Annotated in this window: 53 protein-coding genes (1 of these 53 only partly in view); 37 read left to right on the top strand and 16 right to left on the bottom strand. The window is 71.2% G+C overall.

Annotated features, from left to right (window positions below; translation table 11 throughout):
• The 3 genes from OG2516_RS06805 to OG2516_RS06815 form a co-directional block, all read right to left on the bottom strand.
• A protein-coding gene (locus OG2516_RS06805; RefSeq protein WP_007254898.1) for a flagellar motor protein MotB crosses the window boundary here: on the bottom strand, positions 1-861 show its 5' portion. The gene continues 177 nt to the left of window position 1, outside the view; 861 of the gene's 1038 nt are visible here — the first part of the coding sequence; its start codon is at positions 859-861; its stop codon lies off the left edge, out of view.
• A 23-nt stretch (positions 862-884) separates the two neighbouring features.
• The gene (locus OG2516_RS06810; protein WP_040615641.1) at positions 885-1331 is read right to left on the bottom strand and encodes a Ros/MucR family transcriptional regulator; all 447 of its coding nucleotides are present in this window, start codon (positions 1329-1331) and stop codon (positions 885-887) included.
• Between the two features lie 244 nt (positions 1332-1575).
• Positions 1576-2556, bottom strand: coding sequence for a hypothetical protein (locus tag OG2516_RS06815; protein WP_007254900.1), 981 nt, complete (start codon positions 2554-2556; stop codon positions 1576-1578).
• Positions 2557-2656: 100 nt separating this feature from the next.
• Between OG2516_RS06815 and motA the strand changes: the two genes are divergently transcribed.
• The 6 genes from motA (at position 2657) to msrA (ending at position 5625) form a co-directional block, all read left to right on the top strand.
• Positions 2657-3523, top strand: coding sequence for a flagellar motor stator protein MotA (motA, locus tag OG2516_RS06820; protein ID WP_007254901.1), 867 nt, complete (start codon positions 2657-2659; stop codon positions 3521-3523).
• Positions 3516-3722 (top strand): hypothetical protein, encoded by a 207-nt coding sequence (locus tag OG2516_RS06825; RefSeq protein WP_007254902.1) that lies wholly within the window; start codon positions 3516-3518, stop codon positions 3720-3722. The genes motA and OG2516_RS06825 overlap by 8 nt, the downstream gene beginning before the upstream one ends.
• A complete protein-coding gene (locus OG2516_RS06830; protein ID WP_007254903.1) occupies positions 3719-4153 on the top strand; it encodes a hypothetical protein in 435 nt (144 codons plus the stop codon). Before OG2516_RS06825 ends, OG2516_RS06830 begins: the two co-directional genes overlap by 4 nt.
• A gap of 211 nt (positions 4154-4364) precedes the next feature.
• Entirely contained in the window at positions 4365-4565 is a 201-nt protein-coding gene (locus OG2516_RS06835) for a hypothetical protein (protein ID WP_007254904.1), read from the top strand.
• Positions 4566-4663: 98 nt separating this feature from the next.
• Positions 4664-5110: a peptide-methionine (R)-S-oxide reductase MsrB gene (msrB, locus tag OG2516_RS06840; protein ID WP_007254905.1), complete on the top strand. Its 447-nt coding sequence runs from the start codon at positions 4664-4666 to the stop codon at positions 5108-5110.
• Complete coding sequence (gene msrA, locus OG2516_RS06845; protein ID WP_007254906.1) at positions 5107-5625, top strand: peptide-methionine (S)-S-oxide reductase MsrA; 519 nt, start codon at positions 5107-5109, stop codon at positions 5623-5625. Before msrB ends, msrA begins: the two co-directional genes overlap by 4 nt.
• A gap of 36 nt (positions 5626-5661) precedes the next feature.
• Here the strand turns inward: msrA and OG2516_RS06850 are convergent, their stop codons facing one another.
• Entirely contained in the window at positions 5662-6264 is a 603-nt protein-coding gene (locus tag OG2516_RS06850) for a LysE/ArgO family amino acid transporter (RefSeq protein ID WP_007254907.1), read from the bottom strand.
• Positions 6265-6554: 290 nt separating this feature from the next.
• Between OG2516_RS06850 and OG2516_RS06855 the strand changes: the two genes are divergently transcribed.
• From OG2516_RS06855 to OG2516_RS06865, 3 genes are all read left to right on the top strand, one after another.
• Entirely contained in the window at positions 6555-7997 is a 1443-nt protein-coding gene (locus tag OG2516_RS06855; protein WP_007254908.1) for a sensor histidine kinase, read from the top strand.
• Between the two features lie 217 nt (positions 7998-8214).
• Positions 8215-8706: a methyltransferase family protein gene (locus OG2516_RS18920; protein WP_007254909.1), complete on the top strand. Its 492-nt coding sequence runs from the start codon at positions 8215-8217 to the stop codon at positions 8704-8706.
• A 3-nt stretch (positions 8707-8709) separates the two neighbouring features.
• The gene (locus OG2516_RS06865; RefSeq protein WP_007254910.1) at positions 8710-9300 is read left to right on the top strand and encodes an N-acyl amino acid synthase FeeM domain-containing protein; all 591 of its coding nucleotides are present in this window, start codon (positions 8710-8712) and stop codon (positions 9298-9300) included.
• Between the two features lie 3 nt (positions 9301-9303).
• Here the strand turns inward: OG2516_RS06865 and OG2516_RS06870 are convergent, their stop codons facing one another.
• Positions 9304-10191 (bottom strand): LysR family transcriptional regulator, encoded by an 888-nt coding sequence (locus OG2516_RS06870; protein ID WP_007254911.1) that lies wholly within the window; start codon positions 10189-10191, stop codon positions 9304-9306.
• A gap of 100 nt (positions 10192-10291) precedes the next feature.
• Between OG2516_RS06870 and OG2516_RS06875 the strand changes: the two genes are divergently transcribed.
• Genes OG2516_RS06875 through OG2516_RS06890 form a run of 4 tightly spaced genes read left to right on the top strand, consistent with a single transcriptional unit; the run spans position 10292 to position 17300 of the window.
• The gene (locus OG2516_RS06875; RefSeq protein ID WP_007254912.1) at positions 10292-11506 is read left to right on the top strand and encodes a pyridoxal phosphate-dependent aminotransferase; all 1215 of its coding nucleotides are present in this window, start codon (positions 10292-10294) and stop codon (positions 11504-11506) included.
• Positions 11503-13026 carry an L-piperidine-6-carboxylate dehydrogenase gene (gene amaB, locus OG2516_RS06880; RefSeq protein ID WP_007254913.1) on the top strand — a complete coding sequence of 508 codons (1524 nt, stop codon included), beginning with the start codon at positions 11503-11505 and terminating at the stop codon, positions 13024-13026. The genes OG2516_RS06875 and amaB overlap by 4 nt, the downstream gene beginning before the upstream one ends.
• 57 nt (positions 13027-13083) lie before the next feature.
• On the top strand, positions 13084-14478 hold the full coding sequence (hglS, locus tag OG2516_RS06885) for a 2-oxoadipate dioxygenase/decarboxylase HglS (RefSeq protein ID WP_007254914.1): 1395 nt from the start codon (positions 13084-13086) through the stop codon (positions 14476-14478).
• The gene (locus OG2516_RS06890) at positions 14478-17300 is read left to right on the top strand and encodes an FAD-binding and (Fe-S)-binding domain-containing protein (RefSeq protein ID WP_007254915.1); all 2823 of its coding nucleotides are present in this window, start codon (positions 14478-14480) and stop codon (positions 17298-17300) included. The genes hglS and OG2516_RS06890 overlap by 1 nt, the downstream gene beginning before the upstream one ends.
• Here the strand turns inward: OG2516_RS06890 and OG2516_RS20870 are convergent.
• Positions 17297-17578, bottom strand: a complete 282-nt coding sequence (locus tag OG2516_RS20870) for a LysR family transcriptional regulator (protein WP_007254916.1) — start codon at positions 17576-17578, stop codon at positions 17297-17299. The two genes, OG2516_RS06890 and OG2516_RS20870, sit on opposite strands and share 4 nt — an antisense overlap.
• 117 nt (positions 17579-17695) lie before the next feature.
• On the opposite strand from OG2516_RS20870, the gene OG2516_RS06900 reads away from it, so the two are divergent.
• The 11 genes from OG2516_RS06900 to OG2516_RS06950 all read left to right on the top strand — a co-directional run bounded on the left by OG2516_RS06900 (position 17696) and on the right by OG2516_RS06950 (position 32567).
• Positions 17696-18871 (top strand): ABC transporter ATP-binding protein, encoded by a 1176-nt coding sequence (locus OG2516_RS06900; RefSeq protein WP_040615009.1) that lies wholly within the window; start codon positions 17696-17698, stop codon positions 18869-18871.
• Between the two features lie 2 nt (positions 18872-18873).
• Positions 18874-20106, top strand: a complete 1233-nt coding sequence (locus tag OG2516_RS06905; protein ID WP_007254918.1) for an ABC transporter substrate-binding protein — start codon at positions 18874-18876, stop codon at positions 20104-20106.
• 16 nt (positions 20107-20122) lie between these two features.
• On the top strand, positions 20123-21073 hold the full coding sequence (locus OG2516_RS06910; RefSeq protein WP_040615010.1) for a carbohydrate ABC transporter permease: 951 nt from the start codon (positions 20123-20125) through the stop codon (positions 21071-21073).
• The gene (locus OG2516_RS06915; RefSeq protein WP_007254920.1) at positions 21070-21882 is read left to right on the top strand and encodes a carbohydrate ABC transporter permease; all 813 of its coding nucleotides are present in this window, start codon (positions 21070-21072) and stop codon (positions 21880-21882) included. The genes OG2516_RS06910 and OG2516_RS06915 overlap by 4 nt, the downstream gene beginning before the upstream one ends.
• Positions 21879-23567, top strand: a complete 1689-nt coding sequence (locus OG2516_RS06920; protein ID WP_007254921.1) for an amylo-alpha-1,6-glucosidase — start codon at positions 21879-21881, stop codon at positions 23565-23567. The genes OG2516_RS06915 and OG2516_RS06920 overlap by 4 nt, the downstream gene beginning before the upstream one ends.
• On the top strand, positions 23564-24619 hold the full coding sequence (locus OG2516_RS06925; RefSeq protein ID WP_007254922.1) for a LacI family DNA-binding transcriptional regulator: 1056 nt from the start codon (positions 23564-23566) through the stop codon (positions 24617-24619). The genes OG2516_RS06920 and OG2516_RS06925 overlap by 4 nt, the downstream gene beginning before the upstream one ends.
• Positions 24616-27480, top strand: a complete 2865-nt coding sequence (locus OG2516_RS06930) for an aminotransferase class III-fold pyridoxal phosphate-dependent enzyme (protein ID WP_007254923.1) — start codon at positions 24616-24618, stop codon at positions 27478-27480. The genes OG2516_RS06925 and OG2516_RS06930 overlap by 4 nt, the downstream gene beginning before the upstream one ends.
• Before the next feature lies 1 nt (position 27481).
• A complete protein-coding gene (locus tag OG2516_RS06935; RefSeq protein WP_007254924.1) occupies positions 27482-29461 on the top strand; it encodes a beta-galactosidase in 1980 nt (659 codons plus the stop codon).
• A 29-nt stretch (positions 29462-29490) separates the two neighbouring features.
• A complete protein-coding gene (locus tag OG2516_RS06940; RefSeq protein ID WP_007254925.1) occupies positions 29491-30252 on the top strand; it encodes a transporter substrate-binding domain-containing protein in 762 nt (253 codons plus the stop codon).
• Between the two features lie 61 nt (positions 30253-30313).
• Positions 30314-31927 (top strand): amino acid ABC transporter permease, encoded by a 1614-nt coding sequence (locus OG2516_RS06945; protein ID WP_007254926.1) that lies wholly within the window; start codon positions 30314-30316, stop codon positions 31925-31927.
• Positions 31893-32567: an SDR family NAD(P)-dependent oxidoreductase gene (locus OG2516_RS06950; RefSeq protein WP_007254927.1), complete on the top strand. Its 675-nt coding sequence runs from the start codon at positions 31893-31895 to the stop codon at positions 32565-32567. The genes OG2516_RS06945 and OG2516_RS06950 overlap by 35 nt, the downstream gene beginning before the upstream one ends.
• A 436-nt stretch (positions 32568-33003) precedes the next feature.
• Here the strand turns inward: OG2516_RS06950 and OG2516_RS06955 are convergent, their stop codons facing one another.
• Positions 33004-34032 carry a trans-3-hydroxy-L-proline dehydratase gene (locus OG2516_RS06955; RefSeq protein WP_007254928.1) on the bottom strand — a complete coding sequence of 343 codons (1029 nt, stop codon included), beginning with the start codon at positions 34030-34032 and terminating at the stop codon, positions 33004-33006.
• Positions 34033-34055: 23 nt separating this feature from the next.
• Positions 34056-35057 carry a 4-hydroxyproline epimerase gene (locus tag OG2516_RS06960; protein ID WP_007254929.1) on the bottom strand — a complete coding sequence of 334 codons (1002 nt, stop codon included), beginning with the start codon at positions 35055-35057 and terminating at the stop codon, positions 34056-34058.
• Positions 35058-35217: 160 nt separating this feature from the next.
• Here OG2516_RS06960 and OG2516_RS06965 point away from each other — a divergent pair, with 160 nt between their 5' ends.
• Positions 35218-36249: an Ldh family oxidoreductase gene (locus tag OG2516_RS06965; protein WP_007254930.1), complete on the top strand. Its 1032-nt coding sequence runs from the start codon at positions 35218-35220 to the stop codon at positions 36247-36249.
• Positions 36250-36252: 3 nt separating this feature from the next.
• Here the strand turns inward: OG2516_RS06965 and OG2516_RS06970 are convergent, their stop codons facing one another.
• Complete coding sequence (locus OG2516_RS06970; protein WP_007254931.1) at positions 36253-37074, bottom strand: alpha/beta fold hydrolase; 822 nt, start codon at positions 37072-37074, stop codon at positions 36253-36255.
• Positions 37075-37291: 217 nt separating this feature from the next.
• On the opposite strand from OG2516_RS06970, the gene OG2516_RS19895 reads away from it, so the two are divergent.
• Positions 37292-37924 (top strand): hypothetical protein, encoded by a 633-nt coding sequence (locus OG2516_RS19895; protein WP_156799284.1) that lies wholly within the window; start codon positions 37292-37294, stop codon positions 37922-37924.
• Positions 37925-37966: 42 nt separating this feature from the next.
• On the opposite strand, the gene OG2516_RS06975 is transcribed toward OG2516_RS19895, so the two are convergent.
• The 7 genes from OG2516_RS06975 to OG2516_RS07005 all read right to left on the bottom strand — a co-directional run bounded on the left by OG2516_RS06975 (position 37967) and on the right by OG2516_RS07005 (position 43867).
• Positions 37967-38908 (bottom strand): dihydrodipicolinate synthase family protein, encoded by a 942-nt coding sequence (locus OG2516_RS06975; protein ID WP_007254932.1) that lies wholly within the window; start codon positions 38906-38908, stop codon positions 37967-37969.
• Positions 38909-39022: 114 nt separating this feature from the next.
• Entirely contained in the window at positions 39023-39724 is a 702-nt protein-coding gene (locus OG2516_RS06980) for a GntR family transcriptional regulator (protein WP_007254933.1), read from the bottom strand.
• Between the two features lie 74 nt (positions 39725-39798).
• Positions 39799-40527, bottom strand: coding sequence for an SDR family oxidoreductase (locus OG2516_RS06985; protein WP_007254934.1), 729 nt, complete (start codon positions 40525-40527; stop codon positions 39799-39801).
• 17 nt (positions 40528-40544) lie between these two features.
• A complete protein-coding gene (locus tag OG2516_RS06990) occupies positions 40545-41096 on the bottom strand; it encodes an AAA family ATPase (protein WP_007254935.1) in 552 nt (183 codons plus the stop codon).
• Positions 41093-41959 (bottom strand): ROK family protein, encoded by an 867-nt coding sequence (locus OG2516_RS06995; protein WP_007254936.1) that lies wholly within the window; start codon positions 41957-41959, stop codon positions 41093-41095. The genes OG2516_RS06990 and OG2516_RS06995 overlap by 4 nt, the downstream gene beginning before the upstream one ends.
• The gene (locus OG2516_RS07000) at positions 41943-42848 is read right to left on the bottom strand and encodes a tagatose-bisphosphate aldolase (RefSeq protein WP_007254937.1); all 906 of its coding nucleotides are present in this window, start codon (positions 42846-42848) and stop codon (positions 41943-41945) included. Before OG2516_RS07000 ends, OG2516_RS06995 begins: the two co-directional genes overlap by 17 nt.
• 110 nt (positions 42849-42958) lie before the next feature.
• The gene (locus OG2516_RS07005; RefSeq protein ID WP_007254938.1) at positions 42959-43867 is read right to left on the bottom strand and encodes a sugar-binding transcriptional regulator; all 909 of its coding nucleotides are present in this window, start codon (positions 43865-43867) and stop codon (positions 42959-42961) included.
• Positions 43868-44123: 256 nt separating this feature from the next.
• Here OG2516_RS07005 and OG2516_RS07010 point away from each other — a divergent pair, with 256 nt between their 5' ends.
• From OG2516_RS07010 to OG2516_RS07060, 11 genes are all read left to right on the top strand, one after another.
• Positions 44124-45095: an ABC transporter substrate-binding protein gene (locus OG2516_RS07010; RefSeq protein ID WP_007254939.1), complete on the top strand. Its 972-nt coding sequence runs from the start codon at positions 44124-44126 to the stop codon at positions 45093-45095.
• A 2-nt stretch (positions 45096-45097) separates the two neighbouring features.
• Positions 45098-46105 carry an ABC transporter permease gene (locus OG2516_RS07015; protein ID WP_245544274.1) on the top strand — a complete coding sequence of 336 codons (1008 nt, stop codon included), beginning with the start codon at positions 45098-45100 and terminating at the stop codon, positions 46103-46105.
• Positions 46102-46842 (top strand): ATP-binding cassette domain-containing protein, encoded by a 741-nt coding sequence (locus OG2516_RS07020; protein ID WP_007254941.1) that lies wholly within the window; start codon positions 46102-46104, stop codon positions 46840-46842. The genes OG2516_RS07015 and OG2516_RS07020 overlap by 4 nt, the downstream gene beginning before the upstream one ends.
• Positions 46843-46860: 18 nt before the next feature.
• Positions 46861-47589, top strand: a complete 729-nt coding sequence (locus tag OG2516_RS07025) for an SDR family oxidoreductase (protein WP_007254942.1) — start codon at positions 46861-46863, stop codon at positions 47587-47589.
• Positions 47590-47593: 4 nt separating this feature from the next.
• A complete protein-coding gene (locus OG2516_RS07030) occupies positions 47594-49276 on the top strand; it encodes a GMC family oxidoreductase (RefSeq protein ID WP_007254943.1) in 1683 nt (560 codons plus the stop codon).
• 149 nt (positions 49277-49425) lie between these two features.
• Positions 49426-50505 carry a LacI family DNA-binding transcriptional regulator gene (locus tag OG2516_RS07035; RefSeq protein ID WP_007254944.1) on the top strand — a complete coding sequence of 360 codons (1080 nt, stop codon included), beginning with the start codon at positions 49426-49428 and terminating at the stop codon, positions 50503-50505.
• The gene (locus OG2516_RS07040; protein ID WP_007254945.1) at positions 50502-51764 is read left to right on the top strand and encodes a sugar ABC transporter substrate-binding protein; all 1263 of its coding nucleotides are present in this window, start codon (positions 50502-50504) and stop codon (positions 51762-51764) included. The genes OG2516_RS07035 and OG2516_RS07040 overlap by 4 nt, the downstream gene beginning before the upstream one ends.
• Positions 51765-51824: 60 nt before the next feature.
• Positions 51825-52895, top strand: coding sequence for a carbohydrate ABC transporter permease (locus OG2516_RS07045; RefSeq protein ID WP_007254946.1), 1071 nt, complete (start codon positions 51825-51827; stop codon positions 52893-52895).
• Positions 52895-53776, top strand: a complete 882-nt coding sequence (locus OG2516_RS07050; protein ID WP_007254947.1) for a carbohydrate ABC transporter permease — start codon at positions 52895-52897, stop codon at positions 53774-53776. Before OG2516_RS07045 ends, OG2516_RS07050 begins: the two co-directional genes overlap by 1 nt.
• A gap of 8 nt (positions 53777-53784) precedes the next feature.
• Positions 53785-54780, top strand: coding sequence for a glycoside hydrolase family protein (locus OG2516_RS07055; RefSeq protein WP_007254948.1), 996 nt, complete (start codon positions 53785-53787; stop codon positions 54778-54780).
• Between the two features lie 5 nt (positions 54781-54785).
• Positions 54786-55871: an ABC transporter ATP-binding protein gene (locus OG2516_RS07060; protein WP_007254949.1), complete on the top strand. Its 1086-nt coding sequence runs from the start codon at positions 54786-54788 to the stop codon at positions 55869-55871.
• The last annotated feature ends 185 nt before the right edge of the window (positions 55872-56056 follow it).

Genomic DNA, 56056 nt, shown 5'->3' on the forward strand with positions numbered 1-56056 from the left:
GGCGGAGAGTTCCCAGTTGCTGTAGCCGTCGCGGGCGCCCGAGAAGGGGACGGAGTCGGTGTGGCCGGTGATCGCCACCGGGTAAGGCAGGCCCCGGATCGTCTCGCCGACGACGCCGATCAGCTCGCGGGTCGACTCCTCGATCTCGGCGCTGCCCGAGCGGAACATCGCGACGCCCTCGTGATCGACGATCTGGAAGCGCAGGCCCAGGTCGGTCGCGTCGACGAGCAGGTTCTCGGCGAAGGTCGCCAGCTCCGGGTCCTCCGCGATCCGCTCCTCGACCTCGCCGCGCAGCACCTCGAGCGCCGCCGCGCGCTGCTCGGCCAGCTCGGCGGCCGCCAGCGCGGCCTCGCTCGCGGCGGTGCCGGCCTCACCCTCGGACGCCTCGGGCGCGCTGCCGGCACCGTCGAGCGGCGTCGTCTCGCCATCCACCACCTCGCCGGCGGCGGCGTGCAGGCGGGCGAAGGGATCGTCGCCGAGATCCTCGACCGGCACGTACTCCACGATCACCGAGGGCGCCTCGGGCGTGCGGTTGGCGCTGATCTCGAGCGGGTTCTCCTGGCCGAAGCTCGGCAGCTCGGGCACCACCCCGCCGCCACGGGTGCCCTGCCCCTCCACGGCCTCGCCGTCGAGCAGGCCGCTGCCGGCGCCGTCGGCCGTCACGAGGCTGGGGGTGAAGTAGTCGGCGATGCCGCGCAGCTTCTCCTCGTCGGAGGCCGCGATGATCCACATCAGCAGGAAGAACGCCATCATCGCCGTCATGAAGTCGGCATAGGCCACCTTCCAGCCACCGCCGTGGTGGCCGTCATGGGCGTCCTCGGTCATGCGCCGGATGATGATCGGTTGCTTCTCGCTCGACACCGGTTCCTGCCCCTATCGTCCGCTCAGGCGAGCTTTTCGGCGTCGGCCGGCTTCTGGACGGCGCTGCGGTCGTACTTGCCGAAGCCCGCGCCCTTAGCGTAGCTCGCCTTCTGGCGGCTGTAGTTCGGCGCGACGAGCGGCATCTCCTCGGGGAGGCCGAAGCGGCGGCGGTATTGCTGCTCGGTGAGGCCGTGCTCGGCGCCCAGGTGACGCTTGAGCATCTTGAAGCCGCGCCCGCAGCACAGGCAGTAGACCTTGTCGGGCGTCACCGCCTGCTCGATCGGCAGCGCCGGCTCGGCGGCGGCCTCGGGCGCCGGGGCGGCGGCGCGCGCGACGGCGGTCTCGCCGCCGACTTCACGGCGCAGCTTGCTGTAGAGTTCGACGATGGCGTCGGGTTCGACATCGGGCCGTGCGGCGAAGGCCGACACGATACTGAGGATCACGTCGTCCTCGTGGTCATCCTTGGTCATGTTGATCACTCTGCTTTCGTGCATTCTGCTCATGGCGTGAAGACGATAACCATGCGTCTTCCGCCAAGCTGATACGGCACCGCTCGCGGTACCGCGCTCATTCGACTTTCTGTCGATGGTCTTGCGGCCCGGCAGCGCCGGCCGCGTCTTGTCTGCTGATGCCCTGCCTCGATCGCTTGGGCTTTTCTTCTTGTTGTTACATCTAATACTTGGGCCGACAAGGTTAACAGAGGTTGAACACTCGTCATCGGACGATTTCCGCCACCATCGGCGGCGCCTCCCCGCCTGCCAGCCCCGCCTGCAGGGCCGCGCCGACGGCGATGGAGCACAGGAAGGTCGTGACCAGCAGCGCCAGGTTGCGTGCCGGCAGCGGCAGGCGGCGGCGCGCCGGCGGCGGCAGGGGGAGCGGGGCGCGGGCGGCTAGCGGGGTGATGTAGAGCCCCTCCGAGGTGAGCGCGCAGCGGCCGGTCCAGTCGTCGTCGCCGATCATCTCGAGCAGGCAGCCGGGCAGCGCCTCGTCGGGGATCCAGAGGCAGAAGGCCTGCGGCGCCGCGCCGAGGTCGCCGTGGGCGTCGCGGGGGATGAAGAGGCATCCGAAATCCTGCCGCACCGACAGGCTGCCGGGCTCGACCACGTGCGGCGCCTGCTCGGCGAGCGGCCCGTGGCCGACGCTCAGTCCACCCTCGCCACGCTCGATGGCGACGTCGACCAGCAGCGCCTCGTCGTCCTCGCGGCGCACGGGCCGAAAGCCCTCGATCGGCCGCGGGGCGGGCTCGGGCGCGGCGTCCGTGGGGGCCGGCGCGGGGCCGACATCCAGGATCCAGCCCCCTGCCCCGGCTCCGGGCACGCCCTCGCGGGTCACCGCCTCGGGATCGAGTCCCTCCTCGCGCGCGAAGCCGAAGTTGATCGCGTAGTCGCGCGCGCGTTCGACGAGGCCGGGATGCTCGCGCACCAGCCGGTGCAGCTCCTGCTCCTCGGAGAACAGCAGCTTGCGCAGCGGCGCGGCCTTGGTCTCGTGGGTCGCCGCGAAGCCGCCGAGGGGCAGGCCGAGCCGATCGGCGGCCCGGCCCAGCACCTCGCCGGCCTCGCTGGCGTGGTAGATGAACGGCGCGCACAGGTGCCGGGAGACGCACAGCGCGACGTTCATCTCCTCCGGCCATCCCGCCACGAGCCCGCGCATCTCGGTCTCGTCGATCAGGTGGAGGAACGCTCCGAGGCGATTCATGCACAACCCTCCTCTGGCCACGAAACTATACTTGCCTTTCCTTGTCTCGATGTCAATAATCCCTTCGGAAGTCTGTCGGCAACAAGCAGAAAGCGGGCCCATGAACCTCTTCCTCGGTATCGCTCTCGTGTTCGGACTCGTCTTCGGCGGGTTCATCCTGTCGGGCGGCAAGCTCGACATCGTGCTCTACGCCCTGCCCTACGAGGGGATGATGATCGGCGGCGCGGCCCTCGGCGCGTTCGTCATCGCGAATTCCTTCGGCGTCCTGAAGGGCTCGGCGATCGGCATGATGAAGGTCATCACCGGCCCGCGCTGGAAGGCGGCCGACTACAGCGACCTGCTCAACCTGCTCTACGAGCTCAGCCGGCTCTACAAGTCCAAGGGCATCCTCGCGCTCGACGAGCACGTGGAGAACCCCAAGGATAGCGAGATCTTCAAGCGCTATCCGAAGATCCTCAAGGACCACTTCGCGACGGAGCTCATCACCGACAGTTTCCGCATGTTGTCGATGAACTTCGACGACCAGTACCAGACCGAAGACGTCATCAACCGCAAGATCAAGAAGCACCACCATGAATCGCTCGCCCCGGCGAGCGCGGTCTCGGTCATGGCCGACGGGCTGCCCGCCATCGGGATCGTCGCGGCCGTGCTCGGCGTCATCAAGACGATGTCGGCGCTCGACCAGCCGCCCGACGTGCTGGGCAAGATGATCGGCGGCGCGCTCGTCGGGACCTTCCTCGGCGTGTTCCTCGCCTACTGCCTCGTCGCGCCGATCTCGGGCCGGCTCAAGCAGATCGAGGAGGAGGACGGGACCTTCTACCTCATCATCCGCGACGTGTTCGTCGCGATGGTCGCCAAGCACCCGCCGAACATCTGCATCGAGATCGGCCGCGGCAACATCCCGACCTCCAAGCAGCCCGACTTCTACAAGGTCGAGGCCGCCCAGAAGGAGCTGCCGGTTGCGTGAGATCGCTCTCCTGCTGCTCCTGCTGCCCGCTGCGGCGCAGGCCGCCGGCGGAGACGACGCGGCGGCGTCCGAGGGGCCCGTGATCCTGCTCGCGCCGCCCCCGGCCCAGCCGTTCCCGGCCGACATCCTCGCCGAGATGCGCGCCCGCCTCGTGGCGCTCTCCGCCGAGCCCGGCACGGCGCCCGCCGAGGCGGAGTGAGCCGCGCCCGGCGCATCCACGCGCTCGCCCTGCTCGAGCGGGTCGGACGGCACGAGATGGCCGAGGAGGCCCGCCAGCTCACCGAGCTGCGCAGCCGCGCGGCCCATCACCGGGCCGAGGCCGACGCGCTGGACCGCAAGCTGGTGGAGGAGACGGCCGACATCCGCCTCGAGGCCGCGCCCTACCTGACCCGCTTCATCCAGTCGATCCGCAGCGCGGCGGCCGAGCATCTCGAGCAGGCCCGCGCCGCCGACGACGAGGCGCGGGCGCTGGAGGACCGGGTGCTCGAGGCGTTCCGCAGCCTGAAGTCGGTCCAGGTCGCGCTCGAGGGCGAGCGCGACGCCGAGGCGCGCGCCCGCCTCGCCGCCGAGACGGCCCGGCTCGACGAGCTCTCCGCCATCCGCCACGCCCGGGCCATGCGGCCCCGCTGACGCCGCAACCGCGCCCGATTCCCGCCCGAAAGCGGCCCGGATTCTGTCCGGCGGTTTCCGCGCACGCCGCCTATCGCGCCTGAATCGCCGCCATCGTTTCCCGAGGCGGCGCGAATTGGGGCGCAAGTTTGACGCAAAGCGGGCAGCGGCGTGATGCTGATGTGACCGAAGGGTGATGCTCGCACCGCTTCGGACATCGGAGGACCAGACCATGATGCTTTCCGCGCTGCCCGCGAAGCCATCGCCCCGGTTCCCCGCCCAGCGCGTGCGCCCCGCGCCGCTTTCGGCGGAGACCGACCACCACGACGCCCCCCGCGCCGCCATCGCGCCGCGCCGGCCCCGCGCCATCGTGCGCGTCGCCGTCCAGCCGGCCACCGCGGCCCGCTACTACGCGGCCACCCGCGACAGCTGAAACGGGCGCTGGCGAAGCCGTGTACGGATAAAGTTGGGAAATCCCGCTCTGAAGGGCCACATATGGCCCAGCCAACCAGAACGGAGGTCATCCCTCACATGCCATACGAGAAGACAGAGGACGCCCTCGCCCGCCTCGACCCGGAGCAGTTCCGCGTCACCCAGCAGAACGGCACCGAACGGCCCGGCACCGGCAAGTACCTCGACAACAAGGAGCCCGGCATCTACGTCGACGTCGTCTCGGGCGAGCCGCTGTTCGCGTCGTCCGACAAGTACGAGTCGGGCTGCGGCTGGCCGAGCTTCACCAAGCCCATCGAGCCCGCCCACGTCGCCGAGCTGCGCGACACAAGCCACGGCATGGTGCGCACCGAGGTCCGCTCGACCCACGGCGACAGCCACCTCGGCCACGTCTTTCCCGACGGCCCGCCCGACCGGGGCGGCCTGCGCTACTGCATCAATTCCGCCAGCTTGCGCTTCGTCCACCGCGACGACATGGAGGTGGAAGGCTACGGGGCCTATCTCGATCAAGTGGAGGACATCCGATGAATGCCGAAAATCTGAGCCGCGCCGTGCTCGCCGGCGGCTGCTTCTGGGGCATGCAGGACCTGATCCGCAAGTTGCCCGGCGTGGAGAAGACCCGCGTCGGCTACAGCGGCGGCGACGTGCCCAACGCCACCTACCGCAACCACGGCACCCACGCCGAGGCGATCGAGATCCTCTACGACCCCGACCGGATCAGCTATCGCCGGCTGCTGGAGTTCTTCTTCCAGATCCACGATCCGACCACGAAGAACCGGCAGGGCAACGACCGGGGCATGAGCTACCGCTCCGCGATCTACTATGTCGACGAGGACCAGGAGCGCATCGCGCGCGACACCATCGCCGATGTCGAGGCGTCGGGCCTGTGGCCGGGCAAGGTGGTCACCGAGGTCGAGCCGGTGGGCGATTTCTGGGAGGCCGAGCTCGAGCACCAGGACTACCTCGAGCGCATTCCCAACGGCTACACCTGCCACTTCCCCCGCCCCGACTGGGTGCTGCCCCGTCGCGACGCGGCGGAGTGAGCCGATCCGGCGGGCGGCCCGGCGCCGCCCGCCGTCTCACCCGCTGAGCAGCTTGTAGGCGATCGCCCACATCACCAGCGCGATCAGCGCCTCCAGCGTGCGCCACGCCGCCGGCCGCTCGAACAGCGGCCGCAGCCACGCCGCGCCGTAGCCGAGGGCGAAGAAGAACAGGAACGAGCCCGAGATCGCGCCCGTGGCGAAGGCGCCGAGGTCGTCGGCGTACTGCGTCGAGATGGTGCCGAGCAGGACCACCGTGTCGAGGTAGACGTGCGGGTTGAGCAACGTCAGCGCCAGGCAAGCGGCGAGCGTGCGGCCGAGCCCGGCGCGCGCCCGCCCGGTGTCGGCGCTGAGCGCCGCGTTCGAGCGCAGCGCCGACAGCATGCTCCTCGCCCCGTACCAGATCAGGAACGCCCCGCCCCCGTAGCGCATCACCGGCTCGAGCCACGGCAGCCAGTCGGCGATGGTCTGGAAGCTGGTGACGCCGAGCGTGATCAGCAGCGCGTCCGACACCGCGCAGGCCAGGCAGACGGCGAACACGTGCTCTCCGCGCAGCCCCTGGCGCAGCACGAAGGCGTTCTGCGCGCCGATGGCGACGATCAGGCTGAGGCTCATGGCGAGGCCGGTGAAGAAGATCGTCATCGAAGGTGCGGGCTCCCTGGCGCGCGCGCACAGGATCAGACTCGGGCGGGGAGGTGAAGCCGCAGGCACCGGAAAGCGCGACTTTTCATCATAGTTTCGACAAAGTCACAGGGCATCAATTCGGGCAAGACCATCCCACGAGTCGTCCTGCGCCCGCAGTGCGCGACCGGAAATCGAGCGGAGAGGCGTCGCTTTGCAGCAGGTGAATGCTGGCATATCTGCCCGCCGGACGGCGTGGCCCGCGAAGCCGCCCGGCCGCCGCTTGTTCCACGGCGGGCGTGGGTAGCGCGATGGTCGACGAGAACATCCAGGACCGCCCGGTCGACGAGAACCACCGCCTGCTGAAGAACTTGCGGGACTACGCGCGCGCGGTTCAGACGCTGACCTGGCAGCGGCAGGGCATCTTCGCCGCCGTCGCGGTGCTGACGGGGAGTTTCTTCTCGCCGTGGAAGGCCGCGCTGTTCTTCGCCGTCTGCATGTTCTGCGAGTTCGTCGATCTGCGGCTGTCGCGGCGGGTGGCGAAGATCGCCGACGGCGACTACGCGACGACGCGGCGCCTGTACCCGTTCTACATCGCCAACACGGTGGCCAGCGGCCTGGCGATCGGCATCTACGCCGTGTGGGTCGGGATCACCGGGGACGGCGCGGGCATGTTCACCGCCCTGTTCTGCCTGTTCGCCGCCGCCCTCTACGCGTCGATCAACAACCACCAGATCGCGAGCGCGCTGGCGATCCGGCTGACGCTCTACGGCGGCTCGTTCCTCGTCATCACGGTGCGGGACCTCTACGTCTACCGCCCGCCGCTGTCGTCGGACATGTGGCTGCAGTTCTTCACGGTCATCTTCGTGATGTACTTCCTGATCGACTGTTCGCTCGGCTTCCTGCGGATGTACCGGCACGACCTCAAGCAGCTCGAGAACCTCGAGCGCGAGCACGAGCGCGCCAAGGCGGCGCTGGTGCTGCGCACCCAGTTCGTCGCCATCGTCAGCCACGAGTTGCGCACGCCGCTGACCTCGATCAAGGGCTCGCTCGACCTCATCAACTCGGGCCGCTTCGGCGATTTCCCGCCCCAGGCCAAGTCGCTGCTGCAGATGATCGACCGCAACAGCCGCCGCCTCGCCGACCTCGTCGACGACCTGCTCGACCTGCAGAAGCTCGAGGAAGGCCGGATGACGTTCGAGAAGAAGACGATCGACATCCGCACCTTCATCGCCGACGCGCTCACCTCGCACGAGGGGCTCGCCAAGCGCTACGACGTGCGCCTCAACGTGAAGGTCGATTGCGCGAACCCGGTCTACGTGCACACCGACCCGTCGCGCCTGATGCAGGTGCTCGGCAACATCATCTCCAATGCCGCCAAGTTCTCCCCGGAGAACGGCGACGTCGACATCTGGCTCGACGTCGAGAACGGCCGCGTCCGCGTCTACGTGCGCGATCGGGGCGTCGGGATTCCGCCGGGCCAGAAGGAGGCCGTGTTCGGCCGCTTCACCCAGATCGACGCGTCCGACCAGCGCAAGTTCGGCGGCACCGGGCTGGGAATGAACATTTCGCGCGAGATCATCGAGGCGATTGGCGGCACGATCGATTACGAAAGCGAGGTCGGGAAAGGCACGACATTCGTCATCGAGCTCCCCTGCGCGGTCGTTCTGGACCAGGCGTCCGACGACGAAGAGACCTCGCTGTGTGATGATGCTGCATCAGAAGAGGCCTTACCGGCAACAGTTCGGGCCTAACGCCGCGTCAAATGACCCCGGGGTATGTCGAAAGACTTGCCCGGTCACATTTCTGCCCATATTCCTACATGAATAGCGGACTGTATCACCCGGCAGTCCCAACAAAAAAGTCAACCCGTGGTTCGAGGCCGCGAGCATGTAGGGACCATTGCAGGTGTCGCTTTCTCCAGATTTCCTTATCGGAATTATCGCGCTCGCGTATTTCCTGATGATTTCCATGGCCACGAGCCAGCACTTCGCGTCGGCGAAATACCCGATCGGCATGTACGTCATCTCGATCCTGTCGCTCGGCGGCCTCTTCACCTTTCTCTATCACGCGTTCTTCGAGCAGCTGGCCTACACGCTGGTCTCGCTGGTGCTGACCGTCGTGGCGTTCGCGCTGTTCATCTGGGCGATCCGGCACAGCCGGGAGAAGCGGCTGTCGCTGGCGTTCGACGAGGAGCAGAAGATCGACGGGATCATCACGACCGGCCCGTGGCGCTACGTGCGCCATCCGTTCTACGTCTCCTACACCATGTTCTGGCTCGGCGGCGCGCTGGGCACCCTGCACATGGCCTCCATCGCCGTCGCCGCGTCGCTGCTGTTCATCTACACCTATTCCGCCTGGCGCGAGGAGAAGGCGCTGAAGGTCGGCGCCTTCGGGCAGGATTACGTCACCTACCGCGAGAAGGCCGGATTCTTCCTGCCCAAGCTCGTCTCGCGGGGCTGACGGGTGGAGAAGCAATTCCACTACGCCCGTGCGCGGACGGATGCCGAACTCGAGGAGATCGGCGCGTTCCGCTACAAGTGCTACCGCGCCGACAACCTGATCGAGAGCCGGCCCGAGAAGACGTTTCTCGACGAGTACGATTTCGTCGATTCGGCGCACAATTTCATGATGAAGTCGGCCGGGCGCATCGTCGGGTCGATCCGGCTGCACATCCTCGACGCCCAGCACCACAGCTCGGCGACGATGGCGGCCTTTTCCGATGTCCTGATGCCCAAGATGCTGTCGGGGATGACCATGATCGACGGCGCGCGCTTCGCCGTTGAGCCCGATCTCGGCGCGCTGCGGCTGGCGGTGGCGCGGCAGACGCTGCGCATCTACACCCGCTTCGCCAACATGAACGCCGTCGATTACTGCGTCGCGGCGGTCGTCGAATCGCGCCTCGAACTCTACCGCCGGCTCTACGGCTTCACCCAGATGTCCGAGCCGCGCGCCTACGGCAACCTGACCAAGCAGCTCGCGCTCATGGGCGTCGACCCCCGCCGCTCCGGCATCGGCGCGCCCGACGACTTCCAGCCCCTCGCCATCGCCGGCTGAGCCCTACGGCTCGCGCTCGGCGGCGAGCCAGTCGAGCAGGCGGCGCAGCGGCTCCCGCATCGGGCGGTCGGACAGCCACACCAGCCAGTAGCGCCCGGCGCTCCGGGACGGCGTCTCGTGGACCCGCACCAGCCGGCCCCGCGCCACCTCCTCGTCGGCGAGGAAGGTCGGCAGCAGCGCGACGCCCATGCCGAAGGCAGCGGCCTCGGCGAGGGTCTTGAACTGGTCGAACAGCATCCCGTGCAGGCCCGTCACCGCGACTCCCTGCGCTTCGAGCCAGTCCTCCCACGCCCCCGGCCGGCTCTCCAGGTGCAGCAGCGGCAGCTCGAGCAGGCGTGCGGGGGTGACGGGCTCCGCGCCGAGCAGGCCCGGTGCGGCGACGGGGATCACCGATTCGCCGGCGAGGTCGAAGTAGTCGACGCCGTGCCAGTCGCGATGGCCGAAGTGCATCGCCGCGTCGAAGCGCTCGCGGCGCAGGTCGAACGGCACGGCGCGGGTGCCGAAATTGAGCCGGATGTCGGGGTTCTCCGCCCGGAACCGGCCGAGCCGCGGCCCCAGCCAGTGCGCGCCGAAGGCCGGCAGCACCGCGAGGTTCAGGCTCACGCCGTCCGGGTTCGACGTCAGCCGCAGCGAGGCGCGCGCCAGCTCCTGCAGCGTCTCGCGCACCGAGCGGGCGTAATCCTGCGCGGCGGGCGTGAGCTGCAGCCCCTGCCCCTTGCGGTGCATCAGCGTCACCCCGAGCTGGCCCTCCAGCACCTTGAGCTGGCGGCTCACCGCCGAGGGCGTCAGCGCCAGCTCGCCCGCGGCGAGCGTCACCGAGCCGAGCCGCTCCAGCGCTTCGAGCGCGAGCAGGGAGGGCAGCGTGGGCAGGAAACGGCGGGAGGCGATCATTTGAGTTTTTCTCCAAAGCTCCGGTGATATATTCGTTATTCTTCTGCCCGATGGAAGGGTAATCCGGCGCCCGAAGCACATTGCACCGGAATCGCCGCCCATGTCCCCTGCCCCGTTCCGCCGCGCCGAGCGCCTCGCCGGGATCGAGATCTCCGAGATCGTCCAGCTCTCCGAGCGCGCGGCGGAGCTGCGCCGGGCGGGGCAGGACGTCGTCGCGCTGACCACCGGCGAGCCCGACTTCCCGACCCCGCCCCACGTCGTCGCCGCCGCGCACGCCGCCGCCGAGGCCGGCCAGACGCGCTACCCGCCGACCGCCGGCACCCCCGAGCTGCGCGCCGCCATCGCGCGGCAGGCGGGGGCCGAGGCGGCCGAGGTGCTGGTCTCGACCGGGGCCAAGCAGGTGCTCGCCAACGCCATGCTCGCCACGCTCGATCCCGGCGACGAGGTGCTGATCCCGGCGCCCTTCTGGACGAGCTACGGCGACATCGTCGCCCTCGCCGGCGGCCGGCCGGTGCGGCTGCCCTGCCCCGCCGCCGACGGCTTCAAGCTGCGCCCCGAGGCGCTCGCCGCCGCGATCACGCCGCGCACCCGCTGGCTGATGCTGAACAGCCCCTCCAACCCGACCGGCGCCGTCTACGGCCCGGGCGAGCTGGCCGCGCTGGCGGCGGTGCTCGCGGATCACCCGCAGGTCTGGGTGCTGTCGGACGAGATCTACAGCCACCTCGCCTACGTCCCCGCCCCCTCCCTGCGCGACGCCGCGCCGGGCCTCGCGGAGCGGACGCTGGTGGTGGACGGCGTCTCAAAGGCCTTTGCGATGACCGGCTGGCGCCTCGGCTGGGGCATCGGGCCGCGCGCGCTGATCGGCGCGATGGCGGCGGTGCAGGGGCAGGTGACGTCGGGCGCGTGCTCGATCTCGCAGGCCGCGGCGCTCGCCGCGCTGACCGGCCCGCAGGAGCTGCTCGCGGACCGCCGCGCCGCCTTCCGCGCCCGGCGCGACCGTGTCTGCGCCGCGCTCGCCGCGATCCCCGGGATCAGCTGCGTCCCGCCCGACGGCGCGTTCTACGCCTTCCCCGACGTGACCGGCCTGATCCTCGGCGGCGGCTTCGCCGACGACGCCGCGCTCTGCCGCTGGCTGCTCGACGAGGTCGGGCTGGCGCTCGTGCCGGGCCGCGCCTTCGGGATGCCGGGCCACGTCCGGCTCTCCTTCGCCTACGCCGAGCGCGAGATCGACGACGCCCTCGACCGCCTCGCCACAGCCGCCGCGCGCCTCGCCGCGCGCCCCTTTCAAGCCTCCAAGGAACAGGTGACCACATGAACCAGCAGACCCCCACCACCCTCGACAGCCACGCCGACGTGCTGACCCGCGCCGGCCTCGCGCCCGCCGAGCTCGGCGGCGGCAGCCTCGCCGTGCGCTCGCCCATCGACGGCGCCGAGGTGGCCCGGCTCGCCGAGACGCCCGCCGCCGACATGCCCGCCGTCATCGCCCGCGCGCAGGACGCCTTCCGCGCCTGGCGGCAGGTGCCCGCCCCGCGCCGGGGCGAGCTGGTGCGGCTGCTCGGCGAGGAGCTGCGGGCCGCGAAGGACGAACTCGGCGCCGTGGTGACGCTCGAGGCCGGCAAGATCACCTCCGAGGGCCTCGGCGAGGTGCAGGAGATGATCGACATCTGCGACTTCGCCGTCGGCCTGTCGCGCCAGCTCTACGGACTGACCATCGCGTCCGAGCGTCCGGGCCACCGGATGAGCGAGACGTGGCACCCGATGGGCCCGTGCGGCGTCATCACCGCCTTCAACTTCCCCGTCGCCGTCTGGTCGTGGAACGCCGCCCTGGCGCTGGTCTGCGGCAACCCGGTGATCTGGAAGCCCAGCGAGAAGACCCCGCTGACGGCGCTCGCGACGATGAAGATCCTCGAGCGCGCCCTCGCCCGTTTCGGCGACGCGCCCGAGGGGCTGGCCCAGCTCGTCATCGGCGGCGCCGACCTGGGCGCGGCGCTGGCGGAGTCGCGCGACGTGCCGATCCTGTCGGCCACCGGCTCGACCCGCATGGGCGGCAAGGTCGGCCCGCAGGTGCTCGCACGCTGGGGCCGCCCGATCCTCGAGCTCGGCGGCAACAACGCGATGATCGTCGCGCCCTCGGCCGACCTCGACATGGCGGTGCGCGCGATCGTCTTCTCCGCCGTCGGCACCGCCGGCCAGCGCTGCACCTCCCTGCGCCGCCTGATCGTGCACAGCTCGATCCGCGAGGAGCTCGTCACCCGCCTGCGCGCCGCCTATGCCAGCCTGCCCGTCGGCGACCCGCGCGCCTCGGGCACCCTCGTCGGCCCGCTGGTCGACGAGGCTGCGCTCGAGGGCATGCAGGACGCGCTCGAGGCGGCCCGCGCCGAGGGCGGCACCGTCCACGGCGGCGCCCCGGTCCGCGAGGGCGTGCCGGGCGGCGCCTACGCTGCGCCCGCGCTCGTCGAGATGCCGGGCCAGACCGAGACGGTGAAGCGCGAGACCTTCGCGCCGATCCTCTACGTGATGGGCTACGACGACCTCTCCGCCGCCATCGAGATGCAGAACGCCGTGCCGCAGGGCCTGTCGTCGTGCATCTTCACCCGCGACCTGCGCGAGGCGGAGACGTTCCTGTCGGCCACCGGCTCGGATTGCGGCATCGCCAACGTCAACATCGGGCCCTCGGGTGCCGAGATCGGCGGCGCGTTCGGCGGCGAGAAGGAGACCGGCGGCGGGCGCGAGAGCGGCTCGGACGCCTGGAAGGCCTACATGCGCCGCCAGACCAGCACGGTGAACTACTCCGACGCGCTGCCGCTCGCGCAGGGCGTCCGCTTCGACGTCTGATCCCGACCCCGGCGGCGCGGCCCTCCCGCGCCGCCCCCTCTCCCCCTGGAGCGCCCGATGCCCGACCTGATCTCCCCCGACGCCATCCGCACCCTGTTCTCCCGCGCCATGTCGGACATGTACCGACGCGAGGTGCCGCAATACGGCGCGCTGATCGACCTCGTCGCGGAGGTCAACGCCGAGACCCTCGCCGCCGACCCCGATCTCCACGCCCGCCTCGCCGCCGCGGGCGAGCTCGAGCGGCTCGACGAGGAGCGCCACGGCGCGATCCGCCTCGGCACAGCGCAGGAGCTCGCGCAGATCCGCCGGGTCTTCGCGGTGATGGGGATGGAGCCGGTCGGCTATTACGACCTCTCCGTCGCCGGCATCCCCGTCCACTCCACCGCCTTCCGCCCCACCGACGGCGCGGCGCTCGCGACGAACCCGTTCCGCGTCTTCACCTCGCTGCTGCGCCTCGAGCTGGTCGAGGACCGCGCCCTCGCCGAGCGCGCCGCCGAGATCCTGTCGTCGCGCCGCATCCTCACCGAACCGGCCCTCGAGCTGACCACGCGGGCCGAGGCGCAGGGCGGCCTGAGCGCCAGCGAGGCGCGCGCCTTCGTGGCGGAGGTGCTCGAGACCTTCCGCTGGCGCGGCGAGGCGCTCGTCGACGCCGAGACCTACGCCCGGCTCCACGACGCGCACCGGCTGATCGCCGACGTGGTGAGCTTCCCGGGGCCGCACATCAACCACCTGACGCCGCGCACGCTCGACATCGACGCGGTTCAGCGGCGGATGCCCGGGCGCGGCATCGCGCCCAAGGCCGTCATCGAGGGCCCGCCCCGCCGCCGGGTGCCGCTGTTGCTGCGCCAGACCTCGTTCAAGGCGCTCGAGGAAGAGGTGCGCTTTCGCGGCGCGAGCCAGGCCGGCACCCACACCGCCCGCTTCGGCGAGATCGAGCAACGCGGCGTGGCGCTGACCCCGAAGGGGCGCGCGCTCTACGACCGGCTGCTCGCCGGGACCCGCGCCGCCGCCCCCATCGCCCCGGACGGCACCGGCGCGCAGGCCTACGTCGACACCCTCGAGGCCCGCTTCGCCGCCATCCCCGACGACGCCGACTGCCTGCGCCGCGAGGGCCTCGCCTTCGTCCGCTACCGCGCCGTCCCCGAGGCCGCGCCCGCCGTCGCCGACAGCGTCGAGGCGCTGATCGCCAGCGGCGCGCTGGTGGCCGATCCGCAGGTCTACGAGGACTTCCTGCCGGTCTCCGCCGCCGGGATCTTCCAGTCCAACCTCGGCACCGAGTCGGCCGCCGCCTACAGCGCCGCCGCCAGCCGGGCCGCCTTCGAGGAGGCGCTCGGCGCGGAGGTGCCCGACGAGATGGCGCTCTACGAGCGCGCCGAGCGCGACAGCCTCGAAGCCGCGCTCCTCGCGCTCGGCCGCCCCGACCTGTCGCAAGCCCCTCGCCGGGTCGCCTGATGGACGGCGGCGGCGCGCCCCTCGCGGGCGACCGGCTCGCCCGGTTCCGCGCCGCGCTGGCGGCGGAGGGCGAGGTCGAGCTGGCCGACGACATCGCCACCCGCATTGTCAACGCCACCGACAACTCGATCTACGAGATCACCCCCGCCGCCGTCGCCTTCCCCCGCGATGGCGCCGACCTCAACCGGCTGATGCGCGCGGCGCGGGCGAGCGGGATGCCCCTGCTCGCCCGCGGCGGCGGCACCGGGACGAACGGGCAGTCGCTCGGCACCGGCGTCACCGTCGACTGCTCGCGCCACCTGACCCGCATCCTCGACATCGACCCCGCCGCGCGCACCGCCGTCGTCGAGCCGGGCGTCGTGCTCGACGACCTCAACCGGGCCGCCGCACCGCACGGGCTGATGGTCGGCCCCAGCGTCTCGACCGCCTCGCGCGCGACGCTGGGCGGAATGGTCGCCACCGACGCTTCGGGCAAGGGCTCGCGCATCCACGGCCGCACCTCCGACCACATGCGCGCGCTCGACGTGGTGCTCTCCGACGGCAGCGACTGGACCGCCGTGCCGCTCGGGCCCGCCGAGCTCGACGCGGTCTGCGACCGCGACGACCTGCCCGGCGCGCTGCACCGGACGTTGCGCGACCTGCACGCGCGGCATGCCGACGAGATCGCCCGCGTCTTCCCCGACATGAACCGCGGCCTGACCGGCTACAACCTGCGCGACCTCGGCCCGGCGGACGGGGGGCTGAACCTCGTCAAGCTGCTCGCCGGCTCGGAAGGCACCCTGGCCCTGACGCGCCGCATCACGCTGCGCCTCGTCCCCCGCCCCGCCCACCGCGCGCTGCTGGTCGCCGCCTACGGCGACGCGCTCGCCGCGCTGGCCGATGCCGGGCGGCTGCTCGCGGCGGAGCCGTTCGCCATCGAGTTCCTCGACGACCGCATCCTGGCCCTGGCCGCCGAGGATCCGGCCTTCGCCGCCCTGCGCCGGGCCCTGCCAGAGGCCGAGGGCACGGTGCGGGGGCTGAACTTCGTCGAGGTGCAGGCCGACAGCGCCGCCGGGCTCGCCCGCGCGGTGGATCGCCTCGAGCGCCTCGCCGGCGCGCCGCCCGCGCTCGTCGCCGCGCGGCTCGTCACGGAGCCGGCGCAGATCGAGCGGCTCTGGGCCCTGCGCGCACGCTGCGTCGGGCTGCTCGGCCGGATGGACCCGGAGCGGCAGGGGACGGCGTTCGTCGAGGATTGCGCCGTGCCGCCCGCGCGGCTGCCCGGCTTCGTGGCGGGCTTTCGCGAGATCCTCGACGCGCACGGGCTGGGCTACGGCATGTTCGGCCATGCCGACGTCGGCTGCCTGCACGTCCGCCCCGCCCTCGACCTGCGCCGCCCCGAGGATCGCGCCAGGCTGCGGCCGGTCTCCGACGCGGTGGCGGCGCTGGTGCGGCGCGAGGGCGGGGTATTCTGGGGCGAGCACGGGCGGGGCCTGCGTGGCGAGTACGGGCCGGAGGTGTTCGGGCCGGAGCTGTGGGGCGCGCTCTGCGAGGTGAAGCGGGCGTTTGATCCCGCCGGGCTGCTCAACCCGGGCAAGATCGCCGGGCGCGACCCCGCCGAGCCGGTGATCGCCCTCGACACCCCGCCCCTGCGCGGCGAACTCGACGCGCCCCTGTCCGCCGATTGGCGCGACGCGCGGCGCTGCAACGGCAACGGACAATGCTTCGGCCGCGCGCCAGACGACGTGATGTGTCCCTCCTACCGCGCCACCGGCGATCGGCTGCTGTCGCCCAAGGGACGGGCGGCGCTGCTCCGGGCCTGGGCACGGGAGCCGACGCCGGATCTGGCCCGGGCGCTGGATGAGAGCCTCGACGCCTGCCTGTCGTGCCGCGCCTGCGCCAGCCAGTGCCCGGTCAAGGTCGACATCCCCGAGATGAAGAGCCGCTACCGCGCCGCGCGCCATGCCGGGCGGCTGCGGCCGGCCCACCACTACCTGCTCGCCGCGATGGAGCCGGTCTCGCCGCTGCTGCGCGCCCTGCCCCGTCTGAGCGCCGCGGCGCTGCGCCTCGCCGCGCCGCTGACCCGGGCGGCGGGGCTGGTGGACCTGCCCGAGCCCGCGCCGGTGCGCCGGCCTGCCGCGACGGGCGTGGGCCGCGAGGTTGTCCTGCTCGCCGACACCTTCCTCGCCACCTACGACGGCGCGGTGCTCGCGGCCGTCGAGACGGTGCTGGCGCGGCTCGGCTACCGGGTCCGGCGGATCGCGCCGCGGGCGAACGGCAAGGCGCTGCACCTGCTCGGGATGCGCCGCGCCTTCGAGCGCACCGCGCGCCGCCGCATCGAGGAGGCCCGCCGGCTCGCCGCGACGGGCGCGCCGCTGCTGGTGGTCGAACCCGCCGTCGCCGCGCTCTGGCGGGCGGAGTACGCGCAGCTCGGCGTGGTGCCCGAGGTGCTGAGCCTGGAGCGCTTCCTCGCCGCCGAGATCGCCGCCGGCCGCATCGCCCGGCGCCCCGCCGCCTCCGACGACGCGCCCCTGCTGCTCCCCCATTGCAGCGAGAGCGCCGCCGACCCGGAGAGCGCGGTGCGGTGGGTGGAGGTGATGTCTCACCTCGGCATCGCCGCGCGGGCCGGCAAGGCGGGCTGCTGCGGCATGGCCGGCAGCTTCGGCCACGAGCGCGCCAACGCCGACCTCTCCGCCCGCGTCTACGAGACGAGCTGGGCCGGCATCGTCGCCGCCGAGGGCGCGGCCGACCTGCTGGCGACCGGCTTCTCTTGCCGCTGCCAGGTGGCGCGGATGAGCGGCACCCGGCCGCGCCATCCCGCCGAACTACTGGCGCGCCGGCTCTAATTCTGCCCGAGCCGACCCGTCGCGTCGGCCAGCAGCGCGAGCACGGCGCGCACGTCGTCGGCGAAGGCCAGCCCCTGCGGCGTCAGCGCGATCCCGTGGCGGCGGCGCTCGATCAGGCGCACGCCGAGCTGCGTCTCGAGTGCCTTCACCTGCCGCGATACCGCCCCCTGCGTGAGTGCCAATTCTCCCGCGGCGGCCGAGATGCTCCGGTGCCGCGCGGCGGCCTCGAAGGCGGCGAGCAGCGGCATCGACGGCAGCAGGCGGCGCGGCTGGCTCATCGTTTATCCCTCCTCCACCAGATATTCCCAATCCGCATGACTGACGGCGAAAAAAACGTTTAACTAAAAATCTAATCGTTTAACTTTGTCCGTACAAGCTGAGTCGCAAGGGAGGACATGATGGACCTGATGGTTCGCAACCTGCGAAAATCGTTCGGCGCCGTCGAAGTCCTGCGCGACATCGACTTTCACATCCACGCCGGCGAATTCGTCTGCTTCCTCGGCCCCTCCGGGTGCGGAAAGTCCACCCTGCTGCGCTGCATCGCGGGACTCGAGGAGATCGACGACGGCGAGATCCGCCTCGGCGGGCGCGAGATCGACCACCTGCCCAGCGCCAAGCGCGACATCTCGATGGTGTTCCAGTCCTACGCGCTCTACCCCCACATGACCGTCGCCAAGAACATGTCCTTCGGGCTGCGGCTCAACGGGATGCCGCGCGACGAGGTCGACCGGCGCATCGCCCACGCGGCGCAGGTGCTACAGATCGAGCCGCTGCTGGGGCGCAAGCCCAAGGCGCTGTCGGGCGGCCAGCGCCAGCGGGTCGCCATCGGGCGGGCCATCGTGCGCGAGCCGAGCCTGTTCCTGCTCGACGAGCCGCTCTCCAACCTCGACGCCGCGCTCCGCGTGACCATGCGCGCCGAGCTCGCGGCGCTCCATGCGCGGCTCGGCACCACGATGGTCTACGTCACCCACGACCAGGTCGAGGCGATGACGCTGTCGAGCCGGGTCGTCGTGCTCGACAAGGGGTCGGTCAGCCAGTTCGGGCCGCCGATGGAGCTGTTTCACCGCCCCGCCAACCTCTTCGTCGCCGGCTTCATCGGCACGCCGCAGATGAACTTCCTGCCCGCGCGGCTGCTGCGCGCGCACCAGGACCGGGTCGAGGTCGAGGTCGAGGGCGCGCCCGGGGCGCTGTCGGTGCCGCTCGCGGCGCCGGTGCGGCTCGCGCCCGGCGCGCCGCTGACGCTGGGGGTGCGGCCCGATGCGCTGACGCTCGGCCTTGAGGCCGGGCCGCAGGTCGCCGCGAAGGTCACGCTCGTCGAGCGGCTGGGCACCGAGAGCCACGTGCTGCTCGCCCGTCCCGACGGCACCCGGCTCACCGCCATCACCGACGCGCCCCGCCTGCCCGGCCCCGGCGCGACCGTCACTGCCGGCTTCGCGCCCGAGGCGGTTCACCTGTTCGACGAGACCGGACGCGCCCTGCCGCGCTGCGTCTCGCCCGAGATCGCGGCGCTGCTCGACAGCGCCCCGAGCACGGCCGCGATGGCGGCCGAGAAGGTCACAGAGGAGGTATGACCATGACGAAGTACGCATCGACGGCGCTGTCCGTCGCGCTGGCCGGGCTGCTGCCGGCGGCGCTGGCGGCGCAGGAGGAGGGCACGCTCCGCCTCGCCACGTGGGACGACGAGGAGAGCCTCGAGATCATCGAATCCATCGCCGCCGCCTTCGAGGCTGCGCATCCCGGAACCGACGTCCAGATCGAGGCCTACGGCGACGGCTACGACACCAAGCTGTCGGCCGCGATGGGCGCGGGCAACGCGCCCGACGTCATGTACATGTGGAACTTCCCGGCCTACGCCGCTTCGCTGATGCCGCTCAACGACTTCATCGAGCGCGACGGCGCGGAGATGGACATCGACGACATCTCGCCCGCCCTGCTGGATGTCTCGCGGATCGACGGCAACGTCTACGGCATGCCCGCGGGCTTCACCACGCACGTGATCTTCTACAACCGCGACCTGCTGGAAGAGGCCGGCGTCGCCGAGCCGGAAGCCGGCTGGACCTGGAGCGACCTGCGCGAGAAGGCCGCCGCGGCGAGCGACCCCGAGAACCAGGTCTACGGCTTCGCCGTCGATGCCCGGCCCGACCCCTACGATTTCGAGCAGTTCTACTGGTCGAATGGCACCCAGTTCATCTCCGACGACGGCACCGAGATCGACGGCTACATGAACAGCCCCGAGGGCGCCGAGGTGCTGAACATGTTCGCCGACATGATCGCCTCCGGCGAGGCCGTGGCGCTCAATATCGGCGACGACGTCTCGGGCTCGGCCCTGTTCCGGGGTGGCAACCTCGCGATGTTCGAGGGCGCGATGTGGAACAAGGGCGGCATCGACGAGTCGGGCATCGACTACGGCATCGTCGGCCTGCCGGCCTTCGAGGGCAAGCCGGTCAAGAGCGCGATCAACTCGTCCGCCGTCTCGATCTCCGCCGACACCGATAACCCCGAGCTCGCCTGGGACTTCGTGAAGTTCTTCTCCTCGCCCGAGGCCGTGGCGATGCGGGTCAACGACCTGCCGGTGCGCGCCAGCGTGGCGGCCGAGACCGGGCAGGCGGACGACCCGATGCTGGCGCCGTTCTTCGAGATGCTGGAGGTCTCCGAGGGCACCTCGCCGGCGTTCCTCAAGCATGAGGACTGGGCCCGGATGCAGGAGAACCTGTCGGCGGCCATCGAGGCGACGATGATCGAGGGCGGCAACGCGCAGGCCCACCTCGACGACGCGGTCCGCCGGTCCGCGCGCTTCCTGCGCTGATCCGGGGAGCGGAGAGATGACAGTCACGACAGACACGGTCGTCGCCACGTCCTCCCGGCGGCGCAGGCGTCCGGTCAGCCACATGGTGCCGTGGCTGTTCATCTCTCCGTGGATCATCGGGTTCGTGGCCTTCACGCTCGGCCCGATGCTCTTCTCGCTCTACATGAGCTTCTTCGACTGGCCGATCGTCGGGGAGCGCACCTTCATCGGCCTCGACAACTACGTCACCATGACCACGCTCGACCCGCAATTCTGGGAGAGCCTCTGGATCACGGTGAAGTTCGCCCTGCTCTTCGTGCCGCTCAACATCGCCGTCGGCTTCCTGCTGGCGCTGCTGCTGAATGCCGGGCTGAAGGGCACGGGCGTGCTCCGGACGCTGTTCTACCTGCCCTCCGTCATCTCGGGCGTGGCGCTGGTGACGATCTTCTCCTGGCTCTATTCCTACCGCTTCGGCGTGCTGAACTACCTTCTGGGCTTCGTCGGGATCGATGGGCCGAACTGGCTGGGCGATCCGAGCTGGGCGCTGGTGGCGATCGTCTTCGCGAGCCTCTGGGGCGTCGGCAGCACGATGCTGATCCTGCTGGCCGGACTGCAGGCGATCCCGCGCGAGCTCTACGAGGCGGCCCGGATTTCGGGCGTGCCGGCCTGGGCGCGGACACTCTACATCACGCTGCCGATGCTCGGCCCGATGCTGCTGTTCTCGATCATCACCTCGATCATCTCGGCCTTCCAGCAGCTCACCTTGGCACTGCTGCTCACCGAGGGCGGGCCGCTCGGCTCCACCTATTTCTTCGCGATGTACATCTACGACAACGCCTTCAAGTACTTCGACATGGGCTACGCCGCCGCAATGTCGTGGATCATGTTCGGCATCGTCCTTCTGCTGAGCCTCGCGGTGATGAAATCCTCCTCGGCCTGGGTCCATTACGAGGGCGAGGTGCGCGGCAAGAAGGGAGACAAGTCATGACCCGCCCCCTGCTCTACGGTGCCGCGATCTTCATGGCGGCGCTGTTCGTCGCGCCCTTCGTCTGGACCCTGCTCACGGCGGTCAAGACCGAGGCCGAGCTCTACACCTTCCCGCCGTCGTTCCTGCCCGAGACGTGGCGCTGGGAAAACTTCCACACCGCCTGGACGAAGCTGCCGTTCACCACCTTCCTGACCAACTCGACCATCGTGGTGGTGCTCTCGACCGTCGGGCAGCTGTTCTCGTCGTCGCTCGTCGCCTTCGGCTTCGCCCGCTTCCGCTTTCCGGGCCGCGACGTGCTGTTCGTGGTGGTGCTGGCGTCGATGATGATCCCGTGGGACGTCAAGATGATCCCGCTCTACATGCAGTTCAACTTTCTCGGCTGGATCAACACGCTCAAGCCGCTGATCGTGCCGGCCTGGTTCGGCGAGGCGTTCTTCATCTTCCTGCTGCGCCAGTACATCATGTCGGTGCCGATGGAGATCGACGAGGCGGCGCGCATGGACGGGGCCAACAGCTGGCAGCTCTACTGGCGCATCCACCTGCCGCTCATGCTGCCCGCGCTGGTGCTCGTCGGCACGTTCCAGTTCATGAACGCCTGGAACGACTATCTGGGGCCGCTGATCTTCCTCAACGACCAGTCGAAATACACGCTCACGCTGGGGCTTTCGATGTTCAAGGGCCTGCACGGGCAGGACTTCATCTCGATCGCCGCGATCACCGTGGTGCTGTGCCTGCCGCCGCTCGTGCTGTTCTTCTTCGCCCAGCGCTACATCATGGACAGCGCGCTCGGCTCCTCGGTGAAGGGATGAGCAGGCTGTTCGACCCCCACGCGGTGCCGTTCAGCCGCCGCGAGCGTTTCCTGACGCTGTCGTGGATGGACGGCGCGCTGATGCTGCGCTCGGTGCGGGGCGGCGATCTGCGCCCCTCGCTCGGGCGGCTGGCGCGGCTGGCCTTCGAGACGCCGGGCGGCGCGGTGGAGCCGGAGTTCGAGCTGACGCCCGGGGCGCTTGTCGCCCGGGCGGGGGGCGGCGAGCTGCGCTTCTCCATCGGCGCGGGCGAGCGGCTGCACGTCGCGGGCGAGGGGCTGGCCGTGGTGCTGCATCTCGAGGGCTCGCGCTACGATTACGCCTACCGCACGCCGAGGGGCGAGGACTGCCTCGTCGCGGCGTTCGAGAACCTGCGGCTGATGCCGCGCGCCAGCGTCGGCGCGGTGGAGGTGACGGGGCTGTGGCGGCGCGACCGCTCCGAGGCGGTGCGCTGCCGGCTGTCGGGCGCGCGGCTGGAGGCGACGCTCGATCTTTTCACGGTCACGCCCCCTGCCCCGGCCACGCAGTCGCAGGCCGAGGCCGAGGCGGAGGCAGCGCGCGACTTCGAGGCCTTCCTCGCCGCGTTCGGCCCGGCCCGCGCGGGGGGCGACGAGGCGCGCCGGCTGGCCGCCTACATCCTGTGGTCGGCGACGGTGCCGGCGGGGGGCGCGCTGTCGCGGCCGGCGGTCTACATGTCGAAGAACGAGATGATCAACGTCTGGTCCTGGGACAACGCCTTCTCCGCGCTCGGCCTCGCCGAGGCCGACCCGGATCTGGCGCTCGACCAGTTGCGGGTGATCTACGACCGGCAGGACCCGTCGGGGATGCTGCCCGATTTCGTCCACGACGCGGGCGCGAGCTACGCCTTCACCAAGCCGCCCGTCCACGGCTGGACGCTGCTGCGGCTGATGGCGGACCGGCCGGGCTGGCCGTCGGCAGAGGTGCGCGCCGAGCTGGGGCGCGCGCTGGCGGCGCAGGTGGGCTGGTGGCTCACCGAGGCGCGGGCGGGGCGCGACGAGCTGCCCTGCTACCCGCACGGCAACGACAGCGGCTGGGACAACGCCAGCTTCTTCGACGAGGGCGGGCCGGTGCTGTCGCCGGACCTGCCGACCTTCCTGATCCTCTGCTGCGACGCGCTGGCCGTGCTGCGGCCGGACGAGGCGGCGCGGTGGCGGGACGAGGGCGAGGCGCTGCTGGCACTGCTGCAAGCCCGGCTCGGCGGCGCGGAGGGCTTCGGCACGCGCAAGCTGCACGGCGGCGATCTGCGCTTCGGGCGGACGCTGGCGGAGTTCATGCCCTTGCTGCTCGGCGACCGCCTGCCGCGCGCGCAGGCCGACGCGATGGTGGCGCGCTTCGAGCGCGACATGCTCACCGAGTGGGGGCCCGCGACCGAGGCGCCCGACAGCCCGCACTACGAATCGGACGGCTACTGGCGCGGCCCCATCTGGGCGCCGACGACGGCGCTGATCCGCGACGGGCTCATCGCCGCCGGGGCCGACGACCTCGCCCGGGAGGTCGCCACCCGCTATTGCCACCTGTGCGAGACGTCGGGGATGGCCGAGAATTTCGACGCGCTCACCGGCGCGCCGCTGCGCGATCCGGCCTTCGCCTGGACGTCGGCCGTCTACCTCGCCTTCACCCGGCAGCTCGCCCGCCGGACCGCCACCACAGAGGAGCTCGCGACGTGAGCGACACGACCACCGCCCGCCCCACGCTGAAGACCATCTGCGCCCGCACCGGCCTGTCCGTCGCCACCGTCTCCAAGGCGCTGCGCGGCTCCGACGCGGTGCGCCCCGAGACGCGGGCGCTGGTCGAGGAGGCGGCGCGGGAGGTGGGCTACCGGCTCAACCGCTCCGGCCTCGCGCTGCGCACCGGCAAGACCTACCAGATCGCCGCCGTGATGACCGCGCCGCGCCCCGAGGAGGACGAGTGGGAGGGGGTCGAGTACGCGCAGCTGTTGTCGGGGATCTCGCTGGCGCTGGAAGGTTCGCCCTACCGGGTGATGCTCTACGCGGTCGACGACCATGCCGAGGCGACGCAGGTGATCCGCCAGCTCGTCGACGGGGGCGAGGCCGACGGGGTGATCCTGTCGGGCACGCGCCCGCGCGACGAGCGGGTGGCGCTGCTGCAGGCGCGCGACGTGCCGTTCGTGACGCTCGGCACCACCGAGCACCACGCGCCGCACGCCTTCGTCGATACCGACAACGCCGCGATAATGGAGGTCGCGCTGCGCCGCCTCGCCGGGCGCGGGCACGAGCGGATCGCGCTGATCAACCCGCCCGCCGAGATGAGCTATGCCCGCACCCGCGAGGCCGTCTACCGGCGGATGCTGGACGAGCTGGGGCTGGCGGTGGACGAGGCGCTGATCCTGTCGGGCACGCTCAACCCGGCCTTCGGGCGCGCCGCCGTCGCCCGGCTAAGCGCGCTCTCCGCGCCGCCGACCGCCTATATCTGCGCCAACGAGGCCGCGGCGCTCGGGGCGCTGTCGGGGTTCGCCGAGCACGGGCTGGTGCACGGGCGCGACGCGGTCATCAACGCCACCGACGATCTCAATGTCAGCGCCTATTTCGTGCCGCCGCTGACCACCTTCTTCCTGCCGATCTCGCGGCCCGCGCGGCTGTTGGGCGAGTACATGCTCGCCCGGCTGGCGGGCGAGCCGGTGGAGAAGCTGCAGACGCTCCTGATGCCCGAGCTGATCGAGCGCTCCGACGACATCCTGACCAAGGAGGCCCGCCCGTGAGCACCCTCGTCGCACCGCCCCCCGCCCTGTCCGAGGCCGAAATCGCCGCGCTCGTCGCGCGCCATTGGGGGCTGTCGGGCCGCCTGCGGCCGTTGCCCTCGGAGCGGGATCAGAACACGCGGCTGAGCTGCGAGGCGGGGGAGTACGTGGTCAAGATCGCCAACCCGGCCGAGCCGCCGGAGGAGACGGCGATGCAGGTCGCGGTGCTCGAACACCTGGCGGGCGAGGGCGTGCCGGGGCTGCCGCGGATCCGGCCGACCCTGACGGGGAGCGCCACGGTGCGCGTCGATGTCGGCGGGCGCATGGCGCAGGCGCGGCTGGTGAGCTGGATCGCGGGCGTGCCGCTGGCCCAGTCGCCGCGCTCTCAGGCGCAGCTGCGCGCGCTGGGGAGCTACATGGGCCGGGTGACGGCGGGGCTGCAGGGCTTCGTCGCGCCGGCCGCGCACCGGCCGGAGTTCCTGTGGTCGCTCGACCACGTGGCGGCGCTGCGCGACTTCGTCTCCGACATCAAGGATCCTTCCCGGCGGGGAATGGTGGAGGGCCTGTTCGCGCGCCACGCCGAGCGGGTCGCGCCGCGGCTGGCGGGGCTGCGGGCTTCGGTGCTGCACCAGGATGCCAACGATCACAACGTCATAACCGACCCCGACCACCCCGAACGCATCGTCGGGCTGATCGACTTCGGCGACATGTGCCAGGGCCGGACGGTCAACGAGCTGGCGGTGACCATCGCCTACGCGATGCTCGACACCGACGCTCCGCTGGCGGCCGCGCGGGCGGTGATCGAGGGGTTCCACGCGGCCTTCGCGCTCACCGAGGACGAGGCGGAGCTGGTGATGGAGCTGGCGCTGATCCGGTTGGCGGCGTCTGTGTGTATCTCGTCGGTGCAGGCGGCGGAGCGGCCGGAGACGCGGTACCTGCTGATCTCGCAGGCTCCGGCCTTCGCGACGCTCGAGTTGCTGCACGACCTGCCGGCCGATCTGCTGGGGGCGCTGGGGCGCGTGGCGGCGGGGTTCGAGCCGATGCCGGGGGCGGCGGCGCGGCTTGCCTCTCTGGGCGAGGCGGCGCCGCTGATCGCGCCGGGGCTGGCGCGGCTGCCGCGCAAGGCGCCCGGCACGGAGCGTGCACCGGACGTGCACGGGGGGTGCACCGTGCCGGTGGCCGACGACCTGCCCGTGCTCGGCCTCACCGGCTGGGGCTCCGAGGCGCCCGACGGCCGCCGCCGGCTCGGGCTCGGGATGGAGGTGCCGGAGGGGACGCCGCTCCTCGCCACCCATGCCGGGCGGATCCTGCGCCGAAACGGCGACGCGCTGGTGCAGGAGATCGCGCCCGGCCTGTTCCTCGGCCTCGCCGGCCTCGCGCCGGAGGTGGCGGAAGGCGACGCGCTCGCGCCCGGCGACCGGCTCGGCCGCGCGACCGGCGCGCTCGATCTGCAGCTGATGCACGGCCTGCCCGACCTGCGGCCGCGCTCCGCCGCGCCGGGCGAGTGGGCGCTGTGGTCGGCGCTGCGGCCCGATCCGAACCTGCTGCTGGGGCTGGAGCCGGAGAGCTTCGTGCCGCCCGCCGAGCCGCCCGAGGCCCTGCTGGCCCGGCGGCGCGAGCGGATCGGCCCGTCGCTGTCGCTGTCCTATCGCCACAAGCTGACGATGCTGCGCGGGCGGGGCGCGTGGCTGGCGGATCATACCGGGCGGCACTGGCTCGATACGGTCAACAACATCGCCCATGTCGGCCACGAGCATCCGCGCGTGGTCGCGGCGCTGGCCGCGCAGGCGGCAACGCTCAACACCAACAGCCGCTACCTGCACCCGCTGATGGTGAGCTACGCCGAGCGGCTGACCGCGACGCTGCCCGCGCCGCTCGAGGTCGCGTATTTCGTCAATTCCGGCACCGAGGCCAACGAGCTGGCGCTGCGCATCGCGCGCACCGCGCTGGGGCGCAAGGAGACGCTGGTGCTGGACTGGGCCTATCACGGCAATTCCGGCGGCACGGTGGAGATCAGCCCCTACAAGTTCCGCCGGGCGGGAGGCTTCCCGCAGCCCCGCTTCCTCGAGGTCGCCCCCTTTCCCGACCCCTACCGCGGCGCACATCGCGGACCCGACAGCGCGCCCGCCTATGCCGCCGGGCTGGCGGCGCGGCTCGATGCGCTGGAGGCGCGCACCGGCAGCGGCGCGGCGGCCTTCATCGCGGAATCGGCCTCCGGCGTCGGCGGGCAGGTGTTCTATCCCGAGGGCTACCTGGCGCGCGCCTACGAGGAGGTGCGGGCACGGGGCGGTCTGTGCATCGCCGACGAGGTGCAATGCGGCATGGGGCGGATCGGCAGCCATTTCTGGGCCTTCGAGGCGCAGGGGGTGGTGCCCGACATCGTCGTCATCGGCAAGCCGATCGGCAACGGGCACCCGATGGCCGCCGTCGTCACGACGCGCGCGCTGGCGGAGGCGTTCGACAACGGGATGGAATATTTCAACTCGTTCGGCGGCAACCCCGTCTCGATGGCCGTGGGCCACGCGGTGATGGACGTGCTCGAGGACGAGGGGCTGCAGGCGCAGGCCGCCCTGACCGGGGCGCACCTGCTGGCGGGGATGGCGAAGCTGGCCGAGCGCCACCCGGTGATCGGCGACGTGCGCGGTGCGGGGCTGTTCCTCGGCATGGAGCTGGTCGAGGACCGCGACAGCCGGGCCCCCGCCACCAGGGCCGCCGCGGAGCTGGTCCACCGGCTCTACCTGCGCGGCATCCTCGCCTCCACCGACGGGCCCGACGACAACGTGCTCAAGATCAAGCCGCCGATGGTCTTCGGCCGCGCCGAGGCCGACCTGCTGCTCGACGAGATCGGCCGCGCCCTCTCCCACCTTTACCCGCAGGACTGACATGACCGCCGAGATGACGCGCCCCGAGCTGGGCGTCTGCTACTACCCCGAACAATGGCCCGAAGCGCAATGGGCGGACGACGCGCGCCGGATGCGCGAGCTGGGGCTCGACTGGGTGCGCGTGGGCGAATTCGCCTGGAGCATGATCGAGCCCGCGCCGGGGCGGTTCGAGTGGGACTGGCTGGACCGGGCGATCGACGTGCTGGGCGCGGCGGGGCTGAAGGTCATCATGTCGACGCCGACCGCCGCGCCGCCGCGCTGGCTGGTCGACAAGCACCCCGAGATCCTGCCGGTCGGGCCGGACGGCAACGTGCGCAAGTTCGGCTCGCGGCGGCATTACTGCTTTTCCTCGCCGGTCTTCCGCGGGGAAGCGGCGCGCATCGCCGAGGCGGTGGCCGAGCGCTACGGCACGCACGAGCACGTGGCGGCGTGGCAGATCGACAACGAATACGGCGATCACGACACGATCCACTCCTACTCGCCCGCCGCGCGCGACGCCTTCCGCGACTGGCTGGCCCGGCGCTACGGCGACATCGGGGCCCTGAACACGGCCTGGGGGACGTCGTTCTGGTCGATGCGCTACGACGACTTCGCGCAGATCGAGCTGCCCAACCAGATGGTCGAGGAGCCGACGCCGACGCAGCTCACCGACTTCCTGCGCTTCAGCTCGGACCAGGTGCAAAGCTTCAACCGGATGCAGGCCGAGATCCTGCGCAAGCACGCGCCGGGGCGGGCGATCACGCACAACTTCATGAACCAGAACGAGGATTTCGACCACCACGCGGTCGGCGCCGATCTCGACGTCGCCTCGTGGGACGCCTACCCGCTGGGCAACCTCGTCCATGGCCGCCTGCCCGAGGCCGACAAGCAGCGGCTGCTGCGGCATGGCGATCCCGATCAGCCGGGCTTCAACCACGATCTCTATCGCGGCGTCGGCAACGGGCGGATGTGGGTGATGGAGCAGCAGCCCGGCCCGGTGAACTGGGCCGATGCCAACCCCGCCCCCGCCGACGGGATGGTGCGGCTCTGGACCTGGCTGGCGCACGCGCATGGCTGCGAGATGGTGAGCTATTTCCGCTGGCGGCAGGCGCCGTTCGCGCAGGAGCAGTTCCATACCGGGCTGTTGCTGCCGGATTCAACGCCCGACCGGGCGTTTGCCGAGATCGAGGAGGTCGTCGCCGAGGCCGCCGCCCTGCCCGCCCTGCCCCCGCGCGCGCCCTCCGAGGTCGCGCTGGTGCTCGACTACCCGTCCCGCTGGGCGCTGAGCGCGCTGCCGCAGGGGCGCAACTTCCGCGCCGGCCACCATGCGCTCGACTGGTACAGCGCGCTGCGCCGGCTGGGGATCGACGTGGACATCGTCGGGCAGCACACCGAGCTCAACGGCTACCGGCTGGTCGTCGCGCCCGATCTGGTGATGGCCGATGCGGGCTTCATTAAGCGCATCGCGGCGAGCGACACGAAGGCGATCTTCGGGCCGCGCTCGGGCTCGCGAACCGAGGCGATGCACGTCACCGCGCCGCTGCCCGGCGCCGGGCTCGCGCCGCTGATCGAGCTGCGCGTGACGCGGGTGGAGAGCCTGCCCGACTGGCATTCCGAGAGCTTCCTGATGGGCAATGCCAGCCACGCCGCGCGGCGCTGGCGCGAAACCATCGAGAGCGACGCCGAGGTGCTCGCCACCTTCGAGGGCGCCTACCGCGAGGGCACGCCCGCCCTGGTGGGCAATGACCGGGCCCGCTACCTCGCCACCCTTCCCGGGGACGAAGGATTGCGGCACGTGCTCGAGGACACCCTGCGGTGGGCCGGCGTCGACACCCTGCCCGACCTCGGCCCCGACCTGCGCCTGACCCGGCGCGGCAACGTCACATTCGCGTTCAACTTCGGCTGCGAACCGGCCGCAGCCCCCGCCCCGCCCGAGGCGACGTTTCACCTCGGCGCGGCGCGGATACCCCCCGCCGGTGTCGCGGCATGGTCAGAGACATGACCGCCGCATTCAACAGGAGGAGACCACCCATGACGACCACCCTCACCCGCCGCGCGCTCGGCACCGCCGCGCTCGCGCTGCTGATGGCCGCGCCCGCCGGGGCCGCCGATCTCGGCGGCCAGCTGCTGCGCGTCGGCTCGGACACGACCTCGCCGCCGATGGAGTACATCGACACCGCCACGGGCCAGATCGTCGGCTTCGACGTCGACGTGGTGAACGCGATCTGCGAGCGCATCAACTGCCAGGCCGAGTTCATCACCACCGGCTGGGACGGCATCTTCGCCGCGCTCCAGAACGGGCAGTTCGACCTCGTCGCCTCGGGCGTCTCGATCACCGACGAGCGCGACCAGGTGATGGACTTCACCGATCCCTACATCGTCAACAGCCAGGCGATCCTGACCCGCGTGGATGCCGGCGAGATGAGCGTCGAGGACTTCGAAAGCGGCGGCCTCAGCCTCGCGGCGCAGGCCAACACGACCGACTCGATCACCGCCGCCGAGATTGTGGGGCGCGAGAACGTGCAGGCCTACGACACGTTCAACGGCGCGGTGCTCGCGCTGCAGAACGGCGACGTGGACGGCGTCGTCATCAACGGCGCCAACGCGGCCGCCTACGAGGCGCAGTTCGCCGGGCAGCTCGTCGTCGGCGTGACCGGGCTCAAGGCCGATCCGCTCGGGCTGGTGTTCCAGGAGGGCGATCCGATGCGCGACGCCTTCAACGAGGGGCTGGCCGAGATCAAGGCCGACGGCACGCTCGACGCGCTGATGGCGCGCTACTGGACCGCCGAGTGAGACGACCCGGGGCCGCCCGTCGCGGGGCGGCCCCGCCTTCTTCCTGCTTTCGAGGATGCCGATGCTGCGCCTTCACGCCACGCTGAGCGGGCTCCGCCCGAGCAACCTGATGATCCTCGCGGCCCTGCCGTTCATCGTCTGGCTCTTCGCGGTCTCGACGGATTACAGCCGCGCGCTGCGCGCAATCCTCGGCATCGAGCCCGGGGCGAGCGCGCTGCTGCCGGGGGCGGCGCTGGCGGCGGCGCTGTTCGGGGGCGGCGTGGCCGGGGCGCTGCTGGCGAAGTTCGACAAGCCGCGGCGGGCGCGCGTCTCCTACGGCATCTCGGTGCTGGCGGGGGCGGTGCTGGCGCTGACCGACCTCGGCCAGCCCTTCGCGGCCTCGGTGGTGGCGAACTGGGTCGATCCCTTCGCCTCGCCACTGGTCGTGCCGGGCGAGACGCCGCGCCGGCTGGTGCCGGAGGCGGCCGGCGCGGTCGCGCGCACCGCGGCGCTGCTGGCCGGGGCGCTGGCACTGGCGACCGCCGCCGGGGCGATGCTGCCGGGCAAGCGGGCGCGGCGGGCGATGCTGGTGCTGCACGGGCTGGGGCTGGGCTGGCTGCTGCTGCTGGCGCATCTGGGCTTCGCGGTCGGCCTCGCCGTGACCATCCGCGCGGCCATCGTCGCCTACCTGCTGGCGGCCCTGCTCGGGCTGGTCTGGGTCGGGCTGATGCAGCTGTCGCCCTCGCGCTGGACCTTCCGCCTCTTCGCCGCCGCCGCGCTCGCCTGCCTGGCCGCCGCGGGCTGGCACTATGCCCAGCCCAAACGCGGCTACAGCCTCGTCGGCGACATCGACGGCGCGGTCGCCATCGTGTCGGGGACGCCGCGCGGGCTGGTGGACACGGTGCGCTTCGGCGCCTTTCCCGAAGCCGGCGGCGCGGCGATCACCGTGCGCTCGTTCTTCGACGCCGCCGCCGCCACCGAGGCGCTGGCCGAGGGCACCCTGAGCGGTGCGCTGCTGCCCGAGGGCGCGGCGAGCGCCGCGCCGGTGTTCTGGCAGACCGCCGTGCTGCCGCCCGATGTCGCGGGGCGGGGCCTGGCGCTGCTGGTGCTCGGCGTGCTGATCGGGCTGATGACGCTCTGCGGGCTGCTCTACCGGCGGCATCCGCTGTCGGTCGCCTCGGAATTCCTGATCGACACGCTGCGCGGCATCCCGATGCTGGTCATCATCCTCTATATCGGCCTGCCGCTGGCGGGGGTGGTGAAGTCCTCGACCGGCGGCTTCATCGACCCGCCCAACATGCTGCGCGGCATCATCGCCATGGCGATCGCCTATTCCGCCTACCTCGCCGAGATCTTCCGCGCCGGCATCAACGCGGTGCCGACGGGGCAGATAGAGGCGGCGCGCTCGCTCGGCCTGTCGCGCTGGTCGACGGCCCGCCACGTGATCCTGCCGCAGGCCTTCCGCATCGTGATTCCGCCGATGGGCAACGAGTTCATCGCCATCCTCAAGGACACCTCGCTGCTGTCGATCCTGTCGATCCGCGACCTCACGCAGCGGATGCGCGAGTTCCAGTCGGCGAGCTTCCTGCCCTTCGCACCCTACAACACGGCTGCCATCGTCTATGTCCTGCTCACCCTCGTCGCCGCCAGCCTCATCGCCCGTGTCGAACACCGCTTCCGCCAGCACCGGCACTGAACCGCTGACCCTGATCACCGGCTCGGGCCGGGGGCTGGGGCGGGCGCTGGTGGCGGCCGCGCTGGCGCGCGGGCGGCGGGTGGTCGGGCTGGCGCGCTCGGGCGCGGGAGCGCTGGTGGAGACGGTGGAGCTGGACCTGGCCGACGCCGGGGCCATCGCGGCGGTGCCGGGGCGGTTGCCGGCGGGGCCGGTGGATCTGGTGATCCACAATGCGGGCGTACGCGGGCCGGTGAACGGGCTGGACGGGGTGACCCCCGAGGCCTTCGGCGAGGTGATGTCGGTCAACGTGCTTGCGCCGCTGTTGCTCACGCGGGCGCTGTTGCCGCGGCTGGCGCCGGGGGCGACGGTGGTCTTCATCTCGAGCCGGGCCGGCTCGTGCGCCGAGGGGGCGGATCCGGACAGGGACGATCTCTACGGGATGTCCAAGGCGGCGCTGAACCGCGGGATGGTGAAGCTGTCGCAGCACCATCCCCAGCGGTTCCTGGCGCTGCATCCGGGATGGCTGCGCACGGACATGGGCGGGGGCGAGGCGGACCTCGACCCGGCGGAGGCGGCGGAAGGGCTGATGGAGCAGATCGACGATTCCGGGCTGCCGAGCGGGTGGTTCGGGGACTACGCGGGGGCGAAGGTGGGCTGGTAGGGGCGGTCGGGGTGGCGCGTGTGAGCAGCGCGCCGGGAACGCCCTGCCCTTCGTGCTCTGGGCGCATCGTTCGAGCCGTTCCGCCCGGCCGCAGGCCGGGCAGCGCCGTCCCGCCCCCCCCGGGGCGGCGCTGTTGGCGAAGGTGGGGCCAAGTGCGGGATGCCGGGGCTTGTGTCGTTGTCGCTGGCGGCTCGACCGCCCCCCGGCGGGACGGCGCTGCCCTTCGGTGCCTCGGCGCATCCCCCGAGCCGTTCCCCCCCGCTGCACGCCGGGCAGCGCCGTCCCGCCCCCCCGGGGCGGCGCTCTTGGCGAAGGTGGGGCCAAGTGCGGGATGCCGGGGCTTGTGTCTCTGGCGCTGGCGGCTCGACCCGCCCCGGCGGGACGGCGCTGCCCTTCGTGCTCTGGGTGCCTCCCGCTCCCCGGCTGCCTTGCCGCCTCAGCGCGCGCCCCAGGTGTCGGTGAGCTTGTAGCCGCGGGGCCAGGGGTCGGTGGGGTCGAGCATGTGCTGGTGGGTGCCGGTGATCCAGCCGCGGCCGGAGAGCTCGGGGTGGATCGCGGGGCGGCCGCCGACCTCGGTGGTGCCGAGGATGCGGCCGGCGAAGGTCGAGCCGATGAGGGAGCGCACCGTGAGGCGGTCGCCTTCCCCCATCTCGCCGCGGGCGTGCAGCACGGCCATGCGGGCGGAGAGCGCGGTGCCGGTGGGGGAGCGGTCGATCTTGCCGGGCTGGATCGCGACGGCGGCGGCGGCGCTGAGCTCGGTGCCGTCGCGGGTGACGGGGCCGGCGAAGAGGCAGAAGGAGATGTGGCGCCAGTCCGGGTTGTCGGGGTGGTGGAAGCCGAGGGCGGCGTTGGCGGCGTCGGTGATGCGCACGCCGAGGCGGGCCAGCGCGTGCGCCTCCTCCGCCACCAGCGCGAAGCCGAGCGCGGCGGCGTCGACGATGACGAAGCTGTCGCCGCCGTAGGCGGTGTCGACGCGCAGGGTGCCGAGCCCCTCGACCTCGAGCGGCACGTCGAGCTTGTCGGCGAAGCTCGGGAGGTTCTGCACGAAGATCCGCTCGGCCTTGCCGTCGCGACACTCGGCGCGCACCCGCACCAGCCCGCCGGGCGCCTCGAGGGTCAGCTCGGTGACGGGCTCGGTCATCGCGACGAGGCCGGCGTCGAGCAGGACGGTGGCGACGCAGATCGCGTTGGAGCCGGACATCGGCGGCGTGTCCTCGGGCTCCATGATGATGAAGGCGGCGTCGGCGCGCGGGTCCTTGGGCGGGACCAGCAGGTTGACGTGGCGAAACACCCCGCCGCGCGGCTCGTGCAGGACGAAGTCGCGCAGGGTGCCGTCGCGGGCGATCCAGCGGCTCTGCTCCCAGAGCGTCTCGCCCGGGGGCGGGGCGACGCCGCCGACGATGACGTCGCCGACCTCGCCCTCGGCATGGGCGGAGATGACGTGGACGATCCTGGTGCTGCGCATGGGGCGGGCTCCTCCGGGTGGCGTCAGGTGACGACGAAGCCCTGCGCGAAGGGGTCGCGCGCGTCGATGAACAGGGTGTTGTAGCCCGTCACGCGCGCCCAGCCGGCGATGGAGGGGACGATGGCGGGGCGTCCGGCGACCTCGGTGGCGGCCTCGACGCGGCCGTCGAAGAGCGAGCCGATGATCGATTCGTGGACGAAGGCGTCGCCCGGCGCGAGCTGTCCGCGCGCCGCGAGCTGGGCCATGCGGGCGGAGGTGCCGGTGCCGCAGGGGGAGCGGTCGATGGCCTTGTCGCCGTAGAACACCGCGTTGCGCGCATCCGCCCGCTCGTGGCGCGGCGCGCCGGTCCAGAGGATATGGCTGAGGCCCTCGATCTCGGGGTGCTCGGGGTGAACGAATTGGTACTTCGCGTTGAGCGCGGCGCGCAGCTTCGGGCTGAGGCCGACGAGCTCGGCGGCGGAGAGGTCGGCCATGTCGGTGTAGCCGGGCTGCGGCTCGACGATGGCGTAGAAGTTGCCGCCGTAGGCGACGTCGACGGTGATCTCGCCGACGCCGTCGACGCGGGCGGTGAGGCCCTCGGCGTGGAGGAAGGCGGGCACGTTGGTCAGCCGCACTTCCTCGACGTGCGCGCCCTCCTGCCGGTAGGTGACGTCGACCCGCCCGGCGGGCGTGTCGAGGCGCAGCTGGCCGGGCGTGGCGGGGCGGACGAGGCCGTGCTCGAGGGCGAAGGTGACGGTGCCGATGGTGCCGTGGCCGCACATCGGCAGGCAGCCGGAGGTCTCGATGAAGAGCACGGCGATGTCGCAATCGTCGCGGGTGGGCGGATAGAGGATCGCGCCCGACATCTGGTCGTGGCCGCGCGGCTCGAACATCAGGCCGGTGCGGATCCAGTCGTACTCGGCGAGGAAGTGGGCGCGCTTCTCCAGCATCGTCGCGCCGCGCAGGTGCGGCGCGCCGCCGGTGACGAGGCGGACGGGGTTGCCGCAGGTGTGGCCGTCGATGCAGGGGAAGATGTGGCGGGTCATGCAGGGCTCCGGATGCGACCGGGCGATAGTGCGGCCGCAACGGGGAGCATGCAAGGTATATTGACGTTGTCGACAAGGGCGGCGGACCGGGCCTGCGGGCCCTTTCCCCTGCCCCGCATTCGTGGTGGTCTCTGCCGGAATCCGAGCCGAGGAGAGAGCCATGACCGAGACCCGCACCAGCTTCGCCGCGCTCGCCGAGGACGTGGGCGCCATCTTCGAGCGTGCCGGGCTCGTGGCCTCGCAGGCCCGCGCGCTGGGGCGGGTGATTGCGGCCGGGGAGCGGGACGCCTGCAAATCGCACGGCATCTACCGGATCGAGGGCTGCCTGAAGACCATCGCGGCCGGCAAGGTGGCCGCCGGGGCGGAGCCGGAGGTGACGGGCGAGGACGGCGCGGTGGTGCGGGTGAGCGCGCATGGCGGGTTCTCGGTGGCCGCGTTCGAGATGGGCGTGCCGCGGCTCGAGGCGCGGGCGCGGGCGCACGGGGTGGCGGCGCTCGTCATCAACGACTGCGTGCACTTCTCGGCGCTCTGGCCGGAGATCGAGGCGCTGACGGAGCGCGACCTCGCGGCGCTGGCGATGTGCCCGAGCTATGCCAGCGTCGCGCCGGCCGGCGGGGCGGCGCCCTTGCTGGGGACCAACCCGATGGCCTTCGGCTGGCCGCGCGCGGAGGCGCCGCCCTACGTGTTCGACTTCGCCACCAGCGTCGCGGCGCGCGGCGAGATCGAGCTGCACCGCAAGGCGGGCAAGGCGCTGCCGGACGGCTGGGCGATCGACGCGGACGGCGCGCCGACGACCGACCCGGAGGCGGCGCTGGCGGGAGCGATGCTGCCGTTCGGGGCGCACAAGGGCTCGGCGATCTCGACGATGATCGAGCTGCTGGCGGGGGTGATGATCGGCGACCTGACCAGCCCCGAGGCGCTCGAGGCGGTCGGGACCACCGCCCTCGCCCCGCGCCACGGCGAGCTGATCCTCGCCTTCGATCCGGCCCGGCTCGCCGGGGGGCGGGGCGATCCGCTGGCGCGGGCGGAGGTGCTGTTCGAGGCGATCCAGGGCCAGGGCGCGCGCCTGCCCTCGCAGCGCCGCTTCAGGGCCCGCGCCGCGGCCGAGCGCGACGGGATCGCGCTCGGCGAGGAGGACGTGGCGATGCTGGCGCGGTTCCGGCGCGACGGGCTGGCGGCGCTGGAGGGCTGAGCCTCAGCGGGCCGCGACGGTCCGCGCGAGGGCGTCGATCTCCTCGGCGAGGATCCGCGGGTGGTCCTCGGGGGTGAAGTGCTTGCCGCCCTCGATGCGCCGCAGCGGGGCGTCGAGGTCTTTCGCGAGGCGCTCGCCGTACTCGATCTCCTGGAACTCGTCGGCCGCGCCCCAGACGATGCGGGCGGGGATGCCGAGCGTCGGCAGGCGGTCGGCGATGGCCTTGGTGTCCTCGACGTCGAGCGACCGGGCCTGCCGCACGAAGGCCTCGGCCTCGCCGTGGCGGTCGTAGTGCGGGGCGTGGGCGTCGTAGGCGGCCTCGGCGGCGGCGTCGGTCTCGTGGCCCTTGGAGAACATCATCCTGAGCAGCTGGTGGAACGAGCCGTCGGGGGCGTGCCTGGCGATGGAGCCGGCCTTGGCGACGGCGCTGACCAGCGGGACGGGCCAGGAATCGTAGCTGATCGCGTTGGTCAGCAGAAGGCCGCTGACCATCTCGGGATGGCGCACCGCCGCGATCTGGGCGACGCCGCCGCCGAGGTCGTGCCCGGCGAGGACGGCGCGCCCGATGCCCAGCTCGCGCATCCACGCGACGAGGTAGTCGGCCTGCTTCGCCACCGAGATGTCGCGCTCGCGGCCCTCGGGAATCAACGCGCCGTAGCCCGGCATCTCCCACGCCAGCACCCGGCGGCCCTCGATCAGCGGCGCCACCTCGCGCCAGAGGGCGGGACAGGTGGGGATGCCGTGGAGCAGGATGACGGGCTCCCCCGCCCCGGCCTCCTCCCAGCGCATTCGGATGCCGTCGACGTCGGTGCTGTGGCTCTGCATGGCGTGCTCCTTGGGGTGCGGTTGGCTGGGGGACCAACCTGCGCCGGCGGTGGGCGTTCCTGCGGAGCGGGGGGTTGAGTGGGTTTTGTGGGGGGCGTCGGATCCCGGGAAACGCCCCGAACGTGTGCAGTGGACGGATGATCGAATCGTGAGCTACTGTGCCGATCAGCACCTACTTCATCAATTAATGTAGTTAATCTAAGATTGGCGGGTTCATATGGACAGCTACGATGTCTGGGATCAAAGGGTAGCTCAAGAGGCTGACAGGCTCGCCCTCAATGAGGGCTACAAGATCCTATATGTTCCGTGGAGTACAATTGGAGAAGCAGATACAGCCTTCTTGTCGCTGAACCCAGGCCGTCCGCCGCAGAACGCGGATTTGCAAACACTCTCGGATGAGCGCGGCAATTCCTATGAAATTGAAAAGGATGTCACTGCATCTCCAATCACAGCCCAGTTCCTTGCACTCGCGGAGATGCTCGATCGGAGACCGAGGGAGATACTTACCGGGGTAGTAGCGCCATTCAGGAGCAATCGCTGGAAAGGACTGGAGCTTTATCAACGTCGGGGGGCGTTGAGCCTTGGGAAGAAATTTTGGCAGCAAGTGTTTTCGTTGAAGCTTCCAAAGCGAGTAATCGCCTGCTGCCCAGAAGCGGTCGAGCTGACGAAGGAAATCTTAGGAGCCAAGTTAGAAACATCATTAGCTTCAGGCTGGGGCAAGACGATGCTTCATCGTTATCGCGCTAAGAACGGCGCTTTAATTGCACAGATACCGCATCTGTCGACCTTTAAGTTGCTGAGCAGACCGCAGTGTCACGGCCCGCTTCGCGAGATTCTCGAACTTACTTAATTGATCGCCCGACTTCATGCCTCCCGGCGAATTCTGCATGCCTCAACCCACCTCCCCACTCCAACCCGCGTACCAGTCGCGGAAGAGCTTGAACTGGGCTTCGGCGTAGCCGCGCTGGCTGTCGCTGAGGGCGTCGGTCTCGTTGAAGTGGAGGCGGTAGGCGTCGTCGCCGGCGAGGACCATGAGGTGCTTGTAGTAGAGCACGAGGTCGGGGCCCTCGTCGAAGGAGGAGAGGACGTGCATGGCCGCGTCGAGCTCCCGGGCGCGGCGGCGGGCGGTGGGGTCGCCGGCGGCGGCCTGCTGGGAGAGCTCGACGAGGTGCAGGACCTCGCGGGGCAGGACGTTGCCGATGCCGGTGATCGCGCCGACGGCGCCGCAATTGACGAAGCCGTGGAAGACGTTGGTGTCGACGCCGACCATCAGCAGGACGTCGTCGTCGCCGCTGGTGATCGTCTCGGCGGCGTAGAGCAGGTCGGCGCTGCCGCCGAATTCCTTGAAGCCGACGAGGTTGGGGTGCTCGGCGCGCAGGGCGAAGAACAGGTCGGCGCGGGTGGCGAAGCCGTAGTAGGGCGAGTTGTAGATGACGGCCGGCAGGTCGGGGGCGGCGGCGAGGACCGCCTTGAAGTGGGCCTTCTGGGCGGCGGGGGCGGTGCCGCGCGAGAGCACGCGGGGGATGACCATGAGCCCCTCGGCCCCGACCTCGGCGGCGTGGCGGGCATGGGCGACGGCGCTGGCGGTGTTGACCGCGCCGGTGCCGACGATGACCGGCACGCCCGCCTGCACCAGCCGCGCCACCCCTTCCATGCGCTGCGCGTCGGTCAGCAGCGGCCAGTCGCCCATGGAGCCGCAATAGACGACGGCGCGCATGCCCGCGTCGATCAGCTCGCGGCCCTTGCGCACGAGGGCGTCGTAGTCGGGCGCGCGGTCGGGGGTGCAGGGGGTCATCAGCGCGGGGATGCAGCCGGAAAAGATGCTGGCGGTCATGTGGTGTCTCCTCGGGTCGGTGCTCGGCCGGCGGCGGCGCGACGCGCGCGCCCCTGCCCTCGCCCGGAGCATACGGTTTGTATTTTGTTTGTCGACAAGAAACCGCGACGGCGGTCAGAGCTCGATATGCTGCCGCCGGTCGCGCGCCAGGAGCGACTGGATCTGCGCGACGATCTGGTCGGCGTGCTGGCGGGCGAGGGTGTCGGAGCGGGCGACGTCGCGGGCGGCGATGGCGGCGATCATGTCCTCGTGCTCCTGCACGTAGCGCGCCGGGAGCCGGTCCTCGAAGCCGGCGTAGTAGAGCCGCAGGTAGCGGCGGCCCTCGTCGAGCAGGCGGTGGGAGAGGCCCTCGTAGTACGGATTGCGCCCGGCGGTGGCGATGGCGGCGTGGAAGTCGCGGTTGCTGGCGATCATCGCGAGGGCGTCGTGGGCCGCGACGGCGCGGGCGAAGCGGGCCTGCTCGTCGCGGATCAGGGCGAGGTCGTCGGCGGTGTGGTACTGCGCCGCGAGCCGGGTGGTGACGCGGTACATGAGGGTGATCGCGTCGAAGAAGGTGTGGAGGTTGAGGAAGTCGAGATTGGCCACTACGGTGGAGCGGTTGGGCAGCGTCGTCACCAGCCCCTCCCCGGCCAGCCGCACCAGCGCCTCGCGGATCGGGGTGCGCGACATCTCGAGCCGCCGGGCGAGCTGCACCTCGTCGATGGGCGCGCCGGGCGGCAGGGTCAGCTCTAGGATCTCGTCGCGCAGCACGCCGTAGACGTACTGCACGCCCGAGCCGCGCTTGCGCTCCGTCTTCGCTGCGGTGCCGCTGGCCATCACGCCCTCCCCGTTGTCGACAGGTTGGATACGGGATGCGCGGCGGCCCCGCAATCGCGGGAGCGCCGGCGGGATCAGACGGCGGTGTAGCCGCCGTCGATGGGCAGGCTGACGCCCGAGATCATCGACGCGCCGTCGCTCAGCAGGAAGGCGATGGGCGCGGCGATCTCCGCCTCGGTGGCCCAGCGCCCGAGCGGCATGGTTGCGAGGAACGGCTCCTCGACCTCGGGGCGGCCCCAGTACCAAGCCGACATCGGCGTCATCACCACGGTCGGGTGGACGCCGTTGGCGCGGATGCCGTGGGGGCCGAGCTCGAGGGCGGAGACGCGGGTGATGTTGTCGAGCGCGGCCTTGGAGGAGCCGTAGCTGATATGGCCCTTCAGCCCCACGAGCGAGGCCTGGCTCGAGACGTTGACGATGGCGCCGCCGCGGCCGAGCCGGATCATGCTCCGCGAGGCGTACTTCGTCACCAGGAGCGCGCCGCGGGCGTTGATGGTCATCACCTTGTCGAAGACGGAGATGTCGGTCTCCATCGGCGTCGCGATCTCGCCGCCCCAGCCGCCGCAATTGACGACGCCCCAGAGGTCGAGGCCGTCGAGCGCGTCGCGGACGCTGTCCTCGGAGGTGAGGTCGAAGGCGAGGGTGCGGCAGCCGGTGTCGGCGGCCAGTTCGGCGAGCCTGTCGGCGTCGCGTCCCGCGGCGATGACGTCGGCGCCCTTCTCGCGGAGCAGGCGCACCGTCGCGCCGCCGATGCCGCCGGTGGCGCCGGTCACGAGGATCGCGCCCTTGTCGTAGTCGGCCATGCTGGTCTCCCCCTTTGCTAGGTCTGTCGCTCCAGCGCCGCGAGCACCCGCGCGGCGAGGTGTGGATCGGGTTCGGCGGTGCCGTCGACCTCGATCACCGTGCCGAGCCCCGTCGGCCCGGCGCGGGCGGCGAGCTCGCGCAACTCGTCGGCGTAGGAGGCCGGAAGGTGGCCCGCCGGCCGCCGCGCGGCGCGGGCGCGGTAGCGGGCGGCGGCGATGTCGGGCGGGACGGCGACCCAGACCTCGACCACCCGCGCGACGGCGGCGCGGGCGAGGTGGTCGCGCAGCACCTCGACGGGCTGGAAGCCGTGCCAGGCGTCGATGACCGGCAGCAGGCTGTCGGGGAAGGCGGCGACGGTGTTGAAGATCGCGTGGTAGCTGGCGCGGCCGAGCATCCGGTTGTGCTGGCGGTCGCCGGTGCCGATCTGGACGAACAGGCCTTCCTTGACCGTGTCGAGGCCGAACGGCACGGCGGGCGTGCCGAGCTCGGTGACGCCGCGCACGAGGGTGCGGGCGATGGTGGACTTGCCGCTGGCGGGGACGCCGTTGACGAGGATGGCCTGCCTCATGGCGCGCGCGCCGCCCGGCGGCCGGCGAGGGCCGCGCCGATCATGCCGGCGTCGTCGCCGAAGCGCGCGGCGGCGACGGGGCGGGCGAACCAGTGCGAGCCCTGCGGCAGGCGCGCGAGCGCCTCGGCCATCGCCCGCCCGAGGCCGCCGCCGAGGATGATGCGGGCGGGATCAACGGTCGCGGTGAGGCTCTGCAGGGCGCGGGCCATCGGGCGCGCCCAGGTGGCGAGCAGGTCGTGGGCGCGCGCGTCGCCCGCCGCGGCGCGGGCGAGGAGGTCTTCGGCGCGGGTGGTGGCAGGCAGGCCGGCGGCGGCGACGAGGGTGCCGAGGGCGGTGCCGGAGCTGAGCGTCTCGACGCAGCCGCGCGCGCCGCAATTGCAGGCCGGGCCGTCGTCGGCGACGATTATGTGGCCGAACTGGCCCGCGAAGCCCGCGCCGTACCAGGGCCGGCCGTCGAGCAGCGCCGCGCCGCCGATACCGGTGCCGACGGAGACCAGCGCCAGGAGGCCGTCGCTCCCCTGCCCCTCGGCGATCAGCGCCATGGTGGCGTCGTTCTCGATCCGCACCGGCAGGCCGCCCGTGAGCGCGGCGACGTCGAGGCCGGCGATGTCGAGGTAACCGGCCGAGACGACCTGCTGCGCGGGCCCGTCGACGCGGCCCGGCAGGCCGACGCCGACGGCGACGGTGGCGGGGGTGCGCAGGGTGGAGACGAGGCGGGCGAGCTGGGCGGAGAAGCCGTCGCGCGTCCGGTCGGTCGGCTCCGACAGCCGGGCCTCCACGCGGCCGTCGGCATCGACGCGCGCCACCCGGATGCGGGTGCCGCCGACGTCGACGCCGAGGGCGGTTTCAGCCGGCTGCGGCATGGCGGTCGAGCACGGTCTGGATCTGGCGCAGGCGGTCGCTGGCGATGCGCTCGAGGCGGTCGGCGCGGACTTCGGCGTCGAGCGAGATGCAGTCCTTCCACAGCGCCCGCCCGGCGATGACGCCCGACGCGCCGTTGTCCATCGCGGTCTCGACCTGGCCGATGAAGGTCTCGTGATCGACCCCCGCCGACAGCACCGCCCAGGGGATGTCGCCGCAGATCGCGGTGATCTCGGCGCAGGCCTCGGCGGTGCCGGGATAGGGCAGCTTGAGCACCTTGGCGCCGTGGTCGACGGAGATGCGGGCGCTCTCGACGATCAGGCCGGGGAAGGCGGCGCGGTAGGCGTCGTCGCTCTCGCCCTCGAGCTGGTAGGTCAGGATCTCGACCACGAGGAGCAGGTCTTCGGCGGCGAAATCGGCGATGCAGTCGCGGATGATGGCGATGTTGGTGTCGTTGGCCTCCGGGGTGTCGGGGCGCAGGTAGACCATCAGCTTGGCCCCGGTGCCGCCGAGCTCGCGCACGCGCCGGGCGGTGATGCCGGGGACCAGCTTGGAGATGCGGTAGCCCTGGGCGTCGGTGTCCCAGCCGGAGGCGTCGAGGCCGACGAGCAGCCCGGTGTCGCGCGCGAGGGTGCCGTCGTCGACGACGGCGGGGACGGCGCAGACCGGGTCGAGCAGGATGCAGGAAGCCTTGTTGGCGAGGTGGCGGACGATGGCCGACTTCACCACGCCGAGGGTCGGCTCGTCGATGGCGGCCTGGGCCTCGGGAGTGTCGGCGAGCACCTTGCGCATCCCGCCGCGCTGGTCGGCGGCGACGACCATCATCAGCCCGTTGTCGCCGCAGATCTGCTGGTAGCCGCGGCGTTCGGCGGTGGTCATGGCTGTGGTCATCGCGAAGGATCCTCTCATCATCGGCCGCCCGAGCGGCGACGGGCAGAGCAGTAGCGCTCCCCGCCGGACGTCTCAACAATATTTTTCTGTAATATATTTCCAGGAATCTCTTACCGGTCCTCCCGTTCCACGAGCTCGAGGATGCGGGTCGCGGCCTGCATGTCGGTGACGAGCGCGTTGACCATGCCCGAGCGGGCCGCGCCGACGATCGCCTCGGCCTTCTCGCGCCCGTGGGCGACGCCGATGCAGAGCGGCACGCGGCGCAGCTGCTCCTCGTTGATCGACAGCAGGTTCTCCTGCCCCGGCCAGCGGATCGCGCGGCCCTCGGCGTCGAAGTAGTGGCGCAGCACGTCGCCGACGATGCGCTCGGCCTGCGCCTCGGAGAAGCTCATGTCGATGCCGGCGCGGCCGCGCTCGTAGCGGCCGATGCCGAGGATGGCGGCGTCGACCTCGTCCCAGAGGCCGATCAGGCGGGCGATGCCGGGATCCTGCTCGAGCAGCGCCGACAGCTTGCGCGACACGATGGAGGGCGCGTGCAGCAGCTGCCCGACGCCGCCCATCTGCGCGGCGGCGGAGCGGACGAACTCGTTGATCTGGAAGTGGCCCTCGGTCTCGTTGACGCCGCCCATGGCGGGCACGATCGTCACGCCCGGGCACGGCGGCAGGCCGGCGGCGACGACGCTCTGCACGGCCCGGCCCCAGCCGATCGCGACGACGCCGCCCGGCGCGAGCCCCGCATCCGTCAGCAGCGTGCCGACCTCGGGGGCGAGGGTGGCGGCGCGGCCGGCCTCGCTGACCCGGACGGCCTTCAGGCCGAGCGCCGCGGCGAGGCGTCCGCCGAGTTCGCCGACCTCCTCGATGTCGATCACCTCGATGCGCACGATCCCCTCCTCGCGGGCCTGGGCGAGCAGGCGCGAGACCGTGGCCGTCGAGACCTCCATCCGCCGCGACACCTCGACCTGCGAGAGGCCGTCGAGGTAGTGCATCCGCGCCGCCGTGTGCATCAGGGCGCGGCTCATCAGCCTGCCTGTCCGGCGCGCGCTCATCGCGCGAAAGTCGCAGCCTGAGGAGACGGAAACGTGGGGGGCATGGTAAGGCTCCGATCTGTCGTTAGCGGTTTCAGAAATAAATTTCTGATTGGTTCTTCTTGCAAGCTTGCCAACGTCACGTCAATCTCCGCCCTGCTGCCCCGTCCGACCCGCGCCGCGCCGGCGCCGGGCCCGCGCGGCGGCGCCGGCCCGAGAGGGGGCCGCAGCCTTTGGGAGGACCATATACATGAAGAACCTTATCAAATCCGCAGCTTTCGCGGCGGCGCTCGGTGCCGGCGGCGCCGCGTCGGCGCAGGAGGACATCACGATCACGCTCGTTCCGGGCCTGACCACCGATGCCTTCTACATCACCATGAACCGCGGCGCCCAGGCGGCGGCCGATGCGCTCGGCATCAATGTCGACTTCCAGGGCGCCGAGGAATTCGACCCGGTCCTGCAGACCCCGGTCCTCGATGCCGTCATCGCCCGCGGCCCCGACGCGATCCTCATCGCGCCGACCGATTCGACGCAGATGATCGAGCCGCTGCGCCGCGCCAGCGAGGCCGGCATCCCGGTCATCACCGTCGACACGTTCATCGACGACGGCATGTATCAGGACGGCGCCGGCGACGGCGACTTCCCGCTGTCCTACGTCGCCTCGGACAACGTCGGCGGCGGCCGCATGGCGGCGCGCTTCATGGCCGAGGAGATCGGCGGCGAGGGCAAGGTCTACGTCTCCAACGTGCGCCCCGGCATCTCGACGACCGACCAGCGCGAAGAGGGCTTCCTCGCCGAGATGGAGGAGAACTACCCCGACATCGAGGTGCTCGAGACCCAGTACAACGAGAACGACGCGTCGCTCGCGGCGTCGCAGTTCCAGGCCGTGCTGGCGCGCAACCCCGACATCGCGGGCGTGTTCGGTGCCAACCTGTTCTCGGCGCTCGGGGCCGGCAACGGGGTGGAGAACGCGGACATGATCGACCAGGTGACGGTCATCGCCTTCGACGCGCCCCAGAGCATCGTCGACAACATCTCCTCGGGCCTCGTCGACGCCGCCATCGCGCAGCACCCGGCCGAGATCGGCTACTTCGGCGTCATGGCCGCCTACGCCGCGCTGACGGGCCAGTCCGTGCCGACCTCGATCGGCACCGGCTTCACCGTCATCGACGCCGACAACGTGGGCGACGAGGACATCGCCAAGTTCATCTACTCGGAATGAGCATGAGCACGACGAAACGTAACGGGGGGGCCTCTTTCCTGAGGTCCCTCCTCAACGCCTGGTCCTGGCTGTTCCTGATCCTGATCCTCGCCTTCTTCGAGATCTACGCCCAGACCCAGACCGGCAGCACCTTCCTGTTCCGGGTCTACAACCTCCAGTCCATCTCCGTGGCCGCCTCGCAGATCCTGCTGCTCGCGCTCGGGCTGACGCTGGTGATCGTCGCCGGACACATCGACTTGTCGATCGCCTTCAGCACCGGCTTCGCCGCCGTCGCGATGGCGCTGGTGGTGCGCGCGGCCGGCGACGACCCGGGCCTCGCGATGGTCCTCCTCGCGCTAATCGTGGGCCTGCTGGCCGCCGGCATCGTCGGCGTCGTCAACGGCTGGCTCGTGGCGCATCTCGACGTCCCCTCCTTCATCGGCACGCTCGGCACCTACGGCATCGCGCGCGGCGCGGCGCTGATCGTCGCCGGCGGCGCGACCGTCTCGATCCGCAGCGACACCGTGCGCAGCTTCGGCAACGGCGAGATCTGGCTGTTCCCGATCCCCGTCGTCATCGCCGCCGTGCTCGCCATCGGCTGCCACTACCTGCTGGCCCACACCCGCTTCGGCGCCCACACCTACGCGCTCGGCGCCAACCGCGCCTCGGTCGAGCGCGCCGGGGTCGACGTCAAGCGCCACCTGATGCTGCTGTTCATCATCTCCGCGCTCACCGCCGGGATCGGCGGGCTGATCTACACCGGCCGCTTCTCCGCCGGGGCCGCCAACGCGGGCGAGCCGATCCTGCTCTACGCGGTGGCCGCCGTGTTCATCGGCGGCGCCTCGCTGACGGGCGGGCAAGGCACGATCAGCGGCACCGTGATCGGCGCGTTCATCATCGCGGTGATCCAGTTCGGGCTCGTCTTCTCGGGGCTGCCGCCGTACTGGCAGTTCGTGGCCGTGGGCCTCGTCATCATCGTCGCCGTCCTCGTGGACCAGTCCAAGCATCGCGTGACGGGAGACAGGTCATGACCGCCCTGCTCGAGGTGAAGAACCTCAAGAAGCGCTTCGGCGGCAACGAGGCCGTCAAGGACGTCAACTTCGAGGTCAACGCGGGCGAGTGCGTCGTGCTCGCCGGCGACAACGGCGCGGGCAAGTCGACGGTCATCAAGATGATCTCGGGCGTCTACACGCCGACCGCGGGCACCGTGCATCTAAACGGGGAGCTGCTGACCGGCAAGAGCCCCGAGGCGGTGCGCAACGCGGGCATCGAGACGATCTACCAGGACCTCGCGCTGGCCGACAATCTCGACCCGGGCCTCAACCTCTACCTCGGCCGCGAGATCTCGCGGCGGGTCATGGGGCTGCCGTTCCTCGACCGCAAGAAGATGCGCGAGGACGCGGCGCGGGTGATGAAGAGCCTCGGCATCACCGTGCCCGACCCGGCCGCGCCGGTGCGCGAGATGTCGGGCGGCCAGCGCCAGGCCATCGCGCTCGCCCGCGCGATCCACTGGCAGGCGGGGCTCGTCATCATGGACGAGCCGACCGCCGCGCTCGGCGTGCCCGAGCAGCGCGAGGTCATGGCGCTGATCGAGCGGATGAAGCAGCAGGGCGTGGGGATCATCCTGATCTCGCACAACCTGCCCGACATCTTCGCCGCCGCGGACCGGATCGTGGTGCTCGCGCGCGGCGTCGTCGCCGGCGTGCGCCGCCCCGACGAGACCAACGACGAGGAAGTCGTGCGCATGATGATGGGCGCGACGCTGTAGGCAGACGGGAGACCTGCGATGACCTGGACCCTCACCGGCAAGACCGCGCTCGTCACCGGCGCGAGTTCGGGCATCGGACGCGCCCTCGCCACCGCCGCCGGCGCGGCGGGGGCGCGTGTGCTGCTGGTCGGCCGCTCCGAGGAGCGGCTGGCCGAGGTGGCGGACGGGATCGGCGGCGGCGCGACGTGGATCGCCGCCGACCTCGCCGTCCCCGCCGAGGTCGACCGCATGGCCCGCGAGGCGGCGGAGCGGCTCGGCGAGATCGACATCCTGCTCGCCAACGCGGGCCTCTACATCCCCGGCGACGCCGCCGACGGCGACCCCGACGAGTGGGACCAGCTGCTGTCGGTCAACGTCAACAGCGTCTTCCGGCTCATCAACCGGGTGCTGCCCGGCATGATCGCGCGGCAGTCGGGCGACATCGTCGTGACCAGCTCCGTCTCGGGCCACCAGGCGATCGAGTGGGAGCCGGTCTACTCGGCCTCCAAGCACGCGATCCAGTCGTTCGTGCACGGCGTGCGCCGCCAGACCGCGCGCCACAAGCTGCGCATCGGCGCGGTGGCGCCGGGGATGGTGCTCAACCCGCTCTGGGGCGTCTCGGACGCCGCCGAGATCGACGCGCGGGTCGCGGCGCGCGAGGGCATCCGCTCGGAGGACGTGGCGGAGGCGGTGATGTTCATGCTCACCCGCCCGCCCCACGTCACCATCCGCGACCTCGTCATCCTGCCGCAGAACCAGGACATCTGAGCCCTTGGCGGGCTTCGACTACGTCATCGTCGGGGCCGGCGCGGCGGGAGCGGTGCTGGCCAACCGGCTGACGGAAGACCCGGAGGTGCGCGTCGCGCTGATCGAGCAGGGCACGGACCGCAACTCGCAGCGGGCCATCGTGCGGATACCGCTGGCGATGGTGACGTTCATGGCGCCCTCGCTGGCGTGGCTCGGCGGGCCGAAGTTCATGCAGTGGCTCAAGACCGAGCCGGAGCCGGGGCTGAACGGCCGCCGCATCGCCCTGCCCCGCGGCAAGGGGACCGGGGGCTCGACGCTGGTCAACGGGCAGATCTGGATTCGCGGGCAGCGCGAGGATTTCGACGGCTGGCGCGACCTCGGCAACCCGGGCTGGGGCTATGACGACCTGCTGCCCTACTTCCGCAGGTCGGAGCGGCTGGTGACGCTCGCCGAGCCGGACGCCGACCGCCACCTGCCCGCCGCCGCCGAGCGCGCCGCCGACCGCCCGGCGCCCGAGCTGCACGGCGGCGACGGCCCGGTGACCCTGGCCCCGATGCGCAGCGTCACCCCCCTCGCCCGGCTGTTCCACGAGGCCGCCGCGCGCGCCGGGCACCGCTTCAACGGCGACTTCAACGGCCCCCGGCAGGACGGCTACGGCTTCTACACCTTCACCCAGAAGCGCGGCGAGCGCGTCACCGCCGAGAGCGCCTACATCGACCCGGTGCGCGACCGGCCGAACCTGGCGATCCTGCCGGAGCGGCGCGTCACGCGGGTGCTGACGCGCGGCCGGCGCGCCGTCGGCGTCGCCTGGCGGAGCCGAGACGGCGCGGAGGGCGAGACGCACGGGCGCGAGGTGATCCTGTCGGCGGGCAGCTTCGCGTCGCCGCAGCTGCTCATGCTGTCGGGCATCGGCGACGCCGCCCACCTCGCCGAGTTCGGGATCGAGGTCGTGCACCACCTGCCCGGCGTGGGCCGGAACCTGCAGGACCACCTCGACGTCACGCTCGAGTACAAGGCGAAGACCCGCGCGCCCTACGGCGGCTCGTGGCGCGCCCTGCCCCGCAACGCGCTGCACCTGCTCGACTGGCTGACCCGCCGGCGCGGGCTGTTCTCCTCGACCACCGCCGAGGGCGGCGCGTTCCTGTCGACGCGCGGCAGCGGGCGGCCAGATATCCAGCTGTTCTTCTGCACCGCCATGGCGAACACGCAGAACGCCAGGGGCTTCGGCACCCACGGCTTCCTGATGCATGTGTGCGAGCTGCGCCCCGAGAGCCGGGGCAGCGTGCGCCTGAAGAGCCGCGATCCCGCCGAGCCGCCGGAGGTGCGCTACAACTTCTTCCAGGGCGGCAGCGGCCCGGAGGTGCTGCGCGAGGGGGTGCGGATCGCGCGCGACATCATCGGCCAGCCGCCCTTCGCGCCGCACACCGAGCGCGAGCTGGCCCCCGGCCCCGACGTGACCGACGACGCCGCCATCGAGGACTTCGTGCGCGACAGCGTCGGCACCCTCTTCCACCCCGTCGGCACCTGCGCGATCGGCACCGGCGCGGACGCGGTGGTCGACCCCGGGAGCTTCCGCGTGCACGGCGTCGAGGGGCTGCGGGTGGTGGATGCCTCGCTGATGCCGACGGTGGTGTCGGGCAACACGCTCGCGGCCACCTACTGCATCGCCGAAAAGGCCAGCGACGCGATCCGGGGGCGGACGGCCTGAGGCCCGGCAAGGCCCGCGACGAAGCCGCAAAACTCGCGAACCGACCCTGCCGCGCGACCGGTGGGCGGGATGGAATCGTTGACAGCGCCGCGTGCGGCTCGTTATGACATCGGTGTCATGCGATGGCGCGAGGCTCTGGGAGGAGACACGTGGCGACGATCTACGACGTTGCGAAGGCGGCCGGCGTGTCACCCAAGACGGTGTCGCGGGTGCTGAACGACGACGCTCCCGTCAACGAGTCGACCCGGCAGGCGGTCAACGAGGCGATCGCGGCGCTGGACTACCTCCCTTCGCAGGCGGCGCGGATGATGCGCTCGAGCCGGTCGCGGCTGATCGGGCTCATCACCGGCGCGATCTCGCAGGAGATCGGGCCGGCGGTGCAGTCGGGCCTGCCGGAGATGAACATCGTGCAGGCGATCCAGCGCGAGATGTCGGCGCAGGGCAAGATCCTGATGATCTCCGACACCGGCGGCCGGGCCGACGCGGCGCCGGTGCTGGCGCGGACCTTCGCGCAGCACCGGGTCGAGGGGCTGATCTACGTCGCCGACCACCACCGCGAGATCGAAATGGACCTCACCAGCGGCAACTGCCCGGTGGTCCTCGTGAATTGCTACGACGCCGCCGCCACCCCCTGCGTGCTGCCCGACGACGAGGCCGGCGAGGCGGCGCTGGTGGCGCGGCTGATCGAGGCCGGCCACCGGCGCATCGGCTTCCTGCCGCCCGACCGCACCCAGCCCGCGGCGCGGCTGCGCCTCGATGGCTACAGGACGGCGCTCGCGGCGGCCGGGCTGGCCTACGATCCCGACCTCGTCGCGCACGTCCATGACCCCGACGCCGACCGGGCGCGCGCGTTGCTGACCGAGGCGCTCGACGCGCTGCTGTCGCTCGACGCGCCGCCGAGCGTGATCTGCTGCACCAACGACGAGATGGCGATGCGGCTCTACGGCCTGCTGCGCAGCCGCGGCCTGCGGGTGCCCGACGACATTTCCGTCGCCGGCTACGACGACCACAAGACCATCTCCGAAATGCTCTACCCGCAGCTCACCACGGTGGTGCTGCCCTACAGCGAAATGGGGCGGCAGGCCGCGCGCCTCATGCTCGAGTTGATCGAGGGCAAGCCCCTCGCATCGCCCGGCCCGACCCTCGTGGACGGGCCCGTCGTCTGGCGTTCGTCCGTGACGGCGACCGAACCTGTCGACCAACTTTTCCAAGGGAGGAAAACCTCGTGAAACCTACCAAGACACTCCTGGGCGCGCTGGCCGCGTCCACCATGCTGGCCGGAGCGGCCGCGGCGCAGACCGAGCTGACCATGTGGTACCACGGTGCCGGCAACGAGGTCGAAAGCCGCGTGCTGAACACCATCATCGAGGACTTCAACGCCGGCCAGTCCGACTGGACGGTCAGCGTCGAGAGCTTCCCGCAGCAGAGCTACAACGACTCCGTCGTCGCCGCGGCGCTCGCGGGCAACCTGCCCTGCATCCTCGACATCGACGGCCCCGTGATGCCGAACTGGGCCTGGGCCGGCTACCTGCAGCCGCTGCCGATCAGCGAGGAGGCCATCGACGGCCATCTCGAGTCGACCATCGGCCGCTGGAACGGCGAGATCTACTCCGTCGGCCTCTGGGACGCGGCGGTCGCGCTCTACACGCGCCAGTCGACGCTCGACGAGCTCGGCCTGCGCACGCCGACGCTGGAAGAGCCTTGGAGCAAGGACGAGTTCATGGCGGCGCTCGAGGCGGCCAAGGCGTCGGGCGAGTACGATTACGCGCTCGATCTCGGCACCGCCTGGACGGGCGAGTGGTACCCCTACGCCTACTCGCCCTTCCTGCAGTCCTTCGGCGGCGACATCGTCGACCGCTCGAGCTACACGACCGCCGAGGGCGCGCTCAACAGCGACGCGGCGCTCGAGTTCGGCGAGTGGTGGCAGTCGCTCTTCGAGGAGGGCTACGCCCCCGGCACCAGCCAGGACCCGGCCGACCGCGACAACGGCTTCAACGAAGGCCGCTACGCGTTCTCGTGGAACGGCAACTGGGCCGCGGCGGCGACGCTGGAGGCCGGGGTCGACGACGTCGTCTTCCTGCCCGCCCCCGACCTGGGCAACGGGCCGATCATCGGTGCGGGCTCCTGGCAGTTCGGCGTCTCCAGCGAGTGCGCGCATCCCGAGGGCGCGGCGGCGTTCGTCGAGCACGCGCTGCAGGACGAGTACCTCGCGGCGTTCTCCGACGGCATCGGCCTGATCCCGGCGACGAGGGAAGCCGCGCAGATGACCGAGAACTACGCCGACGGCGGCAAGCTCGCGGTGTTCTTCGACCTGTCCTCCGAGCAGTCGCTCGTGCGGCCGGTGACGCCGGGCTACGTCGTCGCCGCGAAGGTGTTCGAGAAGGCGCTCGCCGACATCGCCAACGGGGCCGACGTCGCCGACACGCTCGACGCGGCGGTCGACGAGATCGACCGCGACATCGAGGCCAACCAGGGCTACGGCCACTAACGCGTCCACCGGGGGCCGCCGCGGCGCGCGGCGGTCCCCGGTCCGGCGAGGCAGTTCACCATGTCCAGCAAACTGACGAGATCGAACCGGGCCGGCTGGCTCTTCGCCCTGCCCGGCTTCTCGCTCCTGTTCCTCTTCATCATCGTGCCGTTCTTCTTCGCGTTCTACCTGTCGCTGACGAACCAGCGGCTGGTCTCGCCCAACCCGACGGAGTTCGTGGGGCTGGAGAACTACAGCAACCTGCTTAGCCTCGCGGTGGTGACGCTCGAGCCGGAGCGGGACGAGGCCGGCGAGATCGTGCGCGACGAGGACGGCGAGATCGCCTACCCGCGCGTGCGCTCCATCACCCGCAGCGACGACTACCCGCAATATCGCGGGATGGGCGAGTGGTTCCGCTGGCACTGGGGCGACGACGCCAAGGTGGTGATCGCGAGCGACGTGCTGTTCATGAAGGCGCTGGTCAACACGCTGGCCTTCGCGCTGTTCATCGTGCCGCTGCAGGGCGGCGGGGCCTTGCTGCTGGCGCTGCTGATCAACCAGAAACTGCGCGGGATCAACGCGTTCCGCACGATCTACTTCCTGCCGGTGGTGATCTCCATCGTCGTCATCTCGCTGCTGTGGCGCTTCATCTATTCCGGCAACGACGGGCTGCTGAACAACATCCTCGAGGCGCTCACCTTCGGCGCCTTCACCCCCATCGACTGGCTCGGCCGCACCGACACCGCGCTCGGCTCGATCATCGTGATGTCGGCGTGGCAGGGCATGGGCTTTCACATGGTGATCTGGCTCGCGGGGCTGCAATCGATCCCGGGGACGCTCTACGAGGCCGCGGCCATCGAGGGCGCGAGCAAGTGGCAGACCTTCCGCTACGTGACGTGGCCGGGGCTGCGCAACACGGCGGTGCTGGTGCTGATCGTCATCACCATGCAGAGCTTCGCCGTCTTCGCGCAGGTCGACGTGATGACCAACGGCGGCCCGCTCGACGCGACGCAGACGCTGGTCTTCCAGACCGTCGAACGCGGCTACGGCAAGCAGGACATCTCGGGCGGCGCGACGATCTCGGTGATCCTGTTCCTGATGGTGCTGTCGATCTCGGCCGTGCAGGGCTATCTGACGAGGGAGCGCAGGTAATGGCCACCGTCACCTCCGACAACCGGGGCCTGCGGCTCGCCGCGCGCTACCTGAGCCTGGTGCTCGTCAGCCTGATCTTCCTGTTCCCGCTGGTGTTCATGGTGGTCTCGAGCCTCAAGCCCGACCACCAGCTGCTGGCCGACACCTCGAGCATCCGGGCCTTCCTGCCGGTCGGCGACATCAGCCTCGACAACTACGTCAACGCCTTCGAGCGCGCGCCCATCGGGCGGTTCATGCTGAACTCGGTGTTCGTCACCGTCGTCACCGTCACCGCGTCGATCGCGCTGTGCTCGCTCGCCGCCTTCAGCTTCGTCTTCCTCGAGTGGACCGGGCGCAACGTGCTGCTGTCGGTGATCGTGGCGACGCTCATCATCCCGTTCGAGACCATCGCGGTGCCGCTGCTGCTGTTCGTGTCGAAGCTGCCGTGGATCGGGCTCGAGGGGCTGGAGATCGGCTGGCTCAACACCTACCGCGTGCAGATCATCCCGTGGATGGTCGATGCGCTGACGGTGTTCCTGTTCGTGCAGTTCTTCAAGGACCTGCCGCGCGAGCTGATCGAGGCGGCGCGGGTCGAGGGCGCGAGCTGGATGCTGATCTACCGCAAGATCGTGATGCCGCTGTCGGGCCCCGTCATCGCCACGGCGGCGATCCTAAAGTCGCTGGTGATGTACAACAACCAGTATCTCTGGCCGCTGATCGTGGTGCAGGACGAGGCGCACCGCCCGGTGATGGTGGGCCTCGGCTACTTCTTCCAGCTGCAAATCGCCTGGGGCGAGGTCATGGCGTACCTGACGCTGATCTCGGTCCCCGTCATCGCCTTCTACCTTGTTCTGCAACGCGCCTTCATCTCGTCGATCGCCTCGACGGGCGTGAAGGGCTGAGGATACCCATGACACTGAACCTCGACGACCACTGGATCTGGGACAGCTGGTACGCCCACGACGGCGCGCGCTGGCACGGCTACTTCCTGAAGGCCCCCAAGAGCCTCGGCGACCCCGAGCTGCGCCACTTCAACGTCGCCCAGGGCCACGCCGTGTCCGACGATCTCGTGACGTGGGAGCACCTGGGCACCTGCTTCGCGCCCGCCCCCGGCCCCGCCTGGGACGACTGTACCACCTGGACCGGCTCGGTGGTCCGCGACGGCGACGGGCTGTGGCACCTGTTCTACACCGGCACCTCGCGCCGCGAGGACGGGATGTACCAGCGCATCGGCCACGCGACCTCGCGCGACATGCACGGCTGGGAGCGGGTCGGCGACGGGCTGTGCCTCGACCTCGCGGGGCCGAACGCACAGCTCTACGAGGTCGAGCACGCCGTCGGCTTCTGGCACGACCGCGCGATGCGCGATCCGTGGGTGATCCGCGATCCCGAGGGCGACGGCTGGCTGATGTTCTTCACCGCGCGCGTCCCCGGCGAGACTGAGGCGAACAACGGCGGCGCGATCGGCCTCGCCACCTCGCCCGACCTCGTGACCTGGACGCTGGAGCCGCCCGTCTTCTCCGGCGGCTTCGGCCAACTCGAGGTGCCGCAGGTGTTCGAGCATGGCGGCCGGTGGTACTGCCTGTTCTGCACCGCCGCCGAGCACTTCTCGCGCGCGCGGGCCGAGGCCACGCCGGGCGGGCCGGTGACGGGCAGCCACTACCTCGTCGGCGACGGCCCGCGCGGGCCCTGGCGGATCGCGCCCGGCCCGTTCCTCGACGGCGCCCTGCCCTGCGAGCGCTACGCGGCGCGCATTCTCGAGACGGAGGACGGGCTGGTGATCCTCGGTTTCCGCCACACCACGCCCAACGGGCAGTTCGGCGGCTACGTCACCGACCCGTCCCCGGTGGTGCAACAAGACGACGGGCTGCTGAAGGTCGAGCGCCCCTCGCTGGCAGCGGAGTAGGCACGATGGCGACGTTGAAACTCAGGGACGTGCGCAAGTCCTTCGGCTCGGTCGAGGTCATCAAGGGGGTCGATCTCGACATCGAGGACGGCGAGTTCGTCGTGTTCGTCGGCCCCTCGGGCTGCGGCAAGTCCACGCTGCTGCGGATGATCTCGGGCCTCGAGGACATCACCAGCGGCACGCTCGAGATCGACGGGCAGGTCGTCAACGACCTGCCGCCCAAGGCGCGCGGCATCGCCATGGTGTTCCAGTCCTACGCGATCTTCCCGCACATGACGGTGCGCGAGAACGTCGCCTTCGGGCTGACCATCGCGGGCGCGTCGAAGAAGGAGAAGGAGGAGAAGGTGGCCGAGGCGGCGCGGGTGCTGCAGATGGAGCACCTGCTCGACCGGCGGCCGTCGCAGCTTTCCGGGGGCCAGCGCCAGCGGGTCGCCATCGGGCGCGCCATCGTGCGCAAGCCGAAGGTGTTCCTATTCGACGAGCCGCTCTCCAACCTCGACGCCGCCCTGCGCATGGACATGCGCATGGAGATCGGCCGCCTGCACGCCCAGCTCGACGCCACCATGGTCTACGTCACCCATGACCAGGTCGAGGCGATGACGCTGGCCGACAAGATCGTCGTGCTGAAGGACGGCAGGGTGATGCAGGTCGGCACCCCGATGGAGCTGTTCCACGAGCCCGCCAACCTCTTCGTCGCGGGCTTCCTCGGCGCGCCGTCGATGAACTTCCTGGAGGTCGAGGTCTCGGGCCGCGACGCCGAGCGCGCCCGCGTCTCCAACAGCGCGCTCGAGGCGATCGACGTCGCCCACAAGGGGCGCATCGAGGGGCCGGGCCAGGCGATCCTCGGCATCCGCCCGCAGCACGTGAGCGCCGTCGCCGCCGGCCGGGGAATGCTGCACGGCCAGGTCAACATGGCCGAGCGCCTCGGCACCGAGACGGTCGTCGACATGACGCTGAAGGACGGCAGCAAGTTCATCGCCGCCTTCGACGAGGACAAGGTCTTCGAGCGCGGCGAGAGCATCGACCTGACCTTCGCCCCCGAGCGCGCCCACCTCTTCGCACCGGGGGAGGTCAAGGGGGCGGTGCATTAGGGCGGCGCGGCGGGCTCGGAGGATTGCGCTGGGCAAGTGGCGGAGGAGGTGTCAGCGTAACGTGCGCACGACGAGGTGCGAGAGCGTCCGATAACGCGTTGATGCCGTTATCTTGTTGGTGTCTCGCCTCTGACATCATCCATTGAAGTCCGCCGCCATTCAAACCAAAATGTGGGGTAAGTTGT

Origin of the sequence: Oceanicola granulosus HTCC2516, assembly GCF_000153305.1 — a bacterium.
Classification (GTDB): domain Bacteria; phylum Pseudomonadota; class Alphaproteobacteria; order Rhodobacterales; family Rhodobacteraceae; genus Oceanicola; species Oceanicola granulosus.

Coding starts and splice junctions, on each gene's coding strand:
- OG2516_RS06890 (WP_007254915.1), top strand. CDS start 14,478: ATGGACGGCGGCGGCGCGCCCCTCGCGGGCGACCGGCTCGCCCGGTTC.
- OG2516_RS06920 (WP_007254921.1), top strand. CDS start 21,879: ATGAGCAGGCTGTTCGACCCCCACGCGGTGCCGTTCAGCCGCCGCGAG.
- OG2516_RS07055 (WP_007254948.1), top strand. CDS start 53,785: ATGACACTGAACCTCGACGACCACTGGATCTGGGACAGCTGGTACGCC.
- OG2516_RS06910 (WP_040615010.1), top strand. CDS start 20,123: ATGACAGTCACGACAGACACGGTCGTCGCCACGTCCTCCCGGCGGCGC.
- amaB (WP_007254913.1), top strand. CDS start 11,503: ATGAACCAGCAGACCCCCACCACCCTCGACAGCCACGCCGACGTGCTG.
- hglS (WP_007254914.1), top strand. CDS start 13,084: ATGCCCGACCTGATCTCCCCCGACGCCATCCGCACCCTGTTCTCCCGC.
- OG2516_RS06965 (WP_007254930.1), top strand. CDS start 35,218: ATGACCGAGACCCGCACCAGCTTCGCCGCGCTCGCCGAGGACGTGGGC.
- OG2516_RS07000 (WP_007254937.1), bottom strand. CDS start 42,848: ATGACCACAGCCATGACCACCGCCGAACGCCGCGGCTACCAGCAGATC.
- OG2516_RS06940 (WP_007254925.1), top strand. CDS start 29,491: ATGACGACCACCCTCACCCGCCGCGCGCTCGGCACCGCCGCGCTCGCG.
- OG2516_RS06810 (WP_040615641.1), bottom strand. CDS start 1,331: ATGACCAAGGATGACCACGAGGACGACGTGATCCTCAGTATCGTGTCG.
- OG2516_RS06870 (WP_007254911.1), bottom strand. CDS start 10,191: ATGATCGCCTCCCGCCGTTTCCTGCCCACGCTGCCCTCCCTGCTCGCG.
- OG2516_RS07010 (WP_007254939.1), top strand. CDS start 44,124: ATGAAGAACCTTATCAAATCCGCAGCTTTCGCGGCGGCGCTCGGTGCC.
- OG2516_RS06875 (WP_007254912.1), top strand. CDS start 10,292: ATGTCCCCTGCCCCGTTCCGCCGCGCCGAGCGCCTCGCCGGGATCGAG.
- OG2516_RS06970 (WP_007254931.1), bottom strand. CDS start 37,074: ATGCAGAGCCACAGCACCGACGTCGACGGCATCCGAATGCGCTGGGAG.
- OG2516_RS07020 (WP_007254941.1), top strand. CDS start 46,102: ATGACCGCCCTGCTCGAGGTGAAGAACCTCAAGAAGCGCTTCGGCGGC.
- OG2516_RS18920 (WP_007254909.1), top strand. CDS start 8,215: ATGGCCACGAGCCAGCACTTCGCGTCGGCGAAATACCCGATCGGCATG.
- OG2516_RS19895 (WP_156799284.1), top strand. CDS start 37,292: ATGGACAGCTACGATGTCTGGGATCAAAGGGTAGCTCAAGAGGCTGAC.
- OG2516_RS07025 (WP_007254942.1), top strand. CDS start 46,861: ATGACCTGGACCCTCACCGGCAAGACCGCGCTCGTCACCGGCGCGAGT.
- OG2516_RS06900 (WP_040615009.1), top strand. CDS start 17,696: ATGATGGACCTGATGGTTCGCAACCTGCGAAAATCGTTCGGCGCCGTC.
- OG2516_RS06990 (WP_007254935.1), bottom strand. CDS start 41,096: ATGAGGCAGGCCATCCTCGTCAACGGCGTCCCCGCCAGCGGCAAGTCC.
- msrA (WP_007254906.1), top strand. CDS start 5,107: ATGAATGCCGAAAATCTGAGCCGCGCCGTGCTCGCCGGCGGCTGCTTC.
- OG2516_RS06980 (WP_007254933.1), bottom strand. CDS start 39,724: ATGGCCAGCGGCACCGCAGCGAAGACGGAGCGCAAGCGCGGCTCGGGC.
- OG2516_RS06985 (WP_007254934.1), bottom strand. CDS start 40,527: ATGGCCGACTACGACAAGGGCGCGATCCTCGTGACCGGCGCCACCGGC.
- OG2516_RS06935 (WP_007254924.1), top strand. CDS start 27,482: ATGACCGCCGAGATGACGCGCCCCGAGCTGGGCGTCTGCTACTACCCC.
- OG2516_RS06850 (WP_007254907.1), bottom strand. CDS start 6,264: ATGACGATCTTCTTCACCGGCCTCGCCATGAGCCTCAGCCTGATCGTC.
- OG2516_RS06905 (WP_007254918.1), top strand. CDS start 18,874: ATGACGAAGTACGCATCGACGGCGCTGTCCGTCGCGCTGGCCGGGCTG.
- OG2516_RS06815 (WP_007254900.1), bottom strand. CDS start 2,556: ATGAATCGCCTCGGAGCGTTCCTCCACCTGATCGACGAGACCGAGATG.
- OG2516_RS06975 (WP_007254932.1), bottom strand. CDS start 38,908: ATGACCGCCAGCATCTTTTCCGGCTGCATCCCCGCGCTGATGACCCCC.
- OG2516_RS06835 (WP_007254904.1), top strand. CDS start 4,365: ATGATGCTTTCCGCGCTGCCCGCGAAGCCATCGCCCCGGTTCCCCGCC.
- OG2516_RS06915 (WP_007254920.1), top strand. CDS start 21,070: ATGACCCGCCCCCTGCTCTACGGTGCCGCGATCTTCATGGCGGCGCTG.
- OG2516_RS06945 (WP_007254926.1), top strand. CDS start 30,314: ATGCTGCGCCTTCACGCCACGCTGAGCGGGCTCCGCCCGAGCAACCTG.
- motA (WP_007254901.1), top strand. CDS start 2,657: ATGAACCTCTTCCTCGGTATCGCTCTCGTGTTCGGACTCGTCTTCGGC.
- OG2516_RS07005 (WP_007254938.1), bottom strand. CDS start 43,867: ATGAGCCGCGCCCTGATGCACACGGCGGCGCGGATGCACTACCTCGAC.
- OG2516_RS07015 (WP_245544274.1), top strand. CDS start 45,098: ATGAGCACGACGAAACGTAACGGGGGGGCCTCTTTCCTGAGGTCCCTC.
- msrB (WP_007254905.1), top strand. CDS start 4,664: ATGCCATACGAGAAGACAGAGGACGCCCTCGCCCGCCTCGACCCGGAG.
- OG2516_RS06995 (WP_007254936.1), bottom strand. CDS start 41,959: ATGCCGCAGCCGGCTGAAACCGCCCTCGGCGTCGACGTCGGCGGCACC.
- OG2516_RS06960 (WP_007254929.1), bottom strand. CDS start 35,057: ATGACCCGCCACATCTTCCCCTGCATCGACGGCCACACCTGCGGCAAC.
- OG2516_RS20870 (WP_007254916.1), bottom strand. CDS start 17,578: ATGAGCCAGCCGCGCCGCCTGCTGCCGTCGATGCCGCTGCTCGCCGCC.
- OG2516_RS07045 (WP_007254946.1), top strand. CDS start 51,825: ATGTCCAGCAAACTGACGAGATCGAACCGGGCCGGCTGGCTCTTCGCC.
- OG2516_RS07050 (WP_007254947.1), top strand. CDS start 52,895: ATGGCCACCGTCACCTCCGACAACCGGGGCCTGCGGCTCGCCGCGCGC.
- OG2516_RS06855 (WP_007254908.1), top strand. CDS start 6,555: ATGGTCGACGAGAACATCCAGGACCGCCCGGTCGACGAGAACCACCGC.
- OG2516_RS07060 (WP_007254949.1), top strand. CDS start 54,786: ATGGCGACGTTGAAACTCAGGGACGTGCGCAAGTCCTTCGGCTCGGTC.
- OG2516_RS06955 (WP_007254928.1), bottom strand. CDS start 34,032: ATGCGCAGCACCAGGATCGTCCACGTCATCTCCGCCCATGCCGAGGGC.